Annotated in this window: 47 protein-coding genes and 2 pseudogenes (1 of these 49 running past the window's edge); 41 read left to right on the top strand and 8 right to left on the bottom strand. The window is 71.6% G+C overall.

Features of this window, described 5'->3' with window-relative positions:
- Together QCD68_RS00245 and QCD68_RS00240 are read right to left on the bottom strand one after the other, a co-directional pair.
- Positions 1–1,258 carry the 5' portion of a glycosyltransferase gene (locus QCD68_RS00245; RefSeq protein ID WP_301221589.1) on the bottom strand. Its footprint begins 182 nt before the window's first position, so 1,258 of the gene's 1,440 nt are visible here — the first part of the coding sequence; its start codon is at positions 1,256–1,258; its stop codon lies off the left edge, out of view.
- Entirely contained in the window at positions 1,255–2,667 is a 1,413-nt protein-coding gene (locus QCD68_RS00240) for a rhamnosyltransferase WsaF family glycosyltransferase (RefSeq protein ID WP_301221588.1), read from the bottom strand. Before QCD68_RS00240 ends, QCD68_RS00245 begins: the two co-directional genes overlap by 4 nt.
- Positions 2,668–2,746: 79 nt before the next feature.
- Between QCD68_RS00240 and hisD the strand changes: the two genes are divergently transcribed.
- The 3 genes from hisD to QCD68_RS00225 are packed head-to-tail and all read left to right on the top strand — an operon-like array spanning position 2,747 to position 5,622.
- Entirely contained in the window at positions 2,747–4,054 is a 1,308-nt protein-coding gene (gene hisD, locus QCD68_RS00235; RefSeq protein WP_301221587.1) for a histidinol dehydrogenase, read from the top strand.
- A 12-nt stretch (positions 4,055–4,066) separates the two neighbouring features.
- Positions 4,067–4,558, top strand: coding sequence for a transcriptional regulator NrdR (gene nrdR, locus QCD68_RS00230; protein ID WP_301221586.1), 492 nt, complete (start codon positions 4,067–4,069; stop codon positions 4,556–4,558).
- Positions 4,555–5,622, top strand: coding sequence for a quinone-dependent dihydroorotate dehydrogenase (locus QCD68_RS00225; protein WP_221850018.1), 1,068 nt, complete (start codon positions 4,555–4,557; stop codon positions 5,620–5,622). The genes nrdR and QCD68_RS00225 overlap by 4 nt, the downstream gene beginning before the upstream one ends.
- Positions 5,623–5,916: 294 nt before the next feature.
- On the opposite strand, the gene QCD68_RS00220 is transcribed toward QCD68_RS00225, so the two are convergent.
- The gene (locus QCD68_RS00220; protein WP_253462695.1) at positions 5,917–6,492 is read right to left on the bottom strand and encodes a DUF3043 domain-containing protein; all 576 of its coding nucleotides are present in this window, start codon (positions 6,490–6,492) and stop codon (positions 5,917–5,919) included.
- Positions 6,493–6,543: 51 nt separating this feature from the next.
- Between QCD68_RS00220 and QCD68_RS00215 the strand changes: the two genes are divergently transcribed.
- From QCD68_RS00215 to QCD68_RS00190, 6 genes are all read left to right on the top strand, one after another.
- Positions 6,544–8,022, top strand: coding sequence for a dipeptidase (locus tag QCD68_RS00215; protein ID WP_221850017.1), 1,479 nt, complete (start codon positions 6,544–6,546; stop codon positions 8,020–8,022).
- A gap of 118 nt (positions 8,023–8,140) precedes the next feature.
- Positions 8,141–8,509, top strand: coding sequence for a HesB/IscA family protein (locus QCD68_RS00210; RefSeq protein WP_221850016.1), 369 nt, complete (start codon positions 8,141–8,143; stop codon positions 8,507–8,509).
- A 370-nt stretch (positions 8,510–8,879) separates the two neighbouring features.
- Positions 8,880–9,782, top strand: coding sequence for an aa3-type cytochrome oxidase subunit II (ctaC, locus tag QCD68_RS00205; protein ID WP_111076124.1), 903 nt, complete (start codon positions 8,880–8,882; stop codon positions 9,780–9,782).
- Positions 9,783–9,794: 12 nt separating this feature from the next.
- Entirely contained in the window at positions 9,795–11,534 is a 1,740-nt protein-coding gene (gene ctaD, locus QCD68_RS00200; RefSeq protein ID WP_181439353.1) for an aa3-type cytochrome oxidase subunit I, read from the top strand.
- A 5-nt stretch (positions 11,535–11,539) separates the two neighbouring features.
- Positions 11,540–11,956, top strand: a complete 417-nt coding sequence (locus QCD68_RS00195; RefSeq protein WP_110903122.1) for a cytochrome c oxidase subunit 4 — start codon at positions 11,540–11,542, stop codon at positions 11,954–11,956.
- Between the two features lie 210 nt (positions 11,957–12,166).
- Complete coding sequence (locus QCD68_RS00190; RefSeq protein WP_253462699.1) at positions 12,167–13,540, top strand: glucose-6-phosphate dehydrogenase; 1,374 nt, start codon at positions 12,167–12,169, stop codon at positions 13,538–13,540.
- Here QCD68_RS00190 and QCD68_RS00185 read toward each other — a convergent pair.
- Positions 13,527–15,509 (bottom strand): annotated as a pseudogene (locus tag QCD68_RS00185) (glycoside hydrolase family 15 protein); the annotation flags it as partial. The gene QCD68_RS00190 and the pseudogene QCD68_RS00185 overlap by 14 nt on opposite strands.
- A gap of 81 nt (positions 15,510–15,590) precedes the next feature.
- Positions 15,591–16,766 (bottom strand): App1 family protein, encoded by a 1,176-nt coding sequence (locus tag QCD68_RS00180; RefSeq protein WP_301221585.1) that lies wholly within the window; start codon positions 16,764–16,766, stop codon positions 15,591–15,593.
- A 142-nt stretch (positions 16,767–16,908) separates the two neighbouring features.
- Between QCD68_RS00180 and QCD68_RS00175 the strand changes: the two genes are divergently transcribed.
- The 13 genes and pseudogenes from QCD68_RS00175 to holA all read left to right on the top strand — a co-directional run bounded on the left by QCD68_RS00175 (position 16,909) and on the right by holA (position 34,474).
- On the top strand, positions 16,909–17,556 hold the full coding sequence (locus QCD68_RS00175; protein WP_221850012.1) for a TetR/AcrR family transcriptional regulator: 648 nt from the start codon (positions 16,909–16,911) through the stop codon (positions 17,554–17,556).
- Between the two features lie 202 nt (positions 17,557–17,758).
- A complete protein-coding gene (locus tag QCD68_RS00170) occupies positions 17,759–18,664 on the top strand; it encodes an ABC transporter ATP-binding protein (protein WP_111076119.1) in 906 nt (301 codons plus the stop codon).
- Positions 18,661–19,377 (top strand): ABC transporter permease, encoded by a 717-nt coding sequence (locus tag QCD68_RS00165; RefSeq protein WP_111076118.1) that lies wholly within the window; start codon positions 18,661–18,663, stop codon positions 19,375–19,377. Before QCD68_RS00170 ends, QCD68_RS00165 begins: the two co-directional genes overlap by 4 nt.
- On the top strand, positions 19,374–20,102 hold the full coding sequence (locus tag QCD68_RS00160) for an ABC transporter permease (protein WP_111076117.1): 729 nt from the start codon (positions 19,374–19,376) through the stop codon (positions 20,100–20,102). Before QCD68_RS00165 ends, QCD68_RS00160 begins: the two co-directional genes overlap by 4 nt.
- Positions 20,099–21,022 (top strand): ABC transporter substrate-binding protein, encoded by a 924-nt coding sequence (locus tag QCD68_RS00155; protein WP_290157883.1) that lies wholly within the window; start codon positions 20,099–20,101, stop codon positions 21,020–21,022. Before QCD68_RS00160 ends, QCD68_RS00155 begins: the two co-directional genes overlap by 4 nt.
- Positions 21,023–21,230: 208 nt before the next feature.
- Positions 21,231–22,643: a cytochrome ubiquinol oxidase subunit I gene (locus tag QCD68_RS00150; RefSeq protein WP_301221584.1), complete on the top strand. Its 1,413-nt coding sequence runs from the start codon at positions 21,231–21,233 to the stop codon at positions 22,641–22,643.
- Between the two features lie 18 nt (positions 22,644–22,661).
- The gene (cydB, locus tag QCD68_RS00145; protein ID WP_301221583.1) at positions 22,662–23,666 is read left to right on the top strand and encodes a cytochrome d ubiquinol oxidase subunit II; all 1,005 of its coding nucleotides are present in this window, start codon (positions 22,662–22,664) and stop codon (positions 23,664–23,666) included.
- 13 nt (positions 23,667–23,679) lie between these two features.
- Positions 23,680–25,359 (top strand): thiol reductant ABC exporter subunit CydD, encoded by a 1,680-nt coding sequence (cydD, locus tag QCD68_RS00140; protein ID WP_301221582.1) that lies wholly within the window; start codon positions 23,680–23,682, stop codon positions 25,357–25,359.
- Complete coding sequence (cydC, locus tag QCD68_RS00135) at positions 25,356–27,056, top strand: thiol reductant ABC exporter subunit CydC (RefSeq protein ID WP_301221581.1); 1,701 nt, start codon at positions 25,356–25,358, stop codon at positions 27,054–27,056. Before cydD ends, cydC begins: the two co-directional genes overlap by 4 nt.
- Before the next feature lie 44 nt (positions 27,057–27,100).
- Entirely contained in the window at positions 27,101–29,668 is a 2,568-nt protein-coding gene (gene leuS / locus QCD68_RS00130; RefSeq protein ID WP_441005158.1) for a leucine--tRNA ligase, read from the top strand.
- 194 nt (positions 29,669–29,862) lie between these two features.
- On the top strand, positions 29,863–30,606 hold the full coding sequence (locus tag QCD68_RS00125; protein WP_301221580.1) for a ComEA family DNA-binding protein: 744 nt from the start codon (positions 29,863–29,865) through the stop codon (positions 30,604–30,606).
- Between the two features lie 806 nt (positions 30,607–31,412).
- Positions 31,413–32,468, top strand: a pseudogene (locus tag QCD68_RS17455) (ComEC/Rec2 family competence protein); the annotation flags it as partial.
- Between the two features lie 986 nt (positions 32,469–33,454).
- Complete coding sequence (gene holA, locus QCD68_RS00115; protein ID WP_221850006.1) at positions 33,455–34,474, top strand: DNA polymerase III subunit delta; 1,020 nt, start codon at positions 33,455–33,457, stop codon at positions 34,472–34,474.
- Between the two features lie 472 nt (positions 34,475–34,946).
- Here holA and rpsT read toward each other — a convergent pair whose 3' ends face one another.
- Entirely contained in the window at positions 34,947–35,207 is a 261-nt protein-coding gene (gene rpsT / locus QCD68_RS00110; protein WP_111076108.1) for a 30S ribosomal protein S20, read from the bottom strand.
- 203 nt (positions 35,208–35,410) lie between these two features.
- Between rpsT and QCD68_RS00105 the strand changes: the two genes are divergently transcribed.
- From QCD68_RS00105 to QCD68_RS00095, 3 genes are all read left to right on the top strand, one after another.
- Positions 35,411–36,592, top strand: a complete 1,182-nt coding sequence (locus QCD68_RS00105) for a pyridoxal phosphate-dependent aminotransferase (protein ID WP_301221578.1) — start codon at positions 35,411–35,413, stop codon at positions 36,590–36,592.
- A gap of 82 nt (positions 36,593–36,674) precedes the next feature.
- Complete coding sequence (lepA, locus tag QCD68_RS00100; protein WP_111076106.1) at positions 36,675–38,522, top strand: translation elongation factor 4; 1,848 nt, start codon at positions 36,675–36,677, stop codon at positions 38,520–38,522.
- Positions 38,519–39,166: a DUF1990 family protein gene (locus QCD68_RS00095; RefSeq protein WP_258376789.1), complete on the top strand. Its 648-nt coding sequence runs from the start codon at positions 38,519–38,521 to the stop codon at positions 39,164–39,166. The genes lepA and QCD68_RS00095 overlap by 4 nt, the downstream gene beginning before the upstream one ends.
- Before the next feature lie 172 nt (positions 39,167–39,338).
- Here the strand turns inward: QCD68_RS00095 and QCD68_RS00090 are convergent, their stop codons facing one another.
- Positions 39,339–40,031 carry an HAD family hydrolase gene (locus QCD68_RS00090; RefSeq protein ID WP_181439351.1) on the bottom strand — a complete coding sequence of 231 codons (693 nt, stop codon included), beginning with the start codon at positions 40,029–40,031 and terminating at the stop codon, positions 39,339–39,341.
- Positions 40,032–40,060: 29 nt separating this feature from the next.
- Here QCD68_RS00090 and hemW point away from each other — a divergent pair, with 29 nt between their 5' ends.
- On the top strand, positions 40,061–41,278 hold the full coding sequence (hemW, locus tag QCD68_RS00085; RefSeq protein ID WP_290158316.1) for a radical SAM family heme chaperone HemW: 1,218 nt from the start codon (positions 40,061–40,063) through the stop codon (positions 41,276–41,278).
- Between the two features lie 43 nt (positions 41,279–41,321).
- Here hemW and QCD68_RS00080 read toward each other — a convergent pair whose 3' ends face one another.
- Positions 41,322–41,771 carry a DUF4870 domain-containing protein gene (locus QCD68_RS00080; protein ID WP_301221577.1) on the bottom strand — a complete coding sequence of 150 codons (450 nt, stop codon included), beginning with the start codon at positions 41,769–41,771 and terminating at the stop codon, positions 41,322–41,324.
- 120 nt (positions 41,772–41,891) lie between these two features.
- On the opposite strand from QCD68_RS00080, the gene hrcA reads away from it, so the two are divergent.
- The 15 genes from hrcA (at position 41,892) to QCD68_RS00005 (ending at position 57,407) form a co-directional block, all read left to right on the top strand.
- Positions 41,892–42,914, top strand: coding sequence for a heat-inducible transcriptional repressor HrcA (gene hrcA, locus QCD68_RS00075; RefSeq protein ID WP_111076103.1), 1,023 nt, complete (start codon positions 41,892–41,894; stop codon positions 42,912–42,914).
- A 50-nt stretch (positions 42,915–42,964) separates the two neighbouring features.
- The gene (gene dnaJ, locus QCD68_RS00070; protein ID WP_301221576.1) at positions 42,965–44,077 is read left to right on the top strand and encodes a molecular chaperone DnaJ; all 1,113 of its coding nucleotides are present in this window, start codon (positions 42,965–42,967) and stop codon (positions 44,075–44,077) included.
- Positions 44,077–44,841 (top strand): 16S rRNA (uracil(1498)-N(3))-methyltransferase, encoded by a 765-nt coding sequence (locus tag QCD68_RS00065; protein ID WP_301221575.1) that lies wholly within the window; start codon positions 44,077–44,079, stop codon positions 44,839–44,841. Before dnaJ ends, QCD68_RS00065 begins: the two co-directional genes overlap by 1 nt.
- 77 nt (positions 44,842–44,918) lie before the next feature.
- A complete protein-coding gene (locus QCD68_RS00060) occupies positions 44,919–45,272 on the top strand; it encodes a histidine triad nucleotide-binding protein (protein ID WP_111076100.1) in 354 nt (117 codons plus the stop codon).
- Positions 45,262–46,317, top strand: a complete 1,056-nt coding sequence (locus tag QCD68_RS00055) for a PhoH family protein (RefSeq protein ID WP_111076099.1) — start codon at positions 45,262–45,264, stop codon at positions 46,315–46,317. The genes QCD68_RS00060 and QCD68_RS00055 overlap by 11 nt, the downstream gene beginning before the upstream one ends.
- Positions 46,314–46,775 carry an rRNA maturation RNase YbeY gene (gene ybeY, locus QCD68_RS00050; RefSeq protein WP_111076098.1) on the top strand — a complete coding sequence of 154 codons (462 nt, stop codon included), beginning with the start codon at positions 46,314–46,316 and terminating at the stop codon, positions 46,773–46,775. Before QCD68_RS00055 ends, ybeY begins: the two co-directional genes overlap by 4 nt.
- Positions 46,772–48,103 (top strand): hemolysin family protein, encoded by a 1,332-nt coding sequence (locus QCD68_RS00045; protein WP_308202953.1) that lies wholly within the window; start codon positions 46,772–46,774, stop codon positions 48,101–48,103. Before ybeY ends, QCD68_RS00045 begins: the two co-directional genes overlap by 4 nt.
- On the top strand, positions 48,100–49,038 hold the full coding sequence (gene era, locus QCD68_RS00040; protein WP_111076096.1) for a GTPase Era: 939 nt from the start codon (positions 48,100–48,102) through the stop codon (positions 49,036–49,038). The genes QCD68_RS00045 and era overlap by 4 nt, the downstream gene beginning before the upstream one ends.
- A gap of 56 nt (positions 49,039–49,094) precedes the next feature.
- Positions 49,095–50,306, top strand: coding sequence for a sensor histidine kinase (locus QCD68_RS00035; protein ID WP_301221574.1), 1,212 nt, complete (start codon positions 49,095–49,097; stop codon positions 50,304–50,306).
- A gap of 40 nt (positions 50,307–50,346) precedes the next feature.
- Positions 50,347–51,039 (top strand): response regulator, encoded by a 693-nt coding sequence (locus QCD68_RS00030; RefSeq protein WP_290158321.1) that lies wholly within the window; start codon positions 50,347–50,349, stop codon positions 51,037–51,039.
- 107 nt (positions 51,040–51,146) lie between these two features.
- Positions 51,147–51,896 (top strand): ABC transporter ATP-binding protein, encoded by a 750-nt coding sequence (locus QCD68_RS00025; protein WP_290158322.1) that lies wholly within the window; start codon positions 51,147–51,149, stop codon positions 51,894–51,896.
- Complete coding sequence (locus tag QCD68_RS00020; RefSeq protein WP_301221573.1) at positions 51,893–53,296, top strand: ABC transporter permease; 1,404 nt, start codon at positions 51,893–51,895, stop codon at positions 53,294–53,296. The genes QCD68_RS00025 and QCD68_RS00020 overlap by 4 nt, the downstream gene beginning before the upstream one ends.
- A 475-nt stretch (positions 53,297–53,771) precedes the next feature.
- Positions 53,772–55,541 (top strand): 2-isopropylmalate synthase, encoded by a 1,770-nt coding sequence (gene leuA, locus QCD68_RS00015; RefSeq protein ID WP_301221572.1) that lies wholly within the window; start codon positions 53,772–53,774, stop codon positions 55,539–55,541.
- 223 nt (positions 55,542–55,764) lie between these two features.
- Positions 55,765–56,610 (top strand): DNA repair protein RecO, encoded by an 846-nt coding sequence (recO, locus tag QCD68_RS00010; protein WP_204608116.1) that lies wholly within the window; start codon positions 55,765–55,767, stop codon positions 56,608–56,610.
- Complete coding sequence (locus QCD68_RS00005; protein WP_301221571.1) at positions 56,607–57,407, top strand: isoprenyl transferase; 801 nt, start codon at positions 56,607–56,609, stop codon at positions 57,405–57,407. The genes recO and QCD68_RS00005 overlap by 4 nt, the downstream gene beginning before the upstream one ends.
- Positions 57,408–57,671 lie beyond the last annotated feature (264 nt).

Raw genomic sequence — 57,671 nt, 5'->3', positions numbered from 1 at the left:
GCGCTGCCGACCGGTCCGCCAGCGGCGCGGCGACCCGGGCATCGACACCCGCTCGCGCCGCGGTGAGCCCACCGGGCGCGACGACCTCGGCGAAGCGGTCGACGACGGCCGCGACGGTGTCGGCTCCGGTCCGGTGGGCCCGCGAGGACCAGGGCACCGCCGGGGGAGCGGACCGCACGACGACCAGGTGCAGGGCGCGCCGGTTCGCCACGACGACCTCGGCGGGCGTCGGATCCACGAGCACGGCGACGGTCACCAGGTCGTCAGGCGAGGCGTCGTCGGTCGCGACGGTCCACGCGGCCGGAGCCGACGTACCGGCGGGGAGCCGGGCCTCCAGGGCGAAGCCGTCCGCGAAGGCCGCGTCGACCTCGGCGACCAGTGCACCCGGCTCGGCGACGTGTCGGAGGTCCACCGCGAGACGCGGGGCCGACCCGCTCGGCACGAGTGCATCGGCGAACCGCTCGGTCGCGGTCATCCCGTGGCGCTGGTACGCGGCCACCGCGTCCGGCAGGAACGGGTACCGCCGTTCCAACTCCCGCTGGTGCGCGGCACGCAGAGCGGTGCGGTTGCCGGAGAAGCTCTTGCCGCCCGCGTGCAGGACGAGCGCCCCGTTCGCGATCTTCGCCAGCCACCCGTGCTCGGCGAGGCGCAGGCAGTAGTCGTTCTCCTCGCCGTACCCGGGGGCGAACGCCTCGTCGAAGAGCCCGTGCTCCGTGACCAGCTCGCGACGGGTCAGGAAGCAGAACCCCATCGCGACCGGCATCACCTGCGACACCGGCAACAGCGGGGCCAGCGCACCCCAGACCGTGCGCGTGCGGGCCTCGGTGCGGGCAGCGCCACGGTTCGTCAGACGGTAGGGGATGCTCGCGATCGTCGCGTTGTCGCTCCGGGCCGTGACGACACCGGTGTCGTCCTCGTCGAGGACCGCCAGCATCGCGTCGAGGAAACCGGCCGTCGGCACGGCGTCGCTGTTCAGCAGCAGGACCGCGTCACCGCCGGTGTCGAGCTCCGTCACCGCACGGTTGCACGTACCGACGAAGCCCAGGTTGTGGTCGTTGCGCTCGTACCGGAACCCGGGGCGCTCGCCGATGCGGTCCAGCAGGGCGCGTTCGATGGCGTCCGCGTCGGGACCGCAGTCGTTGACGAGGAGCACCCGGTGCACCGTGGTGTCGAGGTGTTCGAGCAGGCCGTCCACGCAGCGCAGCAGCGACTCGAGGTCGCCGTACACGGGGACGACGACGAGGGTGGTGTGGGTCATCGGTCCTGTTCCTCGGTCTCGAGTGCGGCGCCCGGGGCTGCTGTGCCCGGGGCGGCTGTGTCCAGTGCGGTGCCGAGCGCGTCGACGGCGGCGTCGAGCGGGCCGCCGAGGGCGCCGTCGGCGACCGGGACGAACCCGGTGGGACCCTCCGCGGCGGCGCGCCGGACGGCGTCGGCCACGGCGAGCCCGAGCGAGCGGGCATCGGTGGGCACGGCCTGGAGGTTCGGGTGCAGCCCGGCGCGCGTGCCCCGGAACTCGTTGGTCACGACCCGTGCCCCGGAGATCGCGCCGTCGAACGGCGGGTGGCTCGGGTGCGGACTGTGCTGCAGCGACAGCACCACCCCGGTGGAGGCGATGAAGCGGAAGTAGTCGTCCCACGGCATGGTGCCGTGCGACACGAGCTTGACGGCACCGACGCCGCCGTCGAGGTCGACGTCCGCGTGCTGCTCGCCGGCGGAGTGGAACTCGACGCGGAGGCCGTCCTCGGCGAGCTCCTGCACGGCGATCCGCAGCGCGGCGACACCGAGGCGGAAGAGGTTGCGGTGCTTGCTCGGCCGACCGTAGAAGAGGACGCGGACGACCCCGCCGTCCTCGGCCACCGGGCGTCGGGCGGCGGCGACCCGTTCGAGCAGGTCGACGTCCAGGTGCGGGGCGAACGTGGCGGTCGGGGCAACGTCGATGCCCTCGACGTCCGCCAGGTAGCGACGCAGGGGTTCGGAGTTCACGAGCATCCGGAAGCCGGCGCGGTAGGTCGAGGCAGCCACGGCGTAGTCCGTCGACCAGGCGCTGAAGCCCGGTTCGTAGTCCTGCACGAGGTACACGACGCGCTCGCGGTCGACGACGCCGGCGGTCGCGGCGACGTCGAGCGGGTGCGCCGTCTTCCAGTGCGTCGCCAGCCAGGTGTCCTGCGTCCCGAACACGGTGTCCAGGACGTCCTCACGGCGGACCACGCGCACGCCCGGGCGACCGTCGACCCGGGTCTCGGGGAACCGCTCGGCGACGAGGGCCTCGGCCGCGGCCGCGCTGTTGCCGGGCGTCGTCCAGCGGACCATGACGACCCGGACCCGTCGTCCCAGGCGGTCCCCGAGGGCGATCGCGACGGCGAGGGCGGTCTGCACGCCCGCGAAGGCGGCACCGTCGCGCAGCTCGTCGACGACGAGCACGACCTCGGGCTCCCGGTCCGCGGTGCGGATGCCGGCCAGGGCCAGGCTCGTCTCGACCAGGCCCTCGTACGGACGTGCCGCGCGTGGCGCTCGGTCGCGCTCCCGGCGCGCGACACCGACGTCCACCCGGGAGGCGGTCCGGCCGAGCCGCTCCCGGACGTCGTTGCGGTAGTGGCCGTCACGGGCGTAGCGCTCGTTCACACGGACGAGGTCGGCGACCAGCCGACGAGCCTTCTCGAAGTTCATCGATGCTCACGTTACCGGGAGGGCCGCCGACCCGGCGGACCGGCCCCGTCCGGGCGCGATCACTAGACTCGGAGCCCTCATGATGCAGCGAATCGACCTCCGTGGCGGGCTCCCCGGCCGCGCCGAACTCCTCCGACTCATGCCGCGTGCCGAGGGCGACGTCGGGCATGCGGTGGACGCCGCCCGGGTGCTCGTCGACGACGTCCGCGACCGTGGGGCCGAGGCGCTCCGCGAGCAGGCCGAACGGTTCGACGGGGGAGCGCCGGAGCACGTCCGGGTGCCCGCTGCCGAGATCGCCGCCGCCGTCGCCGGCCTCACACCCGAACTCCGCGCCGCGCTCGACGAGGCGATCCGCCGCGTCCGTGCCGCGAGCGCCGCGCAGGTGCCGTCGCCGTCCGTGACCACGCTCGCCGACGGCGCCGAGGTCCACCAGCGGTGGCAGCCGATGCGCCGTGTCGGGCTCTACGTCCCCGGCGGCAAGGCCGTCTACCCGTCGAGCGTCGTCATGAACGTCGTCCCCGCGCAGGTCGCCGGCGTCGGGTCGATCGCCCTCGTGTCCCCGCCGCAGCGCGACCACGGCGGCGCGGTGCACCCGACGATCCTCGCCGCGGCCGGGCTCCTCGGCGTGCAGGAGGTCTACGCGATGGGCGGTGCCGGCGCGGTCGGTGCCCTGGCGCACGGTGTGGCGGAGATCGGCCTCGAGCCCGTCGACCTGGTGACCGGTCCGGGCAACAACTACGTCGCCGCCGCCAAGCGCCTGGTGCGCGGCATCGTCGGCATCGACTCCGAAGCGGGTGCCTCGGAGATCCTCGTGATCGCCGACGACACCGCCGACGCCGGCAACGTCGCGGCCGACCTCATCAGCCAGGCCGAGCACGACGAGCAGGCCGGCAGCGTCCTCGTCACCACGTCGGAGGCGTTCGCCGATGCGGTGGAGGCCGCGATCCCGGAACGGACGGCGGTGCTCGGGACGGCTGCGCGCCTCCAGACCGCCCTGGACGGGCCGCAGTCCGCGATCGTCCTGGTGGACTCGCTGACCGACGCCGCGACCGTCAGCAACGCCTACGGGCCGGAGCACCTCGAGATCCAGACGGCCGACGACGACGCCGTGCTCGCCGACATCGACGCCGCGGGTGCGGTGTTCGTCGGACCCAGCACGCCGGTCAGCCTGGGGGACTACCTCGCCGGGTCGAACCACGTCCTGCCGACCGGCGGCCAGGCCCGGTTCGGATCCGGGCTCTCCGCGTCGACGTTCCTCCGCCCGCAGCAGGTGATCCGGTACACCGCGGCCGCCCTGGCCGAGGTCGCCCCGCACATCGTCGCGCTCTCCACGGAAGAGCAGCTGCCGGCGCACGGGGCCGCCGTGTCCGAGCGCACGAACCGCTAGCCTGAGGGCGCCATGTTCTGCCCCTTCTGCCGCCACCCGGACTCCCGTGTCGTCGACTCCCGGACGAGCGACGACGGAACCTCCATCCGCCGACGCCGCCAGTGCCCGAACTGTGGGCGGCGGTTCTCGACGACCGAGACCGCGTCGTTGAACGTGGTCAAGCGCAACGGCGTCCTCGAGCCGTTCAGCCGCGAGAAGATCATCTCCGGCGTGCGGAAGGCCTGCCAGGGCCGGCCCGTCACCGACTCTGACCTGGCGGTGCTCGCCCAGCGGGTCGAGGAGATCGTCCGGTCCTCCGGCGCGAGCCAGATCGAGGCGAACGACATCGGCCTGGCGATCCTCAGCCCGCTCCGCGAGCTCGACGAGGTCGCCTACCTGCGCTACGCCAGCGTCTACCAGGCCTTCGACTCGCTCGAGGACTTCGAGGACGCCATCGGCCAGCTCCGCATCGACCACCACGGGGTCTCCGGCGCCGACCGGACCGCGGACGGCGCGGGCGCGTGAGCGGCGTCGAGTCCCTCGTCCGCGCCGGGTACGGGGTCGTCTTCCGGAACGTCTTCGCGAAGATGGACCCCGAGCGCGCCCACCACCTGGCCTTCAGCGTGATCCGGCTCCTGCCGCACGTGCCCTTCCTCGGCGGGGTCGTCGAGCGGTACGCCCGCCCCTCGGCCGAGGACGGCATCACCACGATGGGGATCCACTTCCCGTCCCGCTTCGGCCTGGCTGCCGGGTTCGACAAGGACGCCCGCGGCATCGCCGGACTCGGGGTCCTGGGCTTCGGCCACGTCGAGGTCGGCACCATCACGGCACGCGCGCAACCGGGCAACGAACGACCCCGGCTGTTCCGGCTCATCGCCGACCGGGCGCTCGTCAACCGGATGGGCTTCAACAACCACGGCGCCGTCAAGGCCGCCGGGCGCCTTGAACGCGCCCGCCGGAACCCGGGCCGCCCGGTCATCGGCGTGAACATCGGCAAGAGCCGCGTCGTGTCCGTCGAGGACGCGGTCGAGGACTACCTCGAGTCCACGCGGCTGCTCGCCCCGTTCGCCGACTACCTGGCCGTCAACGTCAGCTCGCCGAACACCCCGGGCCTCCGCGGCCTGCAGGAACTCGACCAGCTCCGCCCGCTGCTCTCGGCCGTGCACGACGCCGCGGGCCGTACCCCGGTCCTGGTGAAGATCGCGCCGGACCTGACCGACGAGCAGATCGACGCCATCGCCGGACTGGCGGTCGACCTCGGGCTCGCCGGCGTCATCGCGACGAACACGACGATCGAGCGCACCGGACTGACGACGCCCGACGCCGAGGTGCAGGCGATGGGTGCCGGGGGACTCTCCGGCGCACCGCTCGGCGCTCGGTCGCTCGAGGTCCTGCGTCGTGTCCGTGCCGCCGTCCCCGCGGGGTTCTGCGTCATCGCGGTCGGCGGGGTCACGTCCGAGGCCGACGTCCAGGCCCGGATCGCCGCCGGGGCCACTCTGGTGCAGGGCTACACGGCGTTCCTCTACGAGGGACCGACCTGGGCGATGCGCATCAACCGGCTGCGGCGGAAGCGTCTGCGGCGTCGCTGAGGCCGCGCCTGGCAAGTGTCCCGACGGCGGCGCGTCGGAGGCCCGGCCCGCGGTCGGCGAGACGCCTCGTCGTGCCCGGGACACCGCGGTGTGGATGAGACGCCGCAGGATCCGGCGGCGTCGTGCGCACTCGGCGGCGTCCCGACGGGGAGGTCCGTGGCGGGGCCGACACGTTCCTCCCGTCCGGCAGGTGGGCGGTCCCGTCCGGCACGTGGGCGGCGAGACGTGGCCCACTCCGCACACACGACGAAGCGCCGCCGACCCGGAGGTCGACGGCGCTCGTGTCGGACGAGGTCAGAGAGTCGGGTGCTGCCCGCGCTTGACCTGCGGCTTCGGCAGGCGGAGGAACCGCAGCTGCCACGCCCGCGTCAGGATGTAGAGGAAGTTGCCGCGCTGGAAGTCCTGTCCGGCCGCCGTGAGCTTGCGACGCAGCATGAACCAGAGGACCGCGCAGTCGAGGACGAACAGCAGCACGAACGCCCAGACGAACAGCAGGGAGTACGAGGCGGCAGCGGTCTGTGCGGCGATGAACCCGACGAGCAGGAACAGGATGAGCACCGGCATCATGACCTCTCCCACGTTCCAGCGGGCGTCGATGGTGTTGCGGATGAACCGGCGCTGTTCACCGCGGTCCTTCGCCGGCAGGTAGCGCTCTTCGCCGTTCGCCATGCCGACGCGGGCACGCTCGCGTTCGCTGTTGAGGCGGGTCCGCGCGGCCTTCTTGTCCGCCGGGGTGTTGCCGACGATGGGACGCTTGTTGGCGGCTTCGCGTTCGCGGCGCGACGGCGTGGGGCGACCCTTGCCGTGCGCGACGAGCTCGTCGTCGGCCGGGTTCACGGTCACGTTGGTCTTGGGGGTTGCCTTCGCCACGGTCGTTCCTAACGGCGCTCTGCGTGCTGGACGTCCTCTAGATTACCGGCCATGACCGACACCGAGAAGCACGCCTCCGCAGCCGGGCCCCAGGCACCCGCGACCGACCCCGCTCTGCTGGACGCGCTGCGCGAGCACGTGCAGGGCGCGCTGCCCGCCACGATCGCCGACCTCTCCGCGCTCGTGCGCATCCCGTCGGTGTCCTGGTCGGCCTTCGACCCGGCGCACGTGCGTCGGAACGCGGAGGCCGTGGCCGAGCTGGTGCGCTCCACCGAGGTGTTCGACGAGGTCCGGATCCTGCGGTCCGCGGTCGAGGGCGACACGCCCGCCGACGCCGACACGGTCGCGCCAGGGGAGGAGACCGTCGAGCTCGGGCAGCCCGCTGTCCTGGCGGTCCGTCCGGCGCGGAACGGCAAGCCGACCGTGATGCTCTACGCGCACCACGACGTGCAGCCCCAGGGCGACGACGCCCTGTGGGAGACGCCGCCGTTCGAGCCGACACTCCGCGGTGACCGCCTGTACGGGCGCGGCGCCTCCGACGACAAGGCCGGCGTGATGACGCACGTCGCCGCGCTCCGGGCCGTGCACGCGCAGTTCGGCGACGACCTGGACGTCGGCATCGTCCTGTTCATCGAGGGTGAGGAGGAGTTCGGCTCCCGCTCGTTCCGCACCTTCCTGCGCGAGCAGCGCGAGCACCTGGCCGCCGACGTCATCGTCGTCGCGGACAGCGACAACTGGTCGACCGAGGTCCCGGCGATCACCGTCTCCCTCCGTGGCAACACCACGTTCAAGCTCACGGTGACGACGCTCGAGCACGCCAGCCACAGCGGCATGTACGGTGGTGCGGCTCCGGACGCGATGATGCCGATGGTCCGCCTCCTGGCCTCGCTGCACGACGACGACGGCGCGGTCGCAGTGGCCGGGCTGACGGCACACGACGCCCCGGTGCCCGAACGGTCCGAGGCGGACTTCGCGACCGAGGCGGCCCTGGTCGCGGGTGCCCGCCCGGTCGGCAACGGTCCGGTCCTGTCGCGGATGTGGTTCCAGCCGTCGATCACGGTCACGGGCCTCGACGTCCCGAGCGTCGCGAACGCCTCGAACACCCTGATCCCGACGGTCGCCGCGCGGGTGTCGGTCCGGGTCGCCCCGGGTCAGGCCGCGACGGACGCCTTCGCCGCGGTGGAGGCCCACCTGCGGCAGCACGTCCCCTTCGGTGCGCGCATGGAGATCACCGAGGTCGACGCGGGCGACGGCTTCCTGGTCGACGCCACCGGCTGGGCCGTCCAGGAGGCCCGCACGGCGATGTCCGAGGGCTGGGGTGCCGACCCCGTGGAGCAGGGCATCGGCGGCTCGATCCCCTTCGTGTCGGACCTGGCCGCCGAGTTCCCCGAGGCGCAGATCCTGGTCACCGGCGTCGAGGACCCCGACACGCGGGCGCACAGCCCGAACGAGTCCCAGCACCTGGGCGTGCTGCACCGCGCGATCGTCTCGGAGGCGATCCTCCTGGCGCGTCTGCAGGGCCGGGCGTGACGGTCGTCCTCCGGGGCCCGTCCTCCACAGGTCCTGGATCCGGACCCCGTCGGTCGGTGCGCGTGCTTAGAATCGACGCGACGGCCGGTGAACGACACCGCCAGCAAGGGAGACGTCGATGAGCGACACCATCACGACCGAAGCAGCGACCGATGCCGAGTCGCACGGTGTGCTGCTGAGCGACGCGGCCTCGGCGAAGGTCGCCAGCCTGCTCGAGCAGGAAGGGCGCGACGACCTGCGCCTCCGCCTCGCCGTCCAGCCCGGCGGGTGCTCGGGCCTCATCTACCAGCTCTACTTCGACGAGCGTCTGCTCGACGGTGACGCCACGGCCGAGTTCGACGGGGTCGAGGTCGTCGTCGACAAGATGAGCGTGCCCTACCTCGACGGTGCCACGATCGACTTCGAGGACACGATCCAGAAGCAGGGCTTCACCATCGACAACCCGAACGCGCAGGGCTCCTGCGCGTGTGGCGACAGCTTCCACTGAGCGCCCGACGAACCGCCCGCCGGTCCTCCGCACACGCGGGGGAGTGGCGACACGCGAACGGGGAGTGACCGACATGGTCACTCCCCGTTCGCGTTCCCGCTCCCCGATCCCGACGCAGATCGTCGTGGACATCCTCGAGGACGCGGATGACCAGGGGAAACCACCGCTCGCAGTGCCGTTTCCGTCCACAACGCGTGTCGGTTGTGCGCTCGGTGTCGATGGCTGCGAGTAGGCTAGGAGTGTTCCAACCAAGCTGGGAGTCACCCACGCGTCAGCCCCACGGCTGACCTCGGTGCTCGTCGACGGGGTCACCGTCGGCACCGGTCGCACGACGACCGGTTCCCGGGCCACGTCTTTCCGAGAGGTAACAGTGCGTTCGAATCGCCGTATACGTTGGGCGGCCGTGCCGGTGGCCGTCGGTCTGGTCATCGCACTGGCTGGCTGCACGCAGCAGCAGATGAACGGATGGCTCCCGGGCACGGAGCAGACGAAGGACGTCACCAACCACACGAGCCGCATCGTCGGCCTGTGGACGACGAGCTGGATCGTGCTGCTCGCCGTGGGTCTGATCGTCTGGGGCCTGATCATCTGGGCCGCGATCGTCTACCGCCGCCGGAAGGGCCAGACCGGCCTGCCCGTGCAGATGCGGTACAACATGCCGCTCGAGATCTTCTACACGATCGTGCCGCTGATCCTCGTCCTCGGCTTCTTCGCCTTCACCGCGAAGGACCAGGAAGCGATCGAGAAGCCGTTCGCACAGCCCGATGCCACCGTGCACGTCTACGGCAAGCGCTGGGGCTGGGACTTCAACTACATCGACAAGAGCAACCCGAAGGAAAGCGTTTACTACCAGGGCATCCAGGCCCAGGAAGAAGAGAACGGTGGCGGCGCCATCGACGAGTCGCTCCTCCCGACGCTGTACCTGCCGGTGGGCAAGAAGGTCGAGATCGAGCTCAGCTCTCGCGACGTCAACCACTCCTTCTGGGTCATCGACTTCCTCTACAAGAAGGACATGCTCCCGGGCCGGACGAACTACGAGTACTTCATCCCGGAGAAGGAAGGCACCTACCAGGGCAAGTGCGCCGAGCTCTGCGGTGAGTACCACTCCCTCATGCTCTTCCAGGTGAAGGTCGTGTCGCAGGCGAAGTACGACGACTACCTCGCGTCCCTCAAGGACCAGGGCAAGGTCGGTCTGCTCGGCAACGAGTACGACACCAACACGAACCAGCCGAACAACGAGACGCCTGCCGAGGCGTCCAGCGAGAAGAAGTAAGGGCGCGTCTCAATGACAACGTCATTCGTCGGCCAGGCGACAACCAGGCCTTCGACGCCGGACTTCCAGGCATCGAGGGTCGGTCGCAAGGGCAACATCATCGTCCGGTGGGCGACCTCCACCGACCACAAGACGATCGGGTACATGTACCTGATCACCTCGTTCCTCTACTTCCTGCTCGCCGGCATCATGGCGCTCGTCATCCGCGCGCAGCTGTTCGAGCCGGGGCTCCAGGTCGTCGCGACCAAGGAGCAGTACAACCAGCTCTTCACGATGCACGGCACGATCATGCTGCTGATGTTCGCGACGCCGCTGTTCTCGGGCTTCGCGAACGCGATCATGCCGCTGCAGATCGGTGCACCGGACGTGGCGTTCCCGCGTCTGAACGGCCTGGCCTTCTGGATGTACTTCTTCGGTAGCGCGATCGCCGTCGGTGGCTTCCTCACCCCGCAGGGTGCGGCCTCGTTCGGGTGGTTCGCCTACGCGCCACTGAGTGACACGACGTTCACACCAGGGCTCGGCGGCACGTTGTGGGTCTTCGGGCTCGGCATGACCGGCTTCTCGACGATCCTCGGTGCGGTCAACTTCATCACCACGATCATCACGATGCGTGCCCCGGGCATGACGATGTTCCGCATGTCGATCTTCACGTGGAACGTGCTCGTCACGAGCCTCCTCGTGCTGATGGCCTTCCCGGTCCTCGCCGCCGCACTGTTCGGCCTCGGTCTCGACCGGGTGTTCGACGCGCAGATCTTCAACCCGGCCAACGGCGGTGCCCTGCTCTGGCAGCACCTGTTCTGGTTCTTCGGGCACCCCGAGGTCTACATCATCGCCTTGCCGTTCTTCGGCATCGTGTCCGAGGTCTTCCCGGTGTTCAGCCGCAAGCCGATCTTCGGGTACAAGACGCTCGTCTACGCGACCATCACCATCGCGGCCCTCTCGGTCACGGTGTGGGCGCACCACATGTACGTCACCGGTGGCGTCCTGCTGCCCTGGTTCTCGCTGATGACGATGCTCATCGCGGTCCCGACCGGCGTGAAGATCTTCAACTGGGTCGGCACCATGTGGCGCGGCTCGGTCACCTTCGAGACCCCGATCCTCTGGGCCATCGGCTTCCTCGTGACCTTCACCTTCGGTGGCCTCACCGGCGTGATCCTGGCATCGCCGCCGCTCGACTTCCACGTGTCCGACACGTACTTCGTCGTCGCGCACTTCCACTACGTGGTCTTCGGCACCGTCGTGTTCGCGATGTTCTCCGGCTTCTACTTCTGGTGGCCGAAGTTCACCGGCAAGATGCTCAACGAGCGTCTCGGCAAGATCCACTTCTGGCTGCTGTTCGTCGGCTTCCACACCACGTTCCTCATCCAGCACTGGCTGGGCGTCGTGGGCATGCCCCGTCGGTACGCGACCTACCTGCCGAACGACGGCTTCACCTGGATGAACCAGGTGTCGACGATCGGCTCAATGATCCTCGGCATCTCGTTCCTGCCGTTCATCTTCAACGTCTACGTCACCGCGCGGAACGCCCCGAAGGTGGCCGTCAACGACCCGTGGGGCTACGGCCGCTCGCTCGAGTGGGCGACCTCCTGCCCGCCGCCGCGGCACAACTTCACCTCGATCCCGCGGATCCGTTCCGAGTCCCCGGCGTTCGACCTGAACCACCCCGAGGCCGGCGTGCCGGTCGGTGTGGGTCCGGCGAAGGACGCACCTGACGCTCCGACCTACGACGCCGCGAAGGGCCAGGTGAAGTAGCAGCCATGCGCGCCAACACCAATCTGTTCTGGATCCTGTTCGTCTTCTTCGTGCTCGCGGACGCCGCGTACACGATCTGGTCGATGATCTACTACGGCTCCGTCGAGTGGGTCGGCACCCTGTCGATCGGCCTGACCGGCATCATGTCCGCCTTCATCGCCTTCTACCTGGGCCGCGTCATGTCGGCGCAGGGCGGGGTGCTTCCGGAGGACCGTCAGGACGCCAACATCGAGGACGGCGATGCCGAGCTCGGGCACTTCAGCCCGTGGTCCTGGTGGCCGCTGTTCCTCGCCGCGGCGATCGCGCTCGTGTTCCTCGGGGTCGCAGCCGGCCTCTGGATCGTGCCGATCGGCCTCGTGCTCGTCGCGATCACGCTCGTGGGCTGGGTCTACGAGTACTACCGCGGCAACTTCGGGCACTGACCCACGCCACACACGCTTCGGGCGGCACCATCTCGGTGCCGCCCGAACTGCGTCCGGGGCAGGCGGATCGCCGCCACCGGACGCGTGCATCGAACAACATCTGGAACGGTCCGGGAATCTCCCGGGCACGATGGACCTTGGCTCCTGAGGACCGCATGACCGCGGCCGCAGGTCCTGCGGACCGTCCACAAGCGAAAGGAGTCACCTCCGGTGACTGACAAGCGCACGCTCATCATCTTCGGCGCGACCGGCGACCTCGCCTCACGCCTCCTCCTGCCGGGTCTCGGGACCTTCCTGCAGAGCGGCCGCTCCGTCCCGGTCCAGCTCATCGGCACGGGCCGCAGTGCCCGCAGCGAGGAGCAGTGGAAGGACGTCGTCACGAAGTCGTTCGCGTCGCAGGACGTCGCGGGCCCGGAGGTCGACGCGACCATCGAGTCGACGAAGTTCATCCAGGGCGACCCGACCGACCCGGAGCACCTGAAGGCCCTGCTCGACGCCGCCGAGGCCGAGCCGATCCTCTACTTCGCGCTGCCGCCGCAGATCGCGTCCGACATCTGCGAGGCGCTCCAGCACGTCGAGCTGCCCGAGGGCACCACCCTGGCGTTCGAGAAGCCGTTCGGCACCGACGTCGCCAGCGCCGAGGCCCTCAACAAGACGGTCCTCGAGCTCGTCCCGGAAGAGCGCGTGCACCGCACAGACCACTTCCTCGGCCGCACCACTGTCCTCAACATCATCGGTCTGCGCTTCGCGAACCGCATGTTCGAGCCGATCTGGAACGCCGACAACATCGAGAAGGTCGACGTCTTCTACGACGAGACCCTGGGCCTCGAGAACCGCGCGCAGTACTACGACGAGGCCGGCGCCCTGGTCGACATGATCCAGTCGCACCTGCTCCAGATCCTGGCGCTCGTGACGATGGACGCCCCGGCAGCGATCGACTCGGTCGAGTTCCGTTCGTCGCTGGCGCGTGTGCTCCGCTCGACGCGCCTCAAGGGCGACGATGCGACCATCGCCTCGCGCCGCGCGGTCTACACCGCCGGCACGATCGACGGCAAGGACCTGCCGTCGTACCAGCAGGAGGACGGGGTCGACCCGTCGCGCGAGACCGAGACCCTGGCCGAGATCGAGGTCGAGGTCGACACCGCCCGTTGGGCCGGCGTCCCCTTCACCCTCCGCTCCGGCAAGGCGCTCGGCGCCAGCCGCAAGGAGGTCCTCATCACCTTCAAGCCCGTGACGCGCCTGCCCTCCGGCCTGTCCGGTCGGCCCAAGGCGGACACGCTGCGCATCGTCCTCAACCCGGACGAGATCGAGCTGTCGGTCTCGGCCAACGGTGGCGGCAACCCGTTCGAGATGGGCCAGGTCACCCTGTCGTCCTCGTTCGACGACGGCGAGCTCACCCCCTACGGCGAGGTCCTCAACGGCATCTTCCACGACGACCCGCTGCTCTCCATCCGCGGCGACGTCGCGGAGCGCTGCTGGGAGATCGTCGAGCCGGTCGTGAACGCCTGGAAGTCCGGTGCGGTCCCGCTCGAGGAGTACCGCGCGGGTTCGCGCGGCCCGGCCGAGTGGGTCAGCTCGTCCTGACCGACGTGACCACCGCATGACGGGAGGCCCGGTACCAGCTGGTACCGGGCCGCCCGTCCGTCGTGGCGCCCCCCCTGCGGCCCCCCTGCAGGCGTGCGGCCGGCCCCCCCGCCCCGTCACCGGCGCCGGTGACGCTCCAGGTGCCGCCACCGTGCTGTGCCGCCCGGGTCCGGTGCCCTGCCGCCGCCCCCTTCGCCCGTGCGATCGCGTCGGCCGCGGTGACGAGCGTCAGGTGTGAGAGCGCCTGCGGGGTGTTGCCGATGTGGTGGCCGGTCGCGACGTCGATCTCCTCGGACAGCATCCCGACGTCGTTCGCGAACCCGACGAGGACGTCCATGAGCCGTTCCGCGTCCTCGACCCGCCCCGAGCCGGCGTACTGCTCGACCAGCCAGAACGAGCAGGCCAGGAACGGGTGTTCCGCGCCGCTGAGTCCGTCGAAGCCGGAGGACGTCCGGTACCGGAGCAGCAGTCCGTCGTCGCCGACCCGCAGGTCCTGCTCGATGGCGGCCACCGTCCCGAGCATCCGCGGGTCGTCCGGCTTGCAGTAGCCGATCTGGGGGAGCACGAGCAGACTCGCGTCGACCTCGTCGGTGTCGTAGTGCTGGCGGTAGGCACCCCGCTCGGCGTTCCAGCCGTGCTCCTCGATCTCGGCCCGGACCTGGTCGCGCAGGGTGCGCCAGCGCTCCACCGGCCCCTCGAGGCCGAACTCCTCGCACGCGGCGACCCCGCGGTCGAACGCCGCCCAGATCATCGCGCGCGAGTGGGTGAAGTGCCGGCGCGGTCCGCGCATCTCCCAGATGCCGTTGTCGGGCTCCTGCCAGTGCGCCTCGACGTGACTGAGGAGGGCGCGCTGGAGTGACCAGGAGGCGCCGCTCTCCTCGACGCCGAGTTCGCGGGCGTCGTGCAGGGCCGCCAGGACCTCGCCGAACACGTCGCCCTGGTACTGCGTGTACGCACCGTTGCCGACGCGGACCGGCTTCGAGTCGGCGTACCCGGACAGGTGGTCGAGCGTGCGTTCGGGCAACTCCCGCTCGCCGGCGATGCCGTACATGATCTGCACGTCGTCCGGGTCGCCGGCGATCGCCCGGAGCAGCCAGGCGCGCCAGTGCGAGGCCTCGTCGCGGTACCCGTGGGCGATGAGGGACGCGAGCGCCATCGACGCGTCACGCAGCCACACGAAGCGGTAGTCCCAGTTGCGTTCGCCGCCGGGGTCCTCCGGGAGGCTCGTGGTCGCGGCCGCCACGACGCCGCCGGTCTCGGCGTGGGTCATCGCCCGCAGGTACATCAGGGAGCTGCGGACGGCGGGGGCGTACTTCCCCTCGGCGCGGGTGCGGGAGGTCCAGTCGTGCCACCAGTCGCGGGTGTGATGCAGGGCCGCGTCGACGTCGAACGGCTCCGGCGGTTCGCGGTGCGACGGGTACCAGGTGAGGACGGTGTCGAGCACGTCGCCGTCCGCGATCGTCGTGGTGGAGGTGTGCCGGTGGTCGTCGGCCCGGAAGCGCGGGCCCCGCACGACGACGGCGTCCGGACCGGCGGTCGCGACGAGGACCGGCTCGTCCGCGTTGCCGACCTGGCGGATCCAGGGCAGGACGGAGCCGTACCCGAACCGGATGCGGAGCACCTGCCGCATCTCGACCGTGCCGGTGAGGCCGCGGACCCGGCGGACGATGGTCGCGCGGTGGGCGTCGACGGGCATGAAGTCGGTGACCTCGACGACGCCGGTCGTGGTGGTCCACACGGTCGAGAGGACCAGGGAGTCGCCGTCGTGCCGGCGCACCGGGGTCGCCTCGGGGTCGGCGGGGCGGAGCGACCACTGCCCGTCGTGTTCGTCGCCGAGCAGGGACGCGAACGTCGATGCACTGTCGAACCGGGGGAGGCACGCCCAGTCGACGTCACCGTCCCGGGTGACGAGTGCGGCGGTGTGACAGTCCCCGATGAGGGCGTGGTCCTCGATGCGCTGAGCCATGCCCTGATCGAACCACCCGGAGGCTGCGGCGCACCTGCGCTGAAGGTGCGTTCAGATCGCTCCCGGCAGCACTTCGGGCGCCGCTCAGTCGAGTTCGGCGATCCCGACGCGTCCGAGTTCGGTCCAGAGACCGGCGCCGTCCGGGGCGTAGACCCACGGCACGGTGGAGTCGCGGGTGCGCTCCTGGGCACGCGACCGACCACCGGCCAGGACCGCCTCGCTGGTGGACAGCTGCCGGATCGCGACCGCGGCGACGCTGTCCGGGTGCTCCCTGGCGAACTCGCCGTAGAGGTGCTCGTCGTGCTGCCCGTCGTCGCCGACGAGCAACCACTGGATGTCCGGGAAGTCCCGGGCGAGGCGGCGCAGGTTGTCCTGCTTGTGCTGCTGCCCGCTGCGGAAGAACCGGTCGTGGGTGGGGCCCCAGTCGGTGAGCAGCAGGGTGCCGGACGGGTACATGTTCCGGGTCAGGAAGCGCTGCAGCGTCGGTGCCACGTTCCAGGCGCCGGTGGACAGGTACACGGTGGGCGCGCCCGGGTGCTGCGCCAGGACGCGTTCGTAGAGGACCGACATGCCCGGCACCGGACGTCGGGCGTGCTCGGTGAGCACGAACGAGTTCCAGGCGGCCAGCATCGGACGGGGCAGGCTCGTCACCATCACGGTGTCGTCGATGTCCGACAGCAGGCCGAAGCGGGTGTCCGGGTGCACCACGAAGACGTCCGCGTCCACGTCGCGCATGCCACCGGCGGACAGGCGGATCGTCTGCCAGCCGGGTTCGAGGTCGATCGGGACGATGGCATCGACGACCCCGCCACGGTCGCTCTGCACGGTGTGGGTGCTGCCGCCGGCGGTGATGGTGACCTCGGCGTGGTCGACGGCCACGCTGGTGAAGCTGCGCCAGCCGCGGACGCCCGCGTACGAGACGTCGGAGGCCAGGCCGCGGCGGGTGAGCAGCACCCGGCAGAGCACGCGGACCCACCCCGGTGCGCCGTAGCCCGTGTAGGGGATGACCGTGGGGACCTGACCGCGCTTCCGGGCGTGCTGTTCGCGGTACTCCTGCACGGCGTCCTCGATGCGGGCGGCCCGGTGCAGGATCGGTTCGGGGATCGCGGTCTCCCACTGCTGGATGCCCCAGGGGGACTGTTCGCGCCGGTCGTGCTCGCGTTCCACGGACCGGGAGTCCCGGCCCGGAGCTGCGCTGCCCTCGGGCGTCGGGACGGTGTCCCGGGGCGCGGCAGGGTCCGGAGGCGTCGACTCGGGCATCGCACCATCATCCCATGCGGGGTGCTCGCCGGACGGGGCCGGGGACCCGACACCCCGGGAATCGCAGCCAAGACCAAGCCGGCGTCTGCGAGAGTTGCGGTCTCAGCCAGTCAGCCCGCGGTCACCGCGAGAAGGAGTTCACGTGCTCGTCACCGAGGTTTCGAACGCACTGCCGGGGGGATCATCACTGCTCAGGAACGAGCCGGTCCAGGCCCGCAGCTCGGCGCGCCTCGCGGGCCTCCTCGACGCCGCTGCGGCGGTCATCGACGAGATCGGCTTCGAACGGCTCACGACCGCCATGGTCGCCGAGCGCGCCGGCGCGTCCATCGGCACGGTCTACCGGTACTTCCCGGACCGCATCGCCGTGGTCGAGGCCCTGGCCATCCGCTGCACCCAGCGCCTCGCCGCCCGCTTCGTCGAGACGCTCGACGCCTCGGGTGCCACGACGTGGCAGGAAGGCTGCGACGCGCTCGTCGACATGACGGCGGAGATGTACCGCACCGAGCCCGGCTTCCGGGCCATCCGGTTCGCCGACATCGACACCACCTCCGGTGACGAGGACGCCGACCGGCTCGCCGCGCTCGGCGGGGCCGTCGGCACCGTGATGCGCGAGCGGTTCGACCTGCCGCAGACCGACGCGGTGAACCGCGCGTGGGTCGTCCTGGCGGAGTCGGCGCACGCGGTCCTCGCCCGCGCCCACGTCGACCGCGACCACCCCGACACCGAGCTGATCGCGGCGTACCGCGCGATGAGCCGGCCGTACCTGGAGTCGGTGATCGGGGCCTCCTGATCGATCGCCGGTCGGCACGAGCCGACCCGGAACCACCCGAACGCCCGTTCCTCCGGACAGGAGGGGCGGGCGTTCGTGTCCGAACTGCGCGGACCCGGGGTGGATGTCCGCCAGGCGTCACGTTCGGACCTGAGCGAACCGGTATGCGCTCGGGCATGTACTGTTCTCCGGAGTCGGGCTACCTCCACCAAGAAGGGCACCCATGATCGAGTTCCGCTCGGTGCGCAAGACCTACCCGGACGGCACGAACGCCGTCGAGTCGTTCGACCTCGTGATCCCCTCGCGGAGCACGACGGTGTTCGTCGGTTCGAGCGGTTGTGGCAAGACCACGCTCCTCCGGATGATCAACAGGATGATCGACCCGACCGCGGGGTCCGTCCAGATCGACGGCGAGGACATCGCCGGTGTCGACCCGGTGCAGCTGCGCCGTCGGATCGGCTACGTGATGCAGAACGCCGGGCTGCTGCCGCACCGCAAGGTGGCCGACAACATCGCGACCGTGCCGCTGCTCACCGGCGTCTCGAAGGCCGACGCGCGGAAGCGCGCGCTCGAGCTCATGGACACGGTGGGTCTCGACCGGTCCCTGGCCGACCGCTACCCCTCGCAGCTCTCCGGCGGACAGCAGCAGCGCGTCGGCGTCGCCCGTGGTCTCGCGGTCGACCCGAACGTCCTGCTCATGGACGAACCGTTCGGCGCCGTCGACCCGCTCGTCCGCAACGACCTGCAGGACGAGCTGATCCGACTGCAGCGTGAGCTCGGCAAGACCGTCGTCTTCGTCACGCACGACATCGACGAGGCCTTCAAGCTCGGCGACCAGGTCGTGATCCTCAAGAAGGGCGGCGAGATCGCCCAGCAGGGGACCCCCGCCGAGATCCTGTCCGCCCCGGCGGACGACTTCGTCGCGAACTTCATCGGCGTGGGCCGGGGCCGTCGGTCCCTCCGCGTCGAGCAGACCCCGACCGGTCCGGTCGTCGTGGACGGGGACGGTCGCGCCGCCGGCGTCCTGACCGGTCCCGTCGGCGTCGTCGACGCCGCTGCCGCTGTCCGCTCCGAGGCCGGGACGCCCAGCGCCCCGGGTGCTGCGGCGCAGGGTGGGAGCACCCGGTGAACTGGGTGCTGTCGAACCTCGACACGATCGGGGACGACACGGTCGCGCACCTGGCGATCGCGATCCCGCCGATCATCGTCGCGTTCCTGCTGTCGATCCCGATCGGCTGGCTCGTCGTCCGACTCCGCCGGCCCGGTGCACGTCGGGTGAGCAGCGGTCTGGGTGGCGGCATCGTCACGCTCGCCGGGCTGCTCTACGCCATCCCGTCGCTCCCGCTGTTCATCGCCCTGCCGGGGCTCATCGGCACCGGACTCCAGGACCCGGTGAACGTCGTCGTCGGCCTGACGCTCTACGGTCTCGCGCTGATGGTCCGCTCGACGGTGGACGGCCTCGGCTCGGTCGACCCGGACACCACCTCGGCCGCGACCGCGATGGGGTACTCGGGAGCACAGCGCTTCTTCCGCGTGGACCTGCCGCTCGCCGGCCCCGTGCTGCTCGCCGGCCTCCGGGTCGTCTCGGTGTCGACCATCTCGCTGACCACGGTCGGCGCTGTCCTCGGCATCCAGAGCCTCGGGTCGCTCTTCACCGACGGCATCGGTCGGAACATCCCCGAGGAGATCCTCGCGGGTGTCGTGATGGTGCTCGTCCTGGCGTTCGCGATCGACGGGCTGCTCGTGCTGCTCGGCCGCATCGTGATGCCGTGGACGCGTCGTTCGGCGCCGTCGAAGCGTGCGACCCGCCGCGTGCTCCAGAACGCGGAGGTCACCTCATGATCATCGGACAGGCCTTCGGCTGGGTGTTCGACCCCGCCAACTACGCCGGCCCGGACGCCGTGCCCGAGCGGCTGTGGGAACACATCTGGATCTCGCTGCTCGCCGTCCTCATCGCGTCGGTGATCGCCATCCCGATCGGCTACGCCATCGGCCACACCGGCAAGGCCCGCGGCTTCGCGATCGCCCTGTCCGGCGGCATCCGCGCCCTGCCGACACTCGGCGTGCTCACCCTGGTGGGCCTCATGCTCGGCGCCAACCTGCAGGCACCCCTGCTCGCGCTCGTCGTCCTGGCGATCCCGTCGGTGCTCGCCGGTGCCTACGCCGGCATCGAGTCCGTCGAACCGGTGACCGTCGACGCCGCTCGGGCGCAGGGCATGACCGAGTGGCAGATCCTGACCAAAGTCGAGATCCCGCTCGGCCTGCCGCTGCTCGTCGGCGGCGTCCGAGCCGCCGTGCTCCAGGTCGTCGCCACCGCCACCCTCGCCGCGTACGTCGGCTCCGGCGGGCTCGGTGGCTACGTGTTCCTCGGGCTGAAGACCCAGGACTACGCCATGATGCTCGGCGCCTCCATCCTCGTGATCGCACTCGCGATCGCGTTCGAGATCGTCTTCTCCGTGCTCCAGCGGGCGGTGGTGCCCGCGGGCGTCGCCGACCGTCCGACACGGCGTCGCTCGGGATCGCGTGAGCGGCCCCACACACCCATCCCGGAAGGAACCCCCTCGTGATCACAGCACCCAAGCTCCGCGCCGGCATCGCCGCCGCGGTCGCCGTCGGCGTGGCCGCCGCCCTCGCCGGCTGCTCCTCCAGCAGCCCGCTCGACAGCGGCTCCAGCACCTCCTCCGACTCGAAGACGATCGTCGTCGGGTCGCAGCAGTACTACTCGAACGAGATCATCGCCGAGCTCTACGCCCAGGTCCTCGAGAAGGACGGCTTCCAGGTGAAGCGGAACTTCAACATCGGGCAGCGCGAGGTCTACCTCCCGCAGCTCGAGAAGGGCGCGATCGACGTCATGCCGGAGTACGGCGGCAACCTGCTGCAGTACTTCGACAAGAACTCGACCGCGAAGACCGAGTCGGAGATCACGGCCGGACTCGAGAAGGCCCTGCCGAAGGGGCTCCGTGCCCTGGACGCCGCCGAGGCCACCGACCAGGACAGCTACACCGTCACGAAGAAGTTCTCCGAGGAGAACGACGTGACGAGCCTCGCCGACCTGTCGAAGGTCAAGGGCACGCTGACGGTCGGCGCGAACTCGGAGAACCAGACGCGTCCGTACGGTCCGAAGGGCCTGGAGTCCGTGTACGGCGTCACGGTCCAGTCCAAGGCGATCGAGGACTCCGGCGGGGCCCTGACGGTCAAGGCGCTCAAGGACGGCACCGTGCAGCTCGCGGACATCTACACCGCCGACCCGAGCATCAAGGCCAACGACTTCGTGGTCCTCAAGGACCCGAAGAACCTCATCGTGCCGCAGAACGTCACCCCGGTGGTGTCGAGCAAGGTCGACGACAAGGCCGCGGCGGACATCGACAAGGTGAGCAAGGTCCTGACGACCGACGCGCTCATCGAGCTCAACACCAAGAGCACCGTCGACAAGGAGAAGGCCTCGAAGATCGCGAAGGACTTCCTGACCGACGAGGGCCTGCTCTAGGTCGCACGGACATCCCGGATCCCGCGTCGTTGCGCGGGACCCACGACGACAGGCGTCGGGCATCGAGCCCGGCGCCTGTCGTCGTTCCGGGGGCACTCGTGCGTGACACTTGTTCCGCACGGTTGTGCCGTGCAGAGCCTGTGCACGTTCGTGCAGGAGGCCCCTCTACAACTTGTCGAATCAGCGCGGGCGACAGTACCGTCGAAGCATGAACGACCTCCTGGACCCGCTCCTGCTGTCGCGGTGGCAGTTCGGTCTGACGACGATCTACCACTTCCTCTTCGTCCCGCTGACGATCGGCATGGCCGTCGTCGTCGCGGTGTTCCAGACCGCCTGGGTCCGGACCGGGCGGGCGCACTACCTGCAGCTCACCCGCTTCTTCGGACGCATCTTCCTCATCAACTTCGCGATGGGGGTCGTCACCGGCATCGTGCAGGAGTTCCAGTTCGGCATGAACTGGTCCGACTACTCCCGCTTCGTCGGCGACGTCTTCGGCGCCCCGCTCGCGCTCGAGGGCATCCTGGCGTTCTTCTTCGAAGCCGCGTTCCTCGGCGTCTGGATCTTCGGCTGGGACCGCCTGCCGAAGAAGCTGCACCTGGCGAGCATCTGGTGCGTCAGCGCGGGCACGATCATGTCGGCGTACTTCATCATCGCCGCCAACGCGTTCATGCAGCACCCGGTCGGCTACGCGATCAACGCGGCGAAGGGTCGTGCCGAACTCACCGACATCTGGGCCGTCCTCGGCAACAAGGTCGCCCTGGCGGCCTTCCCGCACACGATCTTCGCGTGCTTCATGGTCGCCGCCGGCGTGATCATCTCGGTCGCCGCCTACCACCTGGCGCGCAACCAGAACCTCGAGACGATGATGCCGGCGCTGAAGTTCGGCCTCTGGACGATGGTCGCCGCGGGTGCGCTGACGGTCCTGACCGGTGACCAGCTCGGGCTCACCATGGTCGACACGCAGCCGATGAAGATGGCCGCCGCCGAGGCGCTCTACAACACCGCGACCGGCAAGGACGCCTCGTTCTCGATCTTCACGCTCGGCACGCCCGACGGCGTGACCGAACTGTTCTCGATCCGCGTGCCCTACCTGCTGTCCTTCCTGTCGACGCACACCTTCACCGGCACGGTCGAGGGCATCAACGACCTGCAGGCGCAGTACACGCAGGTCTACGGCCCGGGGAACTACAAGCCGATCATCTGGGTGACCTACTGGTCCTTCCGCTGGATGATCGCGCTCGGGATGGGCGCCGTGCTGGTCTCGCTCGCCGGGCTCTGGCTGACCCGCAAGGGCCGCTTCCCGCAGCAGCGGTGGATCTGGCGCATCGCGATCTGGGCGGTGCCGCTGCCGATGGCCGCGATGATCGTCGGCTGGGTCTTCACCGAGATGGGCCGCCAGCCGTGGCTCGTGTTCGGCCTGCTCAAGACGGCCGACGGTGTCTCCCCGAACGTGACGGGCCTCGAGGTCCTCATCTCGCTCGTCGTGTTCACCCTCATCTACGGATCCCTCGCGGTGGTCGAGTTCCGACTCATCAAGAAGGTCGCCCAGGAGGGCCCGGCCGCCCCGGCCGAGGTCGACGCGGAGACCGGCGAGGTCAAGCACGAAGTGACGGTCTACTAGAGATGAAAGCTGCCTGAGATGGACCTGCCCGTTCTGTGGTTCGCGATCGTCGGACTCTTCTTCGTCGGGTACTTCGTGCTCGACGGGTTCGACTTCGGCGTCGGCATGTCCCTGCCGTTCCTCGGCAAGGACGACACCGACCGCCGCGTCCTCATCAACACCATCGGCCCCGTCTGGGACCTCAACGAGACCTGGGTGATCGTCGCCGGCGCCTGCCTGTTCGCCGCCTTCCCCGAGTGGTACGCGACGATGTTCTCCGGCTTCTACCTGGCGCTGCTGCTCATCCTCGCCGCGCTGATCCTGCGCGGGGTGTCGTTCGAGTACCGGCACCAGAACAAGCACCTGGCGTGGAAGCGCCGGTTCGACCTGATGATCGTGGTCGGCAGCGCGGTGCCGTCGTTCCTCTGGGGCGTCGCGTTCGGCAACGTCGTCCGCGGGATCCCGATGGACTCCGGACACAACTACACCGGCACGCTGTTCGACCTGCTCAACCCCTTCGCACTGCTCGCCGGTGCCACCACGCTGCTGGTCTTCTTCACCCACGGCGTCGTGTTCGTGGCGTTGAAGACCGAGGGCGAGATGCGCGAGCGGGCGATGCGCCTGGCGAAGCGCGCCGGCGTGGTCACGGTCGTCGTGGCGGCGGTCTTCCTGGTCACGATGGCGCTCGTCCGGTCCACCCCGACGTCGCTCGTGCTCTCCGCCGTCGGTGCCGTGGCCCTGGTCGTCGCGGTCCTCTGTGCCGCACGCGGCCGGGAGGGACGTGCCTTCACCCTGATGGCCGTCACGATCGCGGCGGTCGTCCTGGCGATGTTCACCGCGGTGTTCCCGGACGTCATGCCCGCCACGAACGACCCGGCGAACAGCTTGACCGTCGCCAACGCCTCGTCCGGCACGTACACGCTGACGGTGATGAGCTGGGTCGCGCTGGTCTGCATCCCGCTCGTGCTCGCCTACCAGGCGTGGACGTACTGGGTCTTCCGCAAGCGGGTCTCGCGCGCCACCGTCGCGCAGGCCGCGCACTGACCAGGAGGCACGTGTGAAGCCGCTCGACCCCCGCCTGCTCCGTCTGTCCCGGACGGCACGCGGCTTCGTCGTGGCCGCCGCCGGCACCGGCGCGGTCCGGACGATCGCGACCATCGCGATCGCGTGGGGGATCGCGGCCGCCGTGACCCAGGTCGTCGACGCGGTCCGTGCCGGTGTCGTCCCCGCGACGTTCGCCGGCACGCTCGCGCTGCTCGGCGGGGCGTTCGTCCTCCGGGCGGTCGCGTCCTGGGCGACGGACGACCTCGCCGCCCGCGCGGGTGCTCGCGTGAAGAGCGAGCTCCGCGCCGCCGTGCTCCGGCGCGCGGCCGACCGGGGCCCCGGGTGGCTCGCCGGTCGGTCGAGCGCCGGCTTCGCCACCACGCTCGGCCCGGGGCTCGACGCGCTCGACGCCTACTTCGGCCGCTACCTGCCGCAGCTCGCCCTGACCGCGGTCGCGACCCCGCTGCTGCTCGTCGCGATCGGCTCCGGCGACCTGACGAGCGCCGTCGTGATCGTGTGCGCGATGCCGGTGATCCCGGTGTTCATGGTCCTCATCGGGCTCGCCACCCGCTCGCTGCAGCAGCAGCAGGCGGACGCGCTCGCCCGACTCGGCGGGGCCTTCACCGAGGCTGTCGAGGGACTCGCGACCCTCAAGGTCTTCGGCCGGGCCCGCCGTCAGGTCGGCCGCATCGGGCAGGTCACCGACGAGTACCGCCGGGGCACGATCGGCGTGCTCCGGCTGTCGTTCGTCAGCGGCTTCGCCCTCGAGCTCGCCGCGAGCCTGTCGGTCGCGCTCGTCGCGGTGTCGATCGGCATCCGGTTGGTCGACGGCTCGCTCGGCCTCGGTGCGGCGATGTTCGTGCTGGTCCTCGCCCCGGAGGCGTTCGCCCCGCTCCGGCAGGTCGGCGCCGACTTCCACGCGGCCCAGGACGGGGTGGCGGCGTCGCAGGCCGTCCTCGACGTGCTCGACGACCCGGACGGGTCGGCTCCAGAGGGTCCCACTCCGGTGGGTTCGGCTCCGATCCGGTCGGACTCCGCCGCGCTCGTCCTCGCCGGACTGACCGTGCACCGCCCCGAGACGGTCGTCGGTCCGGTCGACCTCACCGCCCCGGCCGGCACCGTCGTCGCCCTCGCCGGCCCGAGCGGCTCCGGCAAGTCCAGCCTGATCGCCGCGATCCGCGGCGTACTGCCCGCCGACGGCACCGTCACCGTGCCCGGCCGCGCCGACCTGCCGGTCTGTGACCGCACCTCCTGGGTCGACCAGCGTCCGCGCCTGGTGCGCGGCACGGTCGCCGAGAACGTCGCGCTCTCCGCCGAGCCGCACACGGCCGACGTGCGGACCGCGCTCGGTGCGGTGGGGCTGGGAGTCGACCCGGGCCTCCCGGTCGGCAGCGGCGGATCCGGACTGTCCGGCGGCCAGGCCCAGCGTGTCGCCGTCGCCCGCGGCCTGTACCGCGCGACCCGGCAGCAGACGCCGCTGGTGCTCCTCGACGAGCCGACGTCGGCCCTCGACGCCGAGTCCGAGGCGCAGGTCGTCGCCGCCGTCCGCCGCCTGGCGGACGTGGGGGCGGTCGTCGTCGTCGCGAGCCACCGTCCGGCCGTCGTGGCCGCGGCCGACGTCGTCGTCGCGATCGGCGCCTCCGGCTCCGTCACGGTCTCGTCCCGGCGATCCACCCAGGAGGTGTCCGCATGACCGGCACCACCGGCCGGGAGGCCCGCACCCGGTCCGTCCTGCGACTCGCCCTGCCCCGTGGTCGCGGCTGGACCAAGGCCGTCGCGGCCGGCGTGCTCAGCGCGCTCTGCGGCGTCGCCCTGCTCGCGGCGAGCGGCTACCTCATCACCCGGGCTGCCGAGCACCCGCCGATCCTCTACCTGACGCTCGTCATGGTCGGCGTCCGCGCCTTCGCGCTCGGGCGTGCCGTCTTCCGCTACGTCGACCGGCTGGCCGGGCACGACGCCTCGTTCCGGCAGCTCGCCGTCGTCCGCACCGAGATGTACCGACGGCTCGCCTCGGTCGCACCCGCCGGGCTCGGGTCGACCGGGCGTGGCGACCTGATGACCCGGCTCGTCACCGACACCGACCGGCTGCAGGACCTGCCGATCCGGGTCGTCGGACCCCTCGTGTCGGCGGGCGTCACCGCACTGCTCTCCGTCGTCGCCGTCGCGTTCGTCTCCGTGCCGGCCGCCCTCGTGCTGCTGCTGGCCCTCGGCGTGGCGGCCCTGGTCGGGACCGTCGTGACCGCCGCCGTCGCCCGCCGCTCGGACGTCGAGACCGCGGCCGACCGCGGGCGCGTCGCCGACCTGGTCCTCGACACGGTCCGCACGCTCGACGTCTTCGTCGCCTACGGGACGCTGGAGGAACGACTCACCCACATCGCCCGTCTCGACGACCGGGTCACCCGGGCGGTCCGCCGCCGGGGTGCCGTCGAGTCGCTCGTCGGTGCGCTCGTCGGGCTGGTCGGCGGGGCCGCGGTCATCGGTGCGCTGGCCGTCGGCGCCCCGGCCGTCGTCAGCGGCGCCCTGGACGGTCCGCTCTGGGCGCTGGCGGTGTTCGTGCCGCTCGCCCTGTTCGAGGTCGTCGGCGGGGTCCCGCTCGCCGTCCTGACGCTCCGGCGTGTCCGGGCTGCCGCCGACCGGGTCGAACAGGTCGTCCCCGCGGAACCGCCGGCCGGGCTGGTGCCGGAACCCGAGGACGCCGCCGACGCCGACGACCTCGTCGTGCCGGCCGCCGTCGCCGTCCGGGTCCGTGACCTGTCCGTCCGTTGGCCGGGCGCGTCGACCCCGGCGGTCGACGGGGTCTCGTTCGACCTGCAGCCCGGCGAGGTCGTCGTGCTCAGCGGCCCGAGCGGGTCCGGCAAGACGACCCTCGTGGACGCCCTCGTCCGCTTCGTCGACCACACCGGCAGCTACACCCTGGACGGGACGGAGGCGCGGGACCTGCACCCCGACGCCGTCCGCGCCCGCATCGGGCTGATCGAGCAGGACCCGTTCGTCTTCGACCAGTCCGTCCGGCAGAACCTGCTCTTCGCGCGCGAGACCGCGACCGACGTCGAACTGCTCGCCGTGCTCGACCGGGTCGGGCTCGGCGACTGGGTGCGCCGACGCGGGGGACTGGACGCCGGAGTGGGGGAGCGCGGCTCGCTCGTGTCCGGTGGGCAGGCCCACCGACTGGCACTGGCCCGCGCGCTCCTGCACGCGTTCCCGGTCCTGGTGCTCGACGAACCGACCGCCGACATCGACCCCGACCTCGGCGACAGCGTGCTCCGCGACCTCGTGACGACCGCCCGCGCGGCCGGACGGACCCTCCTCGTCGTGTCGCACGTGCCGGTGCCCGCCGACCTCGTCGACCGGACCCTGCGGATGCGGGACGGACGCCTGCTCGACGGGTGAGCCGACGCACGGACGCGGGACGGGCCTCCCGGCTTGTATCGTTGATGACCGTGACCATCGAGCAGCACGTCGAGGACCCGCACACCTACGACTTCCGGCGCATCCAGCAGAAGTGGCAGGCGCGGTGGGAAGAGCTCGGCCTCTTCACCGCCGACCCCGACGACAAGCGCCCGCGCAAGTACATCCTCGAGATGTTCCCGTACCCCTCCGGCGACCTGCACATGGGCCACGCCGAGAACTGGGCGCTCGGGGACTTCGTCGCGCGCTACTGGCGCCAGCAGGGCTTCAACGTGCTGCACCCGATCGGCTGGGACTCGTTCGGCCTGCCCGCCGAGAACGCCGCCATCAAGCGTGGTGTCGACCCGAAGGAGTGGACCTACGCGAACATCGCGCAGCAGAAGGCCTCCTTCAAGCGCTACGCCCCGTCGTTCGACTGGTCGACCGAGATCCACACCTCGGACCCCGAGTACTACAAGTGGAACCAGTGGCTGTTCCTCAAGATGTACGAGAAGGGTCTGGCGTACCGGAAGGACAGCTGGGTCAACTGGGACCCGGTGGACCAGACCGTCCTGGCCAACGAGCAGGTCCTGCCCGACGGCACCTCGGACCGCTCCGGCGCCGTCGTCGTCAAGAAGAAGCTGACGCAGTGGTACTTCGGGATCACTGACTACGCGGACCGGCTGCTCGACGACCTGAACCAGCTCGAGGGCCGGTGGCCGTCGAAGGTCATCGCGATGCAGCGCAACTGGATCGGCCGCTCGGTCGGCGCGGACGTCGACTTCGTCATCGAGGGCCGTGACGAGCCCGTCACCGTGTTCACCACGCGCCCGGACACCATCCACGGCGTGACCTTCCTGGTCGTCGCCCCGGACTCCGACCTGGCCGCCGAACTCGTCGCGGACCCGTCCGTCGACGACGCCACCCGTGCCGCGTTCCAGGACTACCTGGTCGCGACGCAGAAGACCTCGGACATCGACCGGCAGAACGCCGACCGCCCGAAGACGGGTGTGCCGCTCGGCCGCTGGGCGATCCACCCGCTGACCGGGGAACGCCTGCCGCTCTGGGCCGCCGACTACGTGCTGGCCGACTACGGCCACGGCGCCGTGATGGCCGTGCCCGCACATGACCAGCGCGACCTGGACTTCGCCCGGGCCTTCGACCTGCCCGTCAAGGTCGTCGTCGACACCAACGCCGCCGTGACCGGTGCGATCCCCGTCATCCCGGAGGGGGCGACGCTCGACGACTTCGACGTCCCCACGCTCGACCCGGTCGCCACCGGCGAGGCCCTGACGGGTGCCGGTCGGATGATCAACTCCGGGCCGCTCGACGGCATGAGCAAGCAGCACGCCATCACCGCGGCGATCAGCCTGCTCGACGAGCGGGGCACCGGCCGCGCCGCCAAGACCTACCGTCTGCGCGACTGGCTCATCTCGCGTCAGCGCTTCTGGGGCACCCCGATCCCGATCATCCACGGCGAGGACGGCACCGAGTACCCGGTGCCCGAGGACCAGCTGCCCGTCGTGCTGCCCCCCACCGAGGGCCTCGACCTCAAGCCCAAGGGCACCTCGCCCCTGGGCGGTGCGACCGACTGGGTGAACGTGCCGAACCCGGTCGACGGCACGCCCGCCAAGCGCGACGCCGACACGATGGACACGTTCGTCGACTCGTCGTGGTACTTCCTGCGCTTCCTGTCCGCGAACGACGACACGCAGGCCTTCGACCCGGCGCTCGTCAACAAGTGGGCACCCGTCGACCAGTACATCGGCGGCGTCGAGCACGCGATCCTGCACCTGCTGTACGCGCGCTTCGTCACGAAGGTGCTGTTCGACCTCGGCTACCTCGACTTCACCGAGCCGTTCTCGGCGCTGCTCAACCAGGGCATGGTGCTCTCCGGCGGCTCGAAGATGTCGAAGTCGAAGGGCGGCGTCTCCCTCGGTGACGAGCTCGACGCGCACGGCGTCGACGCGATCCGCCTGGTGATGGGCTTCGCCGGACCGCCCGAGGACGACATCAACTGGGAGGACGTCTCGCCAGCGGCCTCCGCCCGGTTCCTGGCGCGGGCCTACCGGATCGCCGTCGACGTCACCTCGACGCCCGACGCCGTCTGGTCCACCGGTGACCGCAGCGTCCGGCAGGCGACCCACCGCTTCCTGGCGGACGCCCCGGGGCTGATGGAGTCGTTCAAGTTCAACGTCGTGATCGCACGGCTCATGGACCTGGTGAACGTCACCCGCAAGGCGATCGACAGCGGCCCCGGTGCCGCCGATCCCGCCGTCCGCGAGGCCGCCGAGACCATCGCCCTCGGCCTCAGCGTCTTCGCGCCCTACACCGGCGAAGAGATGTGGCAGACGCTCGGCTACGACGCCCCGGTCGCGACGTTCGGGTGGCGGAAGGCCGACCCGACGCTGCTCGTGCAGGAGACCCTGACTGCCGTCGTGCAGGTCAACGGCAAGGTGCGCGACTCGTTCGAGGTGTCGAAGTCGATCGAGGCGGACGAGCTCGAGCAGCTCGCGCGGTCGTCGCACGCGGTGCAGCGGTACATCGGCGACCGGGAGATCGTGAAGGTCATCGTCCGGGCGCCGAAGCTGGTCAACATCGCGATCAAGGGGTAGTCGGCTCGGGGGCTGGTTCCTCGGGGGCCGGTCCTTCGGGGCCGGTCCGGCGCGGGTCGGTCCCGCGCGGGTCGGTCCCGCTGGGGCCGGTCCTTCGGGGCCGGTTCCTCCACAACTGGCGGGGTGCGGGCGCTCTCCACAGCTGTGCCTGACCGTGCCCGGTCGACCGGCCGGGCTCCCTAGCGTCTCGGGACATGTCCCGGTTCACGCTGTCTCCCCGCGCTGCCCTCCTGCTGGTGGGGGTAGTCGGCGTGCTCGCGCTCGGGGTCATCGTCTCCGGGTGGTGGGGCGGCGGTCGTGGGGGTGGCACGGACGAGCCCGGGGTGTCGATCGTCACGGGAGCGCCGACCGTCGGGTCCCCGGGTCCGCCCGGGACGGCATCCGCGCCTGCCTCGGCAGCTCCGGCTGCGGCCGGGTCACCGTCCCCCTCGCCTGACGTCGCCGTGCTGTACGTCGTCGGGGCGGTCGAGCATGCCGGGGTCGTCCGCGTCGCCGCCGACGCCCGGGTGACGGACGCCCTGACGGCTGCCGGGGGAGCAGCTGCGGACGCCGACCTGTCTCGCCTCAACCTGGCGCGCCCGGTGGTCGACGGGGAGCGGCTGTACGTGCCGCGGATCGGCGAGGCGGAGGTGCCCGCCGAGTTGCCGGCCGGCGGTGGAGCCGGCGCAGGTGCAGGTGCCGGAGTCGGAGCCGGTTCGGGCGGCTCCGCGTCCGCAGGTGCGGGTGGCGGTGCGGGAGCGGCTGCGCAAGTCGTGGACCTCAACACCGCGGACGCCACCGCGCTCGAGACCCTGCCCGGGATCGGCCCGGCTCTGGCGGAGCGGATCCTCGCCTGGCGCGACGAGCACGGCGGCTTCCGGTCGGTCGAGGACCTGCTCGAGGTCAGCGGCATCGGCGAGGGCCGGTTCGCCGAACTACAGGACCGGGTGACGGTGTGAGCGCCCCGGCCGCGCTCAGGGCCGTTCCGACGCCGACGCCGACGCCGACGCCGACGCCGGCGCCGACGCCGATTGTGTCCGGTGCCGCGCTCGGTGGCACGGTGCGGCCGTCGCTGGCCGACCTCCGGCTCGCCGGGCCGGCGGCGGTGACGTGGATCGTCGTCGCGGTGCTCGTCGGCGAGCCGGACGCGGTCGGGCCGGTAGCGGCCTCCGCGGCCGTGGTCGGACTGGCGTCGCTCGTCGTGCTGCTCCGGCCCGGGCTGTCCGTGCCGGTGCGGGCGGTCGCAGCGCTGGTGCTCACGACGGCCCTGCTGGTCGCGCTGACGGCCGCAGCGGTCGCCGCTGGGCAGGAACACCGACTGCCGTCGATCGTGCGGCAGACGGCCGGTCACAGCGTGGAAGCCCGTGTCCGGCTCGACCGCGACCTCGCGCCCGGCGACCGGTCCGTGGTCGGGACGATCGAGGCGGTGGTGGGGCGTGCCTCCCGGTCGGACGGCCTGCGGGTGCCGGTCCGGCTCGTCCCCGCGCTCGACGAACCGCGGCGAGCCGTGCTGGCGGCCGGGACGGTCGTCTCCGTCCGCGGACAGCTGCAGCGCGACGAACCCGGTTCCACGACCAGCGTCGTGCTCTTCGCTCGCGGAGCCGTCGCGACGCGGGCCGGACCGACCGGGCTCCTCGGCGCCAGCGCCGACGCCCGAGCGGCGTTCGTCGCCGTCACCGCGGACCTGCCGGAGCCGGGCGGGGCGCTCCTCCGCGGGCTCGCGATCGGTGACCGGTTCGGGCTCGACGCCGAGACGGAGCAGGCGATGGAGACCTCGGCGCTGACCCACCTGACGGCGGTCTCCGGGTCGAACTGCGCGGTGCTGGTCGGTCTCGTGGTGCTGCTCGGTCGGCTGACCGGCGCACCGAGGGTCCTCCGTGCGGCAGCGGCCGTCGTCGTGCTGCTCGGGTTCGTCGTGCTCGTCCGGCCGGACCCGTCGATCACGCGCGCGACGGTGATGGCGATCGTGGTGCTCGTCGTGCACCTCAGCGGACGTCCGGTGCGGGGTGTGCCGCTCATCGCCCTGGCGGCCGTCGGCATGCTCGTCGCCGATCCGTGGGTGGCCCGCTCGTTCGCCTTCGCGCTGTCGGTGCTGGCGACCGTCGGCATCGTGGTCCTCGCCGCACCACTCACCGACCTGCTCGCGCGGTGGGTCTGGACGCCCATCGCGGCTGCCGTGGCGATCCCGATCGCGGCGCAGGTGGCCTGCTGGCCGGTCACGATCCCACTCGCCCCCGCCCTGCCGACGTACGCGGTCCCGGCGAACCTGCTCGCCGAGGTGCTGGCCCCGGTCGCCACGATCGTCGGGCTCGCCGCGTGCCTGCTCGCGCCGGTGTGGCCGGTGGGCGCCGGCTTGCTCGCGACCGTCGGGTGGGTGCCGGCCGCCGGCATCGGTCTCATCGCACACGGCGCGGCCGGGTTGCCGGTGGCCTCGGCGCCGTGGCCGTCGGGACCGGGCGGGGTCGTCGCCGCCGGGGTGGTGAGCGCCGCACTCGCGGTCGGGGTGCTGGTCCGGGCACGGCTCCGACGGCTGCTGTCCGGCGTCGCCGCACTCACGGTCATCCTGGGGATCGGGTCGGTCACCGTGCCCGCGGTCCTGGTCCGGGGCAGTGTGCCGACCGGCTGGACCATCGCGATGTGCGACGTCGGGCAGGGTGACGCCACGCTGCTGCGGAGCGCTGGTCGGACGGCCCTCGTGGACACCGGGGACGACGACGCCCGGCTGACGGCCTGTCTGGCCCTCCTCGGTGTGGACCGGATCGACCTGCTCGTCCTGACCCACTTCGACCGCGACCACGTCGGCGCCGTGGCCTCGGTCGCGACGCGGGTCGAGACCGCCCTGGTCGGTCCGGTCGGCAGGCCGGCGGACGACCGCGTCGTCGGTGACCTGCGGAGCGCCGGGGTCGACGTCCGCCAGGCGGCCGACCGGACCACCGGGCTGCTCGGGGACCTCCGCTGGCAGGTGCTGTGGCCGCCGGAGGGCGACGAGCGAGCGGGCAACGCGGCGAGTCTCGTCCTCCGCGTCGATCCCGCACCGGAGCGCCCCTGCCCGGGATGCGTCAGCGCGGTGCTCCTCGGGGACCTCGGTGAGGACGCCCAGCGTCGGCTGTCGCGGAGCGCGCCGCCGGAGGCCCTGGCGCCGGTCGACGTCGTGAAGGTCGCCCACCACGGCTCGGCAGATCAGGACCCCGAGCTGTACCGGGTGCTCGGTGCCCGGGTCGGGCTCATCGGCGTCGGCGCGGACAACGACTACGGGCACCCGACGCCCAGCGCGCTGGAGATGCTGGCCGCCGCGGGGACGATGCCGTACCGCACGGACCGGTCGGGGACGATCGTGGTGCGCGGTGGGAGCGAGTCGGGGGACGTGGGGGACGCCGGGGACGAGGGGGACGCCGGTGGCACCGGGGACGCCGGGGACGCGGCGGGCGGGTCGACCGTCGGAGGCGATGGTCGTGGGGCCGTCGAGGTGTGGACGGAACGTGACGCCGAGGCGTCGGCTGCTGCCCGGAAGAGTCGCGACGCTTGGGAGTCGGCTACCGTTCGGAGAAGCCGCCGGGCGTGGGGCATCGGCGCCTGGAGGACTCGCGACTCCGGGGGAGTCGGCTGCTGCCCCGATGGGTCGCGACGGTGGGCATCGGCTGCCGTTCGGATGGGTCGTGGGGGTGGGGCGTCGGCTGGTGCTCGGAGGGGTCGCGACGCCGGTGCGTCGGCTGCCGCCCGTAGGATCGGTGCGACGCCGGCCGGCACTGCGCCTTCGATGCGCGGGCCCGGCCGTCGTTGTCGCCCAGCACCACCGGAAGGACTCGCATGCCCGCCAAGAAGCCCGCACGCGCCGCAGCGAAGATCGACCAGATCCCGTGGTCGGCGATCCGCCCGGCCCCGGTCGTCCTGGTCACCGGCGCCGAGACGTTCCTGGCGGAGCGGTCGATCGGCATGCTCCGCGACCTGCTCGTCGGCGAGGACCCGGCGCTCGAGGTACACGACCTCGAGGCGGACCAGTACGCCCCCGGACTGCTGTCGACCCTGGCGAGCCCCTCGTTGTTCGGCGAACCCCGACTCGTCCGGGTCACGAACGTCGAGAAGTGCACCGACGCCTTCATCACCGAGACGATCTCCTACCTGCAGAACCCGGCCGACGACGTCACCCTGGTGCTCCGGCACGGCGGGGGAGTCCGGGGCAAGAAGCTCCTCGACACCATCCGCAGCGGGGTCGGCGGCGGCATCGAGGTGCAGTGCGACGAGATCAAGCGCGACACCGACCGGATGGACTTCGTCAACGCGGAGTTCCGCGCTGCTCGACGCAAGATCGCCCCTTCCGCTGTGCGCACCCTCGTGGCCGCCTTCGCCGACGACCTGGCCGAACTCGCCGCAGCGTGCCGGCAGCTCCTCGCCGACGAGGCTGCTGAGATCACCGACCGCACCGTCGACAAGTACTACGGCGGCCGCGTCGAGACGAACGCGTTCAAGGTCGCTGACATCGCCCTGGCCGGACGATCCGCGCCGGCCATCGTCGAGCTCCGGCACGCCCTGGCGACGGGCGAGGCCCCGGTGCCGATCGTCGCCGCGTTCGCGAGCAAGATCCGCACGATGGCGAAGGTCAGTTCCTTCCGCGGGTCGAGCGGCCAGGCGGCCTCGGCGCTCGGCATGGCGCCGTGGCAGGTACAGCGAGCCCAGCGCGACGTCGCCGGCTGGAGCGAAGCGGGCCTCGCGAACGCCATCATGAGCATCGCGACCGCCGACGCCGCGGTGAAGGGCGGATCCCGCGACGCTCACTTCGCGCTCGAGGTGATGGTCCGCACCATCGCCCGACGCGGCGAGGAGCGCTGACCGGCACCGAGCCTCCCGGCCATCGGCGGAGCGGCCCCGCCCGCCCTGCTGCCGGCGCCCGCCGGCACCGCGTGGTGCCGATCGGCTGCGCCCAACCGGATCCCGCTTGAACCGCGGCATCCCGCGGTTCGGGCTGCTTGCTGTTGGGCGCAGCCGAACAGCGCCGGAATCGCCGCGGCACGCGTCCGGGGCGGCGGCGCGAGCCGGGGTGGCCGGAGCGCCTGCCGCTGCCCGCCGACGCCTGCCGGCCCCGCGTGGTGCCGATCGCCCGCGCCCAACCGGATCCCGCTCGATCCGCGGCATCCCGTGGTTCGGGGTGGTTGCTGTTGGGCGCAGCCGAACGGAACCAGCCGCGGCGGCGCCGGACCGCGGCGCCCGCCCCAGCCGCCCCGCCCCCGGGAACGACGAAGGCCCCGCACCATCGGTGCGGGGCCTTCGTCAGCGCCTCAGAACTGAGGCAGCAGGTCGGGACTCAGAGAGCCGAGACCTTCTTCGCGATGGCCGACTTGCGGTTCGCGGCCTGGTTCTTGTGGATGACACCCTTGCTCACGGCCTTGTCGAGCTTCTTCGCCGCGAGCGACAGGGCGGCAACGGCCTTGTCCTTGTCGCCCGTGGCGATCGCCTCGTTGGTGTGGCGGATGTACGTCTTGAGCTCCGACTTGTACGCCTTGTTGCGGTCGGTGGCCTTCTGGTTGGTCTTGATGCGCTTGAGCTGCGACTTGATGTTCGCCATGCGTGTTGCTCCTGGTTTCGTCTCGGACGGGTGGTTGCGATCCCGGGTAGAGGGGCCCTTCGTCGCATCGCGTTCCACCCGTGGGCGACGGAACGCGTAAGCCAGCGACAAACGTTACCAGGCCGACCCGTCCGGACCAAAGCCCGACACGGTCAGCGTGGCGCCGAGTCCGGTGCCGGAACACGAGCGGATACGGTGTCGACATGCCGTCCCTCGCACCCCGCATCGACACCGTCCCGCCGTCGGGCATCCGCCGGGTGTTCGAGCAGGCAGCCCTGCTCGACGACGTGACGATGCTCGTGATCGGTGAACCGGACGTCCCGGTCGCGAAGCACATCGGTGACGCCGCACGTCGCGCCTGGGCCGAGGACCGCACCGACTACGGGCCGAACGGCGGCATCCCGCAGCTGCGGCACGCGATCCAGGACAAGCTCCGCCGCGAGAACCGCGTCGAGGCGGACCTCGAGCAGATCTGGGTCACGGTCGGCGCGACACAGGCGCTGTTCACGGCGATGACGCTCGTGCTCTCGCCCGGCGACGAGGTCCTGGTGCCGGACCCCGGCTACACGACCTTCACGATGAACGCCCACATCATCGGTGCGGACCCGGTGCCGTACCAGCTGTCGCCGGCGCACGGGTTCGAGCCCGACCTCGCGGCCCTGGAGGCGCGGATCACCGACCATACGCGCGCCATCATCGTGAACTCCCCGTCCAACCCCCTCGGCACCGTCTTCGGCGAGCAGACGCTGCGGGACCTGTTGGCACTGGCGAAGCGCCACGACCTGTGGGTGATCAGCGACGAGGTCTACGAGTACTTCACCTACGGCACCCGGCACGTCAGCCTGGCGTCCCTCGACGAGGACGACCGGGTCTTCTCGGCGTTCTCGCTGAGCAAGACGTACGCGATGACCGGGGTGCGGGTCGGCTACCTCGTCACGCCGAAGGGCCTCGGACCGACGATGCGGACCGTGCAGGAGTCGATCATCAGCTGCGTCGCCGAGCCCGACCAGTGGGCGGCCCTCGCGGCGATCGTCGGCGACCACTCGTCGGTGCAGGACGCCCGCGAGCACTACCGCGAGAACCTCGAGATCGCGACCGGGGTCCTGGACGCCGCCGGCATCCGCTACAACGACCCGCAGGGTGCGTTCTACCTGTGGATCGACGTCTCGCACGCCACCCAGGGCGACGTCGCCGAGTGGGCCCTGGCGTTCCTCCAGCGCGAACGGGTGGCGGTCGCGCCGGGCAGTGCGTTCGGCCGGACCGGTGAGGGCTGGATCCGGGTCTGCCTGGCGGCGTCGGCCGAGGACCTGCGTCACGGACTCGGCGCGCTGCCGGTCCCCACCGCCGGAACCCACGCGACGGACGCCCCAGCGACGGACGCCTGACCAGGGTCCGCCCGCCCGGTGCGCGCCGCCGAGGCGTGAGCATGGGACAATCGACGGACCGTCCGACCCACCCCGAGGAACCGTGAGCCCACAAGCATCTGCGCCGCTCGAGCCCGCCTCGACGCCGGCCGCCGCGATCCGCAACTTCTGCATCATCGCGCACATCGACCACGGCAAGTCCACGCTGGCCGACCGCATGCTCTCGATCACCGGCATCGTCGAGGACCGGGCGATGCGCGCGCAGTACCTCGACCGGATGGACATCGAGCGCGAGCGCGGCATCACCATCAAGTCGCAGGCCGTCCGCATGCCGTGGGAGCTCGACGGTGAGACCTTCGCGCTGAACATGATCGACACCCCCGGGCACGTCGACTTCTCGTACGAGGTCTCCCGCTCCCTGGCCGCGTGCGAGGGCGCGATCCTGCTCGTCGACGCCGCGCAGGGCATCGAGGCGCAGACACTCGCGAACCTGTACCTGGCGCTCGAGAACGACCTCGAGATCATCCCGGTCCTCAACAAGATCGACCTGCCGGCAGCCGAGCCGGAGAAGTACGCCGCCGAGCTCGCGCAGCTCATCGGCGGCAAGCCGGAGGACGTCCTCCGCGTCTCCGGCAAGACCGGCGAGGGTGTCGCCGAACTGCTCGACCGCGTCGTCCGCACCGTGCCGGCCCCGGTCGGCACCGTCGACGCCGCACCCCGCGCGATGATCTTCGACTCGGTCTACGACAGCTACCGCGGTGTCGTCACCTACGTGCGCATGATCGACGGCTCGATCAAGCCGCGCGAGAAGGTCCAGATGATGTCGACCAAGTCGACGCACGAGATCCTCGAGATCGGGGTGTCGAGCCCCGAGCCGACCCCGACGAAGGGCCTCTCGGTCGGCGAGGTCGGGTACCTCATCACCGGTGTGAAGGACGTCCGCCAGTCGAAGGTCGGCGACACGGTGACGAGCGCACTGCGTCCGGCGACCCAGGCCCTGCCCGGCTACACGGACCCGAAGCCGATGGTCTTCTCGGGCCTGTACCCGATCGACGGCAGCGACTACCCGGTGCTCCGCGAAGCGCTCGACAAGCTCAAGCTCTCCGACGCCGCGCTCGTCTACGAGCCCGAGACCTCCGTCGCGCTGGGCTTCGGCTTCCGCTGCGGCTTCCTCGGCCTGCTGCACCTCGAGATCATCACCGAACGGCTGTCGCGCGAGTTCGCCCTCGACCTCATCACCACCGCCCCGAGCGTGGTCTACGCGGTCACGACCGAGGACAACGAGGTCACCGAGGTCACGAACCCGTCCGAGTTCCCGACGGGCCGCATCCTCGAGGTCCGCGAGCCGATGGTCCGTGCCGCGATCCTGGCGCCGAAGGACTACGTCGGCGCGATCATGGAGCTCTGCCAGCAGCGCCGCGGCTCCCTGCTCGGCATGGAGTACCTCGGTGAGGACCGGGTCGAGATCCGCTACGAGATGCCCCTCGGCGAGATCGTGTTCGACTTCTTCGACCAGTTGAAGAGCAAGACCCAGGGCTACGCCAGCCTGGACTACGAGCCCACCGGTGACCAGGCAGCCGACCTCGTCAAGGTCGACATCCTGCTGCAGGGCGACCAGGTCGATGCGTTCAGCGCGATCGTGCACCGCGAGAAGGCGTACGCGTACGGCACGCTGATGACCGAGCGGCTGCGCAAGCTCATCCCGCGCCAGCAGTTCGAGGTCCCGATCCAGGCCGCGATCGGCGCCCGCATCATCGCCCGCGAGAGCATCCGCGCGATGCGCAAGGACGTCCTGGCGAAGTGCTACGGCGGTGACATCACCCGCAAGCGCAAGCTCCTCGAGAAGCAGAAGGAGGGCAAGAAGCGCATGAAGACGATCGGCCGGGTCGAGGTCCCGCAGGAGGCCTTCATCGCCGCCCTCTCCGGTGACGTGGAAGAGAAGAAGAAGTGAGCCGCGGACACCAGCACCGCACGGCGCTGACCTACGGTGCCGTCGGGGCGACGCAGGCGTCGGACCTGATGACCTACCCGCCGGAGGGCTTCGTGCCCGCCGAGTCCCGCGCACGCATCGGGCACGGCGACCAGCGGTTCGAGACCGCCGTCATGCAGGCGCTCACCTGGCAGATCCAGGAGCGCAGCGGCATGGGCGTGCACGTCGAGGACACGCCCGAGGACGACGAGGTCCGCTACAACCCGGTGACCTTCGACGAGCAGGGCGTCCCGATCGCGCCGGCTTCGATCGGCACGCCCCGGGTCGAGAAGACCACGCCCGACGGCACCCCGCTCATCACGGCGGGCACCACGGCGACGCTGACGATGCACGCCTTCGGGCAGACGGTGCAGGCACCGGTCCGGGTCGTCGCGATCATCGACGAGCGCGACCGCAAGGGCTTCGCGTACGGCACGCTCGACGGCCACCCGCTCTCGGGCGAGGAGTCATTCGTCGTCGAGCGCACGCCGGACGGCTCGGTCTGGCTGCAGGTCCGCCAGTTCTCGCAGCCAGCCAGTCGCAAGTGGCGCTTCGTCGCGCCGTTGCTGCGCCGCCAGCAGCGGGTGATGGCGGAGAAGTACCTCGCCGCCCTGCGCGGCGACTGACCCGACGGCGTGACCGGTCCCGGTGACCGGTCACGTGCCTCCCGGCCTGGAGGCCCGCCCCGCGCCCGTCAGGCAGCCGCGCGCCCGTCAGGCAGCCGCGCGCCCATCAGGCAGCCCCGGGCCCGTCAGGCAGCCCCGGGCCCGTCAGGCAGCCCCGCGCCCGCCGGCCTGCTCAACCGAGCGGCGCCAGCCCCGCGATCGCCTCCTCGATGAGTCCCGCGTCCTGGACGCAGTCCCGCGCGACGGCCACGGCGCTCGTCGCCCGCAGCGCCGCCACGTCGTACGCGCCGGTCGCGACCGCGACGAACGGGATCCCCACCGCGTCGGCGGCCTCGCCGTCCCGCGGGGTGTCGCCGACGATGACCGCCCGGGACCCGGACAGCGCCGCAGCCGCGACGGCGGTGACGCCGGCCCGCTCGACCTCGGTGTCCCCGAAGTACGAGTGCTCCCAGTCGAAGACGTCCACGTCGAAGCCGGCGCCGAGCAGCTTGACGCGGGCGCGGTAGGCGGAGTTGCCGGTCAGCAGGCCGTTCCGCCACCCGAGGTCGGCGAAGCGCCGGACCAGTGCGAGGGCACCCGGGGCGGGAGTGCGGCGGTCGCCGGACCGGTGCCGTTCCTCGGACAGGTCGCGGAGGTGGCCGCTGACGGTCGGGACCAGGCCGTCGTCGAGCCGGTGGGCGCGGACGTGCTCGACGATGATGCCGGCGTCGGTCCGACCGTGCTGGTGGCCGACGAGCTGCGGGAGGTCGCGGCCGAGCGCCCGTTCGAGCGCCAAGTGGTACAGGTTCCCCGGGGACGCGGCGTTGCGCACGAGGGTGCCGTCGATGTCCCAGAGGACCGTGGTGGTGACCGGCTGGTGCTCCATGCCGTCCATGATGACGGACAATGGTCTCCATGCCGAGTGCTCTCCCGATCGCCGATCCCGCTCCGTCGGACGGACTGGTCGCACCGGCACCCGGAGCCGGCGACGTCCCGTTCGGCGTCTACGTGCACGTGCCCTTCTGCCGGGTGCGCTGCGGCTACTGCGACTTCAACACGTACACGGCGTCCGAGCTGCGCGGGGTCCGGCGTGACGACTACGCCGGCCACGCCCTGCGGGAGATCGCGTTCGCCGACCAGGTGCTCGAGCGCTCCGGCGTCCCGCGCCGCCCCGTGTCGACCGTGTTCTTCGGCGGCGGCACCCCGACGATGCTGCCGGCGTCCGACCTGGCGATGATCCTCCGGGCGATCGACGACACCTGGGGGATCCTGCCCGGGGCCGAGGTCACGACCGAGGCGAACCCCGACTCCGTCGACGCGGACTCGATCGCGACGCTGCAGCGCGCCGGCTTCACGCGGATGAGCTACGGCATGCAGTCCGCGGTGCCGCACGTCCTCGCGACCCTCGACCGCACCCACGACCCCGAGCGGGTGCCGGTCGTGGTGGACCTGGCGAAGCAGCAGGGCCTCGACGTCAGCCTGGACCTCATCTACTCGACGCCGGGCGAGTCGCTCGACGACTGGCGCACCTCGCTCGACGCGGCGATCGCCTGCGCCCCGGACCACGTGTCCGCGTACTCGCTCATCGTCGAGGACGGCACCGCGATGGGCCGTGCCGTGTCCCGCGGTGAACTGCCGGCTCCGGACGACGACCTGGCCGCCGACATGTACGAGCTCGCCGACCAGGTGCTCGGCGACGCCGGGTACGACTGGTACGAGGTCTCGAACTGGTCGCGCGGCCCCGAGCACGCCAGCCGGCACAACCTGTCCTACTGGAAGGGCCACGACTGGTGGGGCATCGGCCCGGGCGCGCACTCCGCCGTCGCCGGCACCCGCTGGTGGAACGTCAAGCACCCGGCCGCCTACGCGGGCAAGGTGCTGCAGGACGTGTCCCCGGCTGCCGGCCGCGAGACCCTGGACGACGAGACGCGCTACGTGGAGCGGGTCCTGCTCGCGGCGCGGGTCCGCGGTGAGCTTCGGATCGACGAGCTCCGCCGGGAGGCCCGTGGTCGCGTCGCCGGCCTCATCGCACGTGGTCTCGTGGACGGCCGGGCGGCGCTCGGCGGGACGCTGGAGCTGACGCTGTCGGGCCGCCTGCTCGCCGATGCCGTGGTGCGGGACCTGCTCGACTGAGCGGACGGGGAGCGCTGCACGTGCTCCCTACTGCACGTGCCTCCTACCGCTTGATGAACTCGATCGAGAGCGGGTAGCGGTAGAACTGCCCCTGGTTCGCCGCGAGGGCGGCCAGGATGCCGAACACGATCGACACGATCCCGGTGGCCGCGATGACCAGGATCCCGATGCCGAGCACCGAGGTCAGGACGCCGGCGAAGTAGGCGATCGCCATCGTGATGTGGAAGTTCAGCGCCGCACGAGTGTGCTCGCGGACGAAGTTCCCGCGGTCGCGCAGGACGAAGTAGGCGATGACCGGCACCAGGACGTTGGAGAAGATCCCGCCGACGTGCGTCAGCGTCGCCCAGAGGCGCTGGTCCTCGGGGCTCATCGGCTGCGGGGGCCGGTAGCCGGACGGGTACTGGTCCCCTGGCTGCTGTCCGCCGCTGTACTGCCCACCGGGGTACTGGCCTCCCGGGTACTGCCCGCCGCCGGGTCCGTGTCCGTCGCTCATGCCCGCAGCGTACCGAGACGCCCGTGGAGAAGTCCCGTCTCGTCGGCGGTCGGGCGTAGGATCAGCACTCGGCAGGTGAGAGTGCCAGCGGGCACGGATCGACACGAGCGGAGGGAACCGATGGTCAGCGAACGGAGCCTCGAGGTCCTCAAGGCCATCGTGCGCGACTACGTGGCCTCCCGCGAACCCGTCGGCTCGAAGACCATCGTCGAACGCCACGCGTTCGGGGTCAGCGCCGCGACGATCCGCAACGACATGGCCCAGCTCGAGGACGAGCAGCTCATCATCGCCCCGCACACCTCGTCCGGCCGGGTCCCCACCGACAAGGGCTACCGGGTGTTCGTCGACCACCTGGCCGCCGCCCGACCGCTCTCCGGGGCGCAGCGCCAGGCGATCGAGACCTTCCTCGGCGCCTCGAACGACCTCGACGACGTCCTCACCCGCACCGTCCGGCTGCTCAGTCAGCTGACGAACCAGGTCGCACTCGTGCAGTACCCGACGATGGGCCACGCACGGGTCCAGCACGTCGAACTCGTCCGGCTCGCCGACACCCGGTTGATGGTGGTCCTCATCACCGACACCGCCCGGGTCGAGCAGCGGGTCATCGAGACCGACGTCCCCTTCGACGAGTCCGCGCTCTCCGAGCTCCGCACCCTGGTCAACGGCGCGACCGTGGGCCTGCTGCTGCAGGACGCCCCGCGGGCCCTCCGCGAGATCCCCGGTCAGCTCCGGCCCGCGGTGCAGCCGCTCGCCGGAGTCGTGGTCGCGAGCCTGGTCGAACAGGTCGCCGCCAACCGGCAGGACCGCCTGCTGATGGCCGGTGCCGCCAACCTGGCGAAGAGCGAGCAGGACTTCTCCGGCGGGCTCTTCCCCGTGCTCGAGGCGATCGAGGAACAGGTCACCCTGCTCCGGTTGTTCGGCGAGATGCAGGTCGACGACATCGCGGTGGCGGCGAGCATCGGACGTGAGAACGCCGAGTACGGTCTCGACGCCACGAGCATCGTCGCCGGCGGCTACCTGGCCGCCCGCGGTGAGATCGCCCGACTGGGCGTCCTCGGTCCGACCAGGATGGACTACGGCACGAACATGGCCGCGGTCCGTGCGGTCGCCCGTTACCTGTCCCGGCTGCTCGGCGAGAACTGACCGCCGGGCACCCCTCCACCCCGTCCACCCACGCACCCCCTGAGGAACACTTGGCAGACCACTACGACGTCCTCGGCGTCCCGCGCGACGCCTCCGACGCCGACATCAAGAAGGCGTACCGGCGGCTCGCTCGCGAACTGCACCCGGACGTGAACCCGAGCCCCGACGCCGCCGAGCGCTTCAAGGACGTCACGCACGCGTACGACGTCCTCAGCGACCCGGAACAGCGCCGTCGCTTCGACGCCGGCCCCCAGGACGGTGGGTTCGGCGCCGGTGCCGGCGGGTTCAGCGACATCTTCGACGCCTTCTTCGGCGGCGGGGGTGGCGGTGGCGGCCGGGGGACCGGTCCGCGCAGCCGTGCCGAGCGCGGCGGCGACGCCCTGCTCCGGCTCGAGGTCGACCTCGACGAGGTCGTCTTCGGCACGCACAAGGACCTCGAGGTCGACACCGCGGTGCGCTGCGACACGTGTGGCGGCTCCTGCTGCGCACCCGGCACGAGCCCGCAGACGTGTGACATCTGCGGGGGCTCCGGCCACATCCAGCGCCAGGTCCGCTCGCTGCTCGGCAACGTCGTGACGAGCGCCCCGTGCGGCACCTGCCGCGGCTACGGCACCGTCATCCCGAACCCGTGCCCGACCTGCCAGGGCCAGGGGCGCGTCCGTGCCCGTCGCACCGTGCCGGTCGACGTGCCCGCCGGGGTCGACTCGGGCCTCCGCCTGCAGATGCCCGGCCAGGGCGAGGTCGGTCCGGCCGGCGGTCCGGCCGGCGACCTGTACCTCGAGGTCCGGGTGCGCCACCACGACGTCTTCAGCCGTGACGGCGACGACCTGCTCGCCACGCTCGAGGTCCCGATGACCGACGCGATCCTCGGCGCCACGACGACGATCGACGGGCTCGACGGTCCGGTCGAGCTCGAACTCCGGCCCGGTGTGCAGAGCGCCGACGTCCTGGTCATCAAGGACCGCGGCGTCACGAAGCTCCGCGGCTCCGGTCGCGGTGACCTCAAGGTCGGCATCCAGGTCGTCACGCCCAGCAAGCTCTCGCACAAGGAACGGCAGCTGGTCGAGCAGCTCGCGAAGTCCCACAAGGCCGGTGCCCCGCAGCTGTCCCGCTTCCAGCAGGGCATGTTCGGCAAGCTCCGCGACCGGTTCTTCAACTTCTGATGGCCTCGCTCTACCTCGTCGACACCCTCGACGACGTGACGGTGGGCGGCCAGGTGTCGCTCGACGGCGCCGAGGGTCGCCACGCCGTCACGGTGTCGCGGGTCCGCGTCGGTGAGCAGCTCCGGCTCTCGGACGGTCGCGGCACGGTCGTCGCCGGCACGGTCGCGTCGGTCGGCAAGGACTCGCTCCTGCTGACCGTCGCGTCCGTCGGCGTCGAGCCGGCGCCGCGTCCGTCGCTGACCCTGGTGCAGGCGCTCGCCAAGGGCGGCCGTGACGAGATGGCGGTGCAGGCCGCGACCGAGATCGGTGTCGACCGGGTCGTGCCGTGGGCCGCGGCGCGCAGCGTCTCGCGCTGGGACGGCCCGAAGATCGAGAAGGGTCGCGCCCGGTGGGCGTCGATCGCGCAGGAGGCCGCGAAGCAGGCCGTGCGCGCGCGGGTCCCGGACGTCGTCGCCCCGGTGACGACGGCGCAGCTCGCCGGCGGCGCGGGAGCGGCACCGGTGGGGGACGGCCAGGAGGCACGCCGCCAGCTGGTCCTGCTCGAACCGACCGCCTCGGTGCGGCTCGCCACCTGGGAGCCGCCGACCGACGTCGACGAGATCGCCCTGGTGGTCGGACCGGAGGGCGGCATCGAACCGTCCGAGCTCGAGCGGCTCGAGTCGGCCGGCGCGGTCCGGGTCCGACTCGGCGACACGGTGCTCCGGACCTCGACCGCGGGACCCGCGGCGCTGGCCGTCCTGCAGGCCCGACTCGGCCGCTGGTGAGCCGGTCCGGCGTGGATCGGAGCATCGGGGCGGACCGGGAAGGCGCGGCGTCGGTCGCGCGTTCTACGATGGTGCCCATGACCAGCACCGAGCCCAGCGTCTTCACGAAGATCGTCGCGCGCGAGATCCCGGCGACCATCGTCGCCGAGGACGACCGCGTCATCGCCTTCGAGGACATCGCCCCGAAGGCACCCGTCCACGTGCTGGTCGTGCCGAAGACCCAGGCGTACGCGAACGTCGGCGAGCTCGCAGCAGCCGACCCCGACCTGCTCGCGCACGTCGTCCAGACCGCCCAGCGCATCGCCGACGAGCGAGCCGGCGGACAGTTCCGACTCGTGTTCAACACCGGCGAAGCCGCCGGACAGACCGTGTTCCACGTGCACGCGCACGTACTCGCAGGAGACCTGCAGGAAGGCACCCTTGCCAGCTGACGAACCAGCCACCACCGAGCCGCAGTCGGCCTCGGAGCCCGTCTCGACCTCCGAACTCACCGTCGACGGCATCGCGATGGTGCAGTTGCTCGGACCGCAGGACCGCCTGCTGAAGACCGTCGAACGCCAGTACCCCGCGGTCCGGGTCCTGGTCCGCGGCAACCAGGTCACGCTGGCCGGACCGGAGCGCGACGTCACGCGTGCCCGGGCCCTGGTCGACGAACTCGTCGGCATGGTCCGCCGTGGGCAGGACATCGGCCAGTCGGACATCCCGACCTCGGCGCGCATCATCGACGAAGAGCGCAGCCCGTCGAACGTGTTCGGCACCCCGATCGTGTCCAGCCGGGGCAAGTCGGTGCGTCCGAAGACCGACGGCCAGCGTGCCTACGTCGACGCCATCGACGAGAACACCATCACGTTCGGCATCGGCCCGGCCGGTACCGGCAAGACGTACCTGGCGATGGCGAAGGCGGTGCAGGCCCTGCAGCGACGCGAGGTCTCGCGCATCATCCTGACCCGTCCCGCGGTCGAGGCGGGCGAGCGGCTCGGGTTCCTGCCCGGCACGCTGACCGACAAGATCGACCCGTACCTCCGCCCGCTGTACGACGCGCTCAACGAGATGATGGACCCCGAACTGGTCCCGAAGCTCCTGGCCGCCGGCACGGTCGAGGTCGCCCCGCTGGCGTACATGCGCGGCCGCACGCTCAACGACTCGTTCGTCGTGCTGGACGAGGCGCAGAACACCACCCCGGAACAGATGAAGATGTTCCTGACGCGGCTCGGCTTCGGCTCGAAGATGGTCATCACGGGCGACATCACCCAGGTCGACCTGCCGGGCAACGTCTCGGGTCTGCGCCTGGTGACGCGGATCCTGGACGAGGTCGACGACATCCACTTCGCCCGCCTCGGCAGCGAGGACGTCGTCCGCCACACCCTGGTCGGCCGGATCGTCGACGCGTACACCGTGTACGACGAGGAACGTCTCGTCGAGCAGGCCGCCAAGCGCCCCCACCAGCAGGACGACCGCCGAGGAGGCACCCGGTGAGCATCGAGCTCAACAACGAGTCCGGTGTGACGGTGGACGAGGACGTCGTGCAGCGTCTCGCCGCCTTCGCGCTCGACGCCATGCACGTCCACGCCGACGCGGAGCTCGCGATCGTCTTCGTCGACGAGGGGGCGATGGAGCAGCTGCACATCCGGTGGATGGACGAGCCCGGCCCCACCGACGTGCTGAGCTTCCCGATGGACGAGCTCCGTCCGGGCACCGAGGACGAGCCGACGCCCGCCGGGTTGCTCGGTGACATCGTGGTCTGCCCGCAGGTCGCCGAGGAACAGGCGAAGACCGCCGGGCACTCGACGCTCGACGAGATCCTGCTGCTCACGTGCCACGGCATCCTGCACCTGCTCGGCTTCGACCACGCGGAGCCGGAGGAGAAGGCCGAGATGTTCGGTCTGCAGGGCGAGATCCTGACGGCCTTCGCCGCCCAGCGCCGGGGGCGGTGACCGCAGTGCTGCTCGTCGCCGGTCTGCTCGCGGTGGCGTTCCTGCTGGTCGTCCTCGGCGGACTGCTCGCGGCCGCCGACTCAGCCCTGTCGGTCCTGTCGCGTGCCGACCTCGAGGAGATCGCCCGCGGCAGCAAGCGCCGTCGCGCGATCGAGGCCCTGGCGGACGACCCCGGCGCCCACGTCAACGCCCTGAACTTCTTCCGCGTCCTGGCCGAAACGGCAGCTGCGGTGCTCGTGACCATCGCCCTCGTGACGGTGTTCGACACGTGGTGGGTCGCCCTGATCGTGTCCGCGGCCGTGATGACCGCGGTGTCCTTCGTGCTCGTCGGGTCGAGCCCGCGCAGCGTCGGACGCGCCCACGCCGAGGGCATCATCGCTGCCACCGGGGGTCTGGTCCGTGGTGTCCGCATCGTGCTCGGTCCGCTCGCGGGGCTGCTCGTCGCGATCGGTGACCGGGTCACGCCCGGACGCGTCCGCAGTGCCTCGAGCGTCTCGAGCGAAGAGCAGCTGCTCTCCCTGGTCGACGAGGCGACCGAGAGCAACGTGCTCGAGGCCGACGACCGCGAGCTCATCCACTCGGTCTTCGCGTTCAGCGACACCCTGGTGCGCGAGGTCATGGTGCCCCGCACCGACATGGTCACCGCGGACGCCGGTGACACCATCGCCGCCGTGATGGAGCAGTTCCTGGCCACCGGTGTCTCCCGGATGCCGGTGATCGGCCGTGACAGCGACGACGTCCTCGGTGTCGTGTACCTCCGCGACCTGGCCCGGGGGCTCTACGAGCGTCCCGAGGTCGGCACCCGCCCGGTGCGCACGATGCTCCGACCGGCGGAGTTCCTGCCGGAGTCGAAGCCCGCCGACGAGACCCTGCGTCACATGCAGCTGGCGAAGAACCACCTGGTGCTCGTGGTCGACGAGTACGGCGGGGTCGCGGGCCTCGTCACGATGGAGGACCTCATCGAAGAACTCGTCGGCGACATCTCGGACGAGTACGACCGCGCCGTGGTCGACCGAGCCGAGATCGAGCCCGGGCGCTGGCGTGTCTCGGCCCGACTGCCCATCGACGAGCTCGGCGACCTGTTCGGCATCGAGCTCGACGACGACGACGTCGACACCGCCGGTGGCCTGCTCACCAAGGAGCTCGGTCACCTGCCCTCCGCCGGGGACACCGTCACGGTCTCCGGGGTCCTGCTCATCGCGGACCGCGTCGAGGGCAAGCGACGCCACCTCATCACCGTGGTCGCCGAGCGGACCGCCGACCTGGCGTCCGCCGAGCAGGCCTTCGGCGACTCCGACCACTCCACGACAGGAACACGAACGCCATGACCGACTCCGGACCCGACACCGCCCCCGAGGCGACGACCCCCTACCGTGCAGGGTTCGTCTCCTTCGTCGGTCGCCCGAACGTCGGCAAGTCGACGCTGACGAACGCCCTGGTCGGCCAGAAGGTCGCGATCACCTCGTCGAAGCCGCAGACCACCCGACGCGCCATCCGCGGCATCGTGCACCGCCCGCACGGCCAGGTCATCGTGGTCGACACCCCCGGTGTGCACCGTCCGCGCACGCTCCTGGGCGAGCGCCTCAACGACCTCGTGCAGTCCACCCTCGGTGACGTCGACGTGATCGGCTTCTGCGTGCCGGCGAACGAGCCGATCGGGCCGGGCGACCGGTTCATCAACGACACGCTCGACCAGTACCCCCGGGCGAAGAAGATCGCGATCGTCACGAAGATCGACCGCTCGGGCAAGGAGAAGATCGCGGAGCAGCTGCTCGCGGTCTCGCGCCTCCGTGAGTGGGACGCGATCATCCCGACCTCGGGCACCGAGGGCCTGCAGCTCGAGGACCTGATCGACGAGGTCGTGTCGCTGCTGCCGGAGTCCCCGCAGCTCTACGACGACCTCGCCGTGACCGAGGAGACCGACGAAGAGCGGATCGGCGAACTGATCCGCGAAGCCGCACTCGAGGGCGTCCGTGACGAACTGCCGCACTCGCTCGCCGTCGTCATCGAGGACATGGTCGAGCCGGACGCCGACGACGACCCGAACGGTCCGCTCCGCATCTTCGCGAACCTGTTCGTCGAGCGGGACAGCCAGAAGTCGATCGTCATCGGGCACAAGGGCGGCCGACTCAAGGACGTCGGTACCCGCGCCCGGGTCGAGATCGAGGGCCTGCTCGGTCGTCACGTCTACCTGAACATCCGCGTGAAGGTCGCCAAGGAGTGGCAGCGCGACCCGAAGCAGCTCGGCCGCCTGGGCTTCTGACGCGGGTCATCCCACGGTCGGACGCGCCGAGCGGCCGTGCGCCGTACCGTGGGGTGGTGTTCCGTCCCGTCCTCCGCACCCAGCTCGCCGTCGACATCGGTACGGCGCTGCTGCTCGGCGGCGTGGTCGCCGTCCTCTGGGCGCAGGGTGGCGAGGGTCCCTGGAGCCTCGTGACGACCGGTGTCCTCACCCTGGCCCTCGCACTCCGCCGGGTCGCTCCGGGGCTGGCCCTCGTGATCGCCTGGATCGGTGCCGTCCTGCAGATGGTGTCGCTGCAGACCACCAACGTGGCCGACCTCTTCATCCCCGGTGTGCTCTACACCACGAGCGTCTACGGCACCCGACGCATCCGGATCGCGGGCCTCGTCTCCGCGATCGTCGGGGCAGTCGTCGCCGGTGTGTTCTACGGCTTCCAGATCTACGGTGTCCGGGGGATCGGCGGCGAAGAGACGGTGAAGGGCGCCGTCCAGTACGGCGCGATGTGGTTCGTCGTCGTCCTGGCCGTCCTGCTGCTGCCGTGGCTCGCCGGCCTGGCCGTCCGGGCCCGGCGGTCGGCGCGGATGAGCCGGGAGGCCCAACTGCTGGCCGAACGCGACGCCGCCCGGGCCGACCGGAACGTCGCGATCGAGCAGGAACGCGTCCGGATCGCCCGGGACATGCACGACATCGTGGCGCACTCGCTGGCGGTCGTGATCGCCCAGGCCGACGGCGCGCGCTACGCCCTCCGCGCTGACCCCGCGGTCGCCGACGAGGCGCTCGACACGATCGGCGCGACCGCCCGCCGTGCCCTCGGCGACGTCCGCGAGCTGCTCGGGGCACTCCGACACGAGCAGGGCACCGCGCCGACCCCCGACGTCGACGACATCGAGCGGCTGGTCGGGCAGATGCGTGACGTCGGACTCGAGGTGCAGGTGGAGCGCGAGGGTGACCCGTCGACGCTGCCGACCACCACGCAGCTCGCCGTCTACCGGATCGTGCAGGAGAGCCTGACGAACGCCTACAAGCACGGGGCGCCCGGCAGCACCGTCCGGGCACGCCTGACCTACCGGCCCGACACCGTCGAGATCGACGTGGTGAACCGCCGCGCCGAGGACGACCGGCCCGGCCCCGGCACCGGCCACGGCCTGGTCGGCATGCGGGAGCGTGCCACGATGTCCGGCGGGAGCATGACGGCCGGACCCCGGGGCGAGGACTTCGCGGTGGCGGTCCGGATGCCGGCGCAACCGTCGACGGGGCAGATGCCCCGCAACACGATCCCGACCCACTGATCCCGCACCACGATCCCGACCCACTGATGACGAGCAGGCGATGACCGACACGAGCACGAGCACCCCCGCAGCAGCGCCCATCCGCGTCGCCCTGGTCGACGACCAGGCCCTGTTCCGCACCGGCATCCGGATGCTCATCGGGTCCCAGCCGGACCTGCAGTTCGTGGGGGAGGCCGGCGACGGAGCCGAGGGCATCGAACTGGTCCGCCGGAACCGCCCGGACGTCGTGCTCATGGACATCCGGATGCCGGTCAAGGACGGCATCAGCGCCACCGCCGACATCGTCTCGAGCGGGTCCGACGCCAAGGTGCTCGTCCTCACCACGTTCGACTTCGACGAGGCTGCCGCCAAGGCCATCCGTGCCGGAGCGAGCGGGTTCGTGCTCAAGGACGCCGACCCGGAGTTCCTGCTCGCGGCGATCCGCACCGTGCACGCCGGCACGACGGTGTTCGCTGCCTCGGCCACCCGCGAGCTCCTCCGCCGCTACGAGGACCCGGCCGACCTGCGCTCGACGGTGCCCGCGGCCTTCGCCGGACTGACCCCGCGCGAGCGCGAGATCTTCGACCTGGCTGCCCGGGGCCTCAGCAACGCCGAGATCGCCGCCCACGAGTACGTGAGCGAGGCGACCGTGAAGACCCACATCTCGCGGGTCCTGACGAAGCTCGAGCTGCGCGACCGGGTACGGCTCGTCGTGTTCGCGCACGAGCACGGCCTCGTCACCAAGGGCGACTGACCCTCATCCGCTCGGCGGACCCCGACGCGGGATGCCCACCGCGGGGATGACGGACCGGAGCCGGACGGCGGACGCGGCACGGGCCTCCCGGACGCGATCGTGGAGTCATGACCAACCACGCTCCGATCATCCGTCTCGACCATGTCTCCAAGCACTACGGTGACGCCGCGCGCCGGGTGACGGCGCTGGACGACGTCAGCGTCGACATCGGCGCCGGTGAGTTCACCGCGGTGATGGGCCCGTCCGGTTCCGGCAAGTCCACGCTCATGCACGTCGCCGCCGGCCTCGACCAGGTCACCGGCGGTCGCATCACGATCGACGGCACGGACATCACCGGGCTCGGCGACCGGGAGCTCACCGAACTCCGTCGCCGCCGCCTCGGGTTCGTGTTCCAGTCGTTCAACCTCGTGCCGACGCTCGACGTCAGCGAGAACATCCGGCTGCCGTTCCTGCTCGGCGGGCACAAGCCGGACCGCGAGGAGACCGCGTGGATCGACCGCCTGGTCGAGATGCTCGGGCTCGGCAACCGCCTGACCCACCGGCCGCACGAACTCTCCGGCGGCCAGCAGCAGCGCGTCGCCATCGCCCGCGCCCTCGCCTCGCGTCCGGCCGTCGTCGTCGCGGACGAGCCGACCGGGGCGCTCGACTCGCGGACCGGCCGTGACGTGCTCGCGATCCTCCGCGGTGCCGTCGACGAGTGGGGCCAGAGCGTCGTCATGGTGACGCACGACCCGGTGGCCGCCGCGAACGCCGACCGGATCCTGTTCCTCGCCGACGGCCGCGTCGTCGACGACCGGCCCCGGATGGGTGCCGCCGAGATCTCCGCCACGATGCTCGGGATGGAGGCGGCAGCGTGACCGGCAGCATGAACGGCGTCCGGCAGTTCGCCCCGACGATCCTGGTCGCCGCCCTCGGCACGACCTTCGGCTCCGCGCTCGTCATCGCCCCGGGCATCGTCACCGAGGCGATGTCCGCCACCGGCCTCGACGACATCAGCTCGGTCAAGGCCGTGCTGTCGGTGATCGGCTGGCTGGCCCTCGGCATCGCCCTGTACGTGGGCGCCATCGTCACCGCGAACACCTGCGCGACGCTCATCGCCGGGCAGACCCGCGTGATCGCGCTCCAGCGGCTCGTCGGCGCGACCGGGGCCTCGCTCCGTGCCCGGATCACCCGCACCGGACTCGTCGTCGGCCTGCTCGGTGGGCTCATCGGCGCCGTCGTCGGCACCGGGCTCGCCGCGCTGTTCGTCGCCGTGCTCCGCGGCAACGGCTTCCTGCCCGACCGCTCCTACACGCTCCTGCCGTGGGAGCTCGTGCTGCCCGTGGTCGCCGTCGTCCTCGCCACCTGGGGTGCCTTCGCCGCCGGCTCCCGACGAGTGCTCACCGTCACCCCGCTGCAGGCGCTGTCCTCGAGCGTCGAGCCGAGCCACGAGGACGTCCGCACCGGCACCGCCCGGAAGGTCTGGGCGATCCTGCTCATGGCCGCGGGAGCGCTGCTCGCCCTGGTCGGACTGGCCCTCAGCGCGGCGACGCCCCTGGCGGTCCTGCCCGCGGCACTCGGCGGGTTCGTCTCGTTCGCCGGGGTCGCGGTCGGCGCCACCATCGTGATGCCGCCGGTCCTGCAGGCGATCGGGCGGATCGGGTCCCACGACCCCGTGGTCCTGCTCGCCGGCCGGAACGCGATGCGCGCCCCCGCTCGCACCGCCCGCGCCACCATCGGGCTCGTCATCGGCGTCACGCTGCTCGTCACCTTCGCCGTCGCGCTCGGGATCATGCAGCACGTCACCGAGTCCGCCCTGTCCGGGCAGAGCGGCATCACGCCCGCGATGCTCGCCGAACAGCGCAGCTTCTTCGTGCAGCTCGACGCCGTGGTCAGCGTCATCGTCGGGTTCTCGGCCGTGATCGCGGCCGTCGGGGTCGTCAACGCGCTGGCCCTGGGCGTGCTGCAGCGCCGCCGGGAGCTCGGCCTGCTCCGTGTCCTCGGACTGACCGGCGCGCAGGTCCGGCGGATGATCGTCACCGAGGCCGTCCAGATGGTCGTCGCCGCCGTCGTCACCGGGCTCGTGCTCGGCACCGCCTACGGGTGGCTCGGCGGGCAGACGCTCCTCGGCACGCTCGGCGCCACCACGCCGGTGCTGCCGCTGACGACGATCGCGATCGTGGTGGTCGGGGCGCTCGTCCTGGCGGTCGTCGCCACCGTGGCGCCGGTCCGGCGGGCGATGCGCGTACCGCCGACGGAGGCGCTGGCGGTCGACTGAGTGGCGACCGCCGGTGAGGCCGCCGTCACCGTGGGGGTGACGGCCCCCCGGTCCGTCGCCGCCGCCGGGGGGGTGGCCGGGGGGGGGGGGGGGGGGGCGGGGCGCGCGGCCCCCGGCCCGCGGCGCGGCGCGGGGCGGGCCCGCGCGCGCCCGGGCGGGCGCCGCCGGGCCGCGGCCGGCGCGGGGGGGCGGCCGCCGCCGCCGGGCGGGGGCGCGGGCCCGGGGGGGGCCCCCCGGGGCGGGGGGGGGGGGGGGGCCGGGCGGGGCGCCCCGGGCCCGGGGGGGCCGGGCCCCCCCGTCCGTCCCGTGGTCCGTCCGTCACACGGTGCACCGTTCGGGCGCTCCGGTGCTAGCGTGAACCCGATGTACTCGGCACTCCTCCTCCTTCGTCGCCGCGACGAGGCCTGACAACCGGCCCACCTCGTCGCGGAGTCCGTCGTGGCCGCACCGCAACCACACCGACGAAAGCGAACCGATGCAGAACGCGCAGCGCCCCTCCGGGATGCCGATCCACAAGTACGTCCCCTTCTCCGAGCAGATCACCGTCGACCTGCCCGACCGCACCTGGCCCACGAAGCAGATCGACCGTGCGCCCCGCTGGTGTGCCGTCGACCTGCGTGACGGAAACCAGGCGCTCATCGACCCGATGGACGCCGAACGCAAGCGGGCGATGTTCGACCTGCTCGTCCGGATGGGCTACAAGGAGATCGAGGTCGGGTTCCCCAGTGCCTCGCAGACCGACTTCGACTTCGTCCGGTCGCTGATCGACGAGGGCGCGATCCCCGACGACGTCACGATCCAGGTCCTGACCCAGGCGCGCGAGCACCTCATCGACCGCACGTACGAGGCGATCGACGGCGCGAAGCAGGCCATCGTGCACCTCTACAACTCGACGAGCATCGTGCAGCGCGAGGTCGTGTTCCGCACCGACGTGCAGGGCGTCGTCGACATCGCCGTCTCCGGAGCGCACATGTGCAAGGCGGCCGAGGCACGGCTGCAGCACGACACGACCGTCTACTACGAGTACTCGCCGGAGTCCTACACGGGCACCGAGCTCGAGGTCGCGGTGCAGATCTGCAACGCCGTCCTCGAGGTCTTCGAGCCGACGCCCGAGCGCCAGGTCATCATCAACCTGCCCGCGACCGTCGAGATGGCGACCCCGAACGTCTACGCCGACTCGATCGAGTGGATGTCCCGCAACCTCGCCCACCGCCAGGACGTCATCCTGTCGCTGCACCCGCACAACGACCGGGGCACCGCCGTCGCTGCTGCCGAGCTCGGCTACATGGCCGGCGCCGACCGCATCGAGGGCTGCCTGTTCGGCAACGGCGAGCGGACCGGCAACGTCGACCTCGTCGCGCTGGGGATGAACCTGTTCACGCAGGGCATCGACCCGCAGATCGACTTCTCGGACATCGACCAGGTCAAGCGCACCGTCGAGTACTGCAACCAGCTGCCGGTGCCGGAGCGCCAGCCGTGGGCCGGGGACCTGGTCTACACGGCCTTCAGCGGCTCGCACCAGGACGCCATCAAGAAGGGCCTCGAAGCGCTCGAGGCCCGCGCGGCCGCCGAGGGCGTCGGCGTCGACGACGTCGTCTGGGCGGTGCCGTACCTGCCGGTCGACCCGAAGGACATCGGGCGTTCGTACGAGGCCGTCATCCGCGTCAACTCGCAGTCCGGCAAGGGCGGCGTCGCCTACCTGCTGAAGACCGACCACGCGCTCGACCTGCCCCGCAAGCTGCAGATCGAGTTCAGCGGCGTCGTGCAGCAGCGCACCGACGCCGAGGGCGGCGAGTTCACCTCGGAGCGCATCTGGGACCTGTTCCACGACGAGTACCTGCCCGCCCACGTCGACGACGACAAGTGGGGGCGGTACGAGATCACGAAGACCGCCACGTCGAGCGACTTCGACGGCACGACCAAGCTGTCGGTCGCGATGCGTGTCGACGAGGGCTCCGTCGCGGCCGAGGCCGTCGGCACCGGCCCGATCGACGCGTTCCTGTCCGTGATGGCGGACCAGGGTGTCTCGGTCACGCTGTACGACTACTCGGAGCACACGATGAGCGCCTCGGGTGACGCGCAGGCGGCGTCCTACGTCGAGCTCGACGTCGACGGCGTGCGGCTGTGGGGCGTCGGGATCGACGCCGACATCGCGACCGCGTCGCTCAAGGCGATCGTCTCCGCCGTGAACCGCGCGGTCCGCGCCGGCGCGGCCTCGGGTGCGCCGGAGCTCGTCTCCGCCTGACCCGCGTCGGGACGGGACGGGCGGCGCGGGGGGGGCCCGCCCCCGGCCTCCCCGCCGGTGCGGCCCGGCGGCCCGCCCGCCGGGCCTGCGTCGAGGTCGCGCATCCTGCCGTCTGGCGGCCGCCGCGCCGGCAGTTCCCGCGACCTCGGCGATCGCCACGCGGCGGGTCGTGCGACCTCGGCGAGCGGGCGGAGGTGTCGGCGGAGCGGGGGATACTGGGTCCATGCCGCTGTACCGGGACGAGTGCGTCGTGTTGCGCACCCACAAGCTCGGTGAGGCCGACCGCATCGTCACGATGCTCAGCCGGGAGCACGGCAAGATCCGCGCCGTCGCGAAGGGCGTGCGCCGGACCGCGTCGAAGTTCGGCTCGCGGCTCGAACCCTTCATGGTCGTCGACGCCCAGTTCTACGAGGGCCGCTCGCTCGACATCGTCACGCAGGCGGAGTCCCTCGGCGCGTACGGAGCCCGGATCGTCGCCGACTACGGCGCGTACACCGCGGCGAGTGCGATGGTCGAGACCGCCGACCGACTGAGCGAGGCGGACGCGGGGCTGCAGCAGTACCTGTTGCTCGTCGGAGCGCTGCGGTCGCTGTCGCGCGGGGAGCACCAGCCGAGTGCGACCCTCGACTCGTACCTCCTCCGCGCGATGAGCATCGCCGGGTGGGCACCCTCGTTCAGCGACTGCGCGGTCACCGGGGAGCCCGGGCCGCACTCGGCGTTCGTCGTGCAGCTCGGTGGGGTCGTGGCGGACTCGGCCGCGCCTCCCGGCACGCCACGGTTGGACCCGGCGACACTCGCCGTCCTCGGACAGCTGCTCGCCGGGGACTGGGGGAGCGTCGACGTGACCGACGAGCGGACGAGATCGCGGGCCTCCGGCGTGGTCGCGGCGTACGCGCAGTGGCACCTGGAACGATCGCTCCGTTCGTTGCCGCACGTCGACCGCACCGAGCACCCGTCACCGCTCGCCCCGCACCCCGGTGGTGTGCCGGCGGCGGTCGCAGCGGTGCCGGCGCCTGCCGTGCCGACACCGGACGACCACGACCCTGCCCTCGGAGGAACCCGCGCATGAGCCCTCGCCGTCCCGCTGCCGAACCGGGCCCCTTCCTGCCGGTCGACTGGACCGGCGAGCAGCCCCCGGCGATCCCGAAGCGCTTCGTGCCCGGCCACGTGGCGATCGTGATGGACGGCAACGGCCGGTGGGCGAACCAGCGCGGCCTCACCCGGATCGAGGGGCACAAGGCGGGTGAGGCCTCGTTGCTCGACGTCGTCGCCGGTGCGATCCAGATCGGTGTCACGCACGTGTCCGCGTACGCCTTCTCGACCGAGAACTGGAAGCGCTCACCCGAAGAGGTCCGGTTCCTCATGGGCTTCAACCGCGACGTCATCCGCCGCCGCCGCGACCAGCTGCACGAGTGGGGCGTGCGGGTCCGCTGGGCCGGGCGCACCCCGAAGCTCTGGCGCAGTGTCATCGACGAGCTGCAGACCGCCGAGGAGATGACGGCCGGCAACGACGTCCTGACGCTGACGATGTGCGTCAACTACGGCGGCCGGAACGAGATCGCCGACGCGGTGCGGTCCATCGCGGACGACGTCGCCGCGGGACGCCTCAAGCCGAGCCAGGTGACCGAGAAGACCCTGGCGAAGCGGCTGTACGTGCCGGAGCTGCCGGACGTCGACCTGTTCCTCCGCAGTTCGGGGGAGCAGCGGACGAGCAACTTCCTGCTGTGGCAGTCGGCGTACGCCGAGATGGTGTTCCTCGACCGGCTCTGGCCCGACTTCCGACGCACCGACCTGTGGGGTGCGATCGAGGAGTACGCCAGCCGCGACCGTCGCTACGGCGGCGCGGTCGACACGCCGACGGCGTAGCGCGGCTCGCGCCGCTGCCGCCCGCGCGGCCGAGACTCGGCCCCGCGGACGTCTTTCGCCGTCCGGACGCCGGAAAGTGTCCGCCCAGCCGAGGCTCGGCGTGCGCCCGTGGGCTGGCGCGCCCGGCTGGCCGGCCGCGTCAGGCGAGCAGGTGGGCCGGGGGGGGGGGGGGGGGGGGGGGGGCCCCGGCCCCCAGGGGCGGGGGGGGGCCGCGGGGGGGGGGGGGGGCCCCCCGCCCGGCCCCCGCGGGGGGGGGGGGGGGGG

Source organism: Curtobacterium sp. PsM8, from assembly GCF_030433875.1.
GTDB lineage: Bacteria > Actinomycetota > Actinomycetes > Actinomycetales > Microbacteriaceae > Curtobacterium.
The sequence above is the reverse complement of the archived record's forward strand: the minus strand, read 5'-3'. Positions and strand labels throughout refer to the sequence as shown.

Excerpts from the sequence above, each read along its gene's own strand:
- QCD68_RS00240 (WP_301221588.1), bottom strand. The coding sequence starts at position 2,667 with ATGAACTTCGAGAAGGCTCGTCGGCTGGTCGCCGACCTCGTCCGTGTG.
- hisD (WP_301221587.1), top strand. The coding sequence starts at position 2,747 with ATGATGCAGCGAATCGACCTCCGTGGCGGGCTCCCCGGCCGCGCCGAA.
- nrdR (WP_301221586.1), top strand. The coding sequence starts at position 4,067 with ATGTTCTGCCCCTTCTGCCGCCACCCGGACTCCCGTGTCGTCGACTCC.
- QCD68_RS00215 (WP_221850017.1), top strand. The coding sequence starts at position 6,544 with ATGACCGACACCGAGAAGCACGCCTCCGCAGCCGGGCCCCAGGCACCC.
- QCD68_RS00210 (WP_221850016.1), top strand. The coding sequence starts at position 8,141 with ATGAGCGACACCATCACGACCGAAGCAGCGACCGATGCCGAGTCGCAC.
- ctaD (WP_181439353.1), top strand. The coding sequence starts at position 9,795 with ATGACAACGTCATTCGTCGGCCAGGCGACAACCAGGCCTTCGACGCCG.
- QCD68_RS00195 (WP_110903122.1), top strand. The coding sequence starts at position 11,540 with ATGCGCGCCAACACCAATCTGTTCTGGATCCTGTTCGTCTTCTTCGTG.
- QCD68_RS00180 (WP_301221585.1), bottom strand. The coding sequence starts at position 16,766 with ATGCCCGAGTCGACGCCTCCGGACCCTGCCGCGCCCCGGGACACCGTC.
- QCD68_RS00170 (WP_111076119.1), top strand. The coding sequence starts at position 17,759 with ATGATCGAGTTCCGCTCGGTGCGCAAGACCTACCCGGACGGCACGAAC.
- QCD68_RS00160 (WP_111076117.1), top strand. The coding sequence starts at position 19,374 with ATGATCATCGGACAGGCCTTCGGCTGGGTGTTCGACCCCGCCAACTAC.
- QCD68_RS00150 (WP_301221584.1), top strand. The coding sequence starts at position 21,231 with ATGAACGACCTCCTGGACCCGCTCCTGCTGTCGCGGTGGCAGTTCGGT.
- cydB (WP_301221583.1), top strand. The coding sequence starts at position 22,662 with ATGGACCTGCCCGTTCTGTGGTTCGCGATCGTCGGACTCTTCTTCGTC.
- cydC (WP_301221581.1), top strand. The coding sequence starts at position 25,356 with ATGACCGGCACCACCGGCCGGGAGGCCCGCACCCGGTCCGTCCTGCGA.
- leuS (WP_441005158.1), top strand. The coding sequence starts at position 27,101 with ATGACCGTGACCATCGAGCAGCACGTCGAGGACCCGCACACCTACGAC.
- QCD68_RS00125 (WP_301221580.1), top strand. The coding sequence starts at position 29,863 with ATGTCCCGGTTCACGCTGTCTCCCCGCGCTGCCCTCCTGCTGGTGGGG.
- holA (WP_221850006.1), top strand. The coding sequence starts at position 33,455 with ATGCCCGCCAAGAAGCCCGCACGCGCCGCAGCGAAGATCGACCAGATC.
- rpsT (WP_111076108.1), bottom strand. The coding sequence starts at position 35,207 with ATGGCGAACATCAAGTCGCAGCTCAAGCGCATCAAGACCAACCAGAAG.
- QCD68_RS00105 (WP_301221578.1), top strand. The coding sequence starts at position 35,411 with ATGCCGTCCCTCGCACCCCGCATCGACACCGTCCCGCCGTCGGGCATC.
- QCD68_RS00090 (WP_181439351.1), bottom strand. The coding sequence starts at position 40,031 with ATGGAGCACCAGCCGGTCACCACCACGGTCCTCTGGGACATCGACGGC.
- hemW (WP_290158316.1), top strand. The coding sequence starts at position 40,061 with ATGCCGAGTGCTCTCCCGATCGCCGATCCCGCTCCGTCGGACGGACTG.
- QCD68_RS00080 (WP_301221577.1), bottom strand. The coding sequence starts at position 41,771 with ATGAGCGACGGACACGGACCCGGCGGCGGGCAGTACCCGGGAGGCCAG.
- hrcA (WP_111076103.1), top strand. The coding sequence starts at position 41,892 with ATGGTCAGCGAACGGAGCCTCGAGGTCCTCAAGGCCATCGTGCGCGAC.
- QCD68_RS00065 (WP_301221575.1), top strand. The coding sequence starts at position 44,077 with ATGGCCTCGCTCTACCTCGTCGACACCCTCGACGACGTGACGGTGGGC.
- QCD68_RS00060 (WP_111076100.1), top strand. The coding sequence starts at position 44,919 with ATGACCAGCACCGAGCCCAGCGTCTTCACGAAGATCGTCGCGCGCGAG.
- era (WP_111076096.1), top strand. The coding sequence starts at position 48,100 with ATGACCGACTCCGGACCCGACACCGCCCCCGAGGCGACGACCCCCTAC.
- QCD68_RS00030 (WP_290158321.1), top strand. The coding sequence starts at position 50,347 with ATGACCGACACGAGCACGAGCACCCCCGCAGCAGCGCCCATCCGCGTC.
- QCD68_RS00025 (WP_290158322.1), top strand. The coding sequence starts at position 51,147 with ATGACCAACCACGCTCCGATCATCCGTCTCGACCATGTCTCCAAGCAC.
- leuA (WP_301221572.1), top strand. The coding sequence starts at position 53,772 with ATGCAGAACGCGCAGCGCCCCTCCGGGATGCCGATCCACAAGTACGTC.
- recO (WP_204608116.1), top strand. The coding sequence starts at position 55,765 with ATGCCGCTGTACCGGGACGAGTGCGTCGTGTTGCGCACCCACAAGCTC.
- QCD68_RS00005 (WP_301221571.1), top strand. The coding sequence starts at position 56,607 with ATGAGCCCTCGCCGTCCCGCTGCCGAACCGGGCCCCTTCCTGCCGGTC.